The following is a 57,671-nucleotide window of genomic DNA, read 5'->3' as shown; positions in this document are numbered from 1 at the left end:
CCAAATTCTATACTTGGGCGTAACACTAAGTTTTTCGTGAGTTCGGTATACCAATCGGCCTTAAAGTTCACTTTATAAAACTCTAACCAATTAAAACGTTCTTGGTCTATTTCACTTATTCTGTTATTTGCAGCTGTTCTTTCTACTTCACTGGATGATTGATCCCTTAAAATTTCATTTTGTTCGTCTCGCTCATTAATTAAGCCTTCATAATCTACACCATCAAATAAAGACCACGGCGGCGATAGCTTAGCGGTAATTGAAAAATTAGAACCCCCTGTTGGGAATATAGGGTCTATGCGTGTATTATTTCTAGTAATTCCTAAGGTATAAGATAAGTTTTTAGAACTTCCATCTCCAAATGTAAATAAACCGGTGTTGTAGTTATTTAAATCGTAAACTTGATAACTTAATGCTTGCGATAGTGTAAAAAAGTTATCTGGGACTGTTAAACGTTTTGCTAAACCTAGGGTAATCCCTGTGATGTTGAAACTTCTGCTTCTGTCTGCACGGCCATTGAAACGATTAAACAAAAACTGCTTTGTATGGGATAGTGATACCGAGAACTGTACGGGACGTTTACCTCCTAACCAAGGCTCTGAAAATGAAAAGCTATAGGTTTGGAAAAAACGACTGGCTTGCAAGCGTAATGCTAGTTTTTGCCCATCTCCCATTGGGATAGGTTTGTAGGCATCCTTATTAAAAATATCCTTCATAGAGAAGTTGTTAAAGGATAACCCCAAGGTACCAATAAAGCCACCACCACCATAACCACCTTGTAATTCTATTTGGCTGGAACCTGTTTCTTTAATAGAAAATTCCATGTCTATTGTCCCTTCATTAGGATTCGGGTTGTTAAAATTAGGAGCGATTTCTTGAGCATCAAAAAAGCCTAATTGTCCCAATTCTCTCACTGTGCGTACAACATCCGCTTTACTATATAATTGTCCAGGGCGTGTGCGTAATTCTCTGTAGATAACATGATCGTTTGTCCTATCATTACCTACAACTGATACATTATTAAAGTAAGCTGGTTTCCCTTCAGAAATTCTAATTTCTAAATCGATAACATTGTCTTCGGCACTTACTTCTACTGGATTTATAGAGGAAAACAGGTATCCGTTATTTTGATATAGATTGGCTATATCATCACCATCGGGTTTGGTGTTGTCTTGTATACGTTTTTGCAGCATCACACCATTATATGTCTCACCTTCTTTAATGCGAATGTATCTATCTAATTGTTCATCTGTATAAACAGTGTTGCCAATAAAACTGATCTTTCCAAACTTGTATAGGTCACCTTCTTCCAATTTAACGTGTATAGAAATGGTTTTATCGTTATTAACACTAATACTATCAGAAATAATACGTGCGTCGCGATACCCATTTTCTGCATATTTATCTATTACACTAGCAAGGTCAGCTTGATATGCCGAATCTATAAATTTAGAGCGCTTTAAGATGCGTAAACGATTAATCTTTTTAGTGCTTTTCATGGCTTTTCTAAGCACTTTTTCTTTTAAAGCAGAATCGCCTTCAAAAATAATATCTTTTATTTTTACTTTCTCTCCTTTATCTATAGCTACTACCATATTTACTCTAGCTTTATCCAGAGTATCTTTAACTTCTATAGTGTTTATATTGACTTTAGCGTTATAAAACCCTTTTTTCTTATACTTTTTCTCAAGGAAGTTTTTGGTGGTAGTTATAAGGTTTTCTGTGACTTTTGCGCCCTTTTTAAGTTTGTTTTCGTTTACAATACTTTCTACCTTACTCTTTTTAACACCAGTAACTTTTACATCTATTAATTGAGGTAGGTCTGACAAACGAATTTCCAGAAAAGCAGAATTGCCTTCGATGTTTTTTAGATATATTTCAATATCACTAAATAACTTAGATCCCCAAAGCTTTTTAATAGCATTGGCAATATCTTCTCCTGGGATTTTAATTTCCTTGCCTTTTTTTAAGCCAGAGTAGGCCACTACAGTTTGTTCGTTAAAACTTGTGTTGCCAGACACGGAAACACCACCTATAACATAAGTTTTTCCATTTTCAAATTCTATGTTCTGAGCTTGAAGCGTAAAGCTAAATACAATAAAGAATATTGTAATACATGCTTTTAAATAAGGTTTCAATAGAAATGTATTAGCTAAGTTGTTCACTTGTTTTCCCAAATCGTCTTTCTCTTTTTTGATATTCTATAATAGCTTTATACAAGTCTTCTTTTGTAAAATCAGGCCAAAGTACTTTTGTAAAATACAATTCGGCATAAGCTATTTGCCAAAGCAAAAAATTACTAATACGTTGTTCGCCACTAGTTCTTATGAGCAAGTCTACGTCTGGTAAATTTTGCGTGTAAAGATGCTTATTTATAATTGATTCATCAATAGCTTCGGGCGAAATTATGTTATTTTTAACTTTATTACTAATTTCTTTAACAGTGTTTAGTAATTCTTCCCTGGAACCATAACTTAAGGCTAAAGTTAGGGTCATTCTAGAGTTCTTTTCTGTTGCAGAGATTACATCGTTTAGTTCTTTGTGTACCTTTGGTGGTAATAGGGTTAGGTTACCAATGGCAGAGAGCTTTATATTGTTGTCCTGAAGCGTTTTTATTTCTTTTTTCAAGGATGAAATTAACAGCTTCATTAATGTTTTAACTTCTAGTTTTGGACGGTTCCAGTTTTCAGTGGAAAATGCATAAAGTGTTAAATTTTTCACACCTAGTTCTGCTGATGCTTCTACTACTCTACGTACAGATTTTGTGCCATTTTCATGTCCAAAAGCTCGTATCATACCCTGCTGTTTTGCCCAACGCCCATTACCGTCCATGATAATGGCGATATGCTTAGGCAATGCTTCGAGTAATATATTGCTTTTTAAATCCATTAATTAATACAGTAGCATGGGTTTTGCCCAAAAGTGTAAGTTAAGGTTATTCCCGTAAATGTATACCAATCGTTATTATTTATATTTCCAAAACGAAATTGTTGCCTAAAATCTGCATCGGGTACACTGCCATCAATTTCATCAGAAAATGTATAACGTGCACCTACTTCCATGGCAAATATAAAGTTTCCAATTAAACGCATTTTAAAACCTAAAACCATTGGTATGCCATAAGCCCAACTTTTGCTATTTTCTGAGGTTAAAACATCATTGAAAAAAAAGTAATTATCATGTCTTGCTACACTTATACCAGTGTACAAGTATGGTGTTGCAACGGGTTTACCATTGTGTAGATTAAAATCTAGAAAGGTAAATTCCATTCCAGCTGATACTTCAAGCAAGCTATTGCTGAAACTATAGCCACGTTGTTGGCGTCTTATATCGTGAGAATTTAAATCTATGCCCTCTAACTCTGCATAAATCAAGGATACTCTGTAGGAGTGTCTTGCGCTTCTATTCCATTTATAAATACCACCAAAAGCAGTTTGGTTTGGCGATATATAATCTGTAGCACCAACATCACCAATAAAATTACTACCACCCACAAATACGCCAATTTCGTTGATTTGAGAGAAGCTAAGTTGTAATGTTAACAAGCTAATTATTAATAGGTTTAAGTGCCGCATAGCTATTTAAAGTTTGCAAATATAATAAATAAGATGAGCCTATTGCAATTTGAATTGAATAGTATGAACGTAAAACAGATTTTCTACGGAATTATTGTTTAATTTCGGTTATCCTCACCCCACAACATTTTTTTACGAAGTGTTTTTAAAAAGCTTTCATCAAGTAAATCAATCATCTTAATTTTAAAGTCAGCTTTTTTAATTTTTATAATAGTACCATTGTCTAAGGTAGCAATTCTTGAGTCCAAAGATACTAGATGTTGCTCCTCACGGCCACTTACCTTTAATTGAATTTCGGTAGAGTCGGGAATTATCAAAGGTCTTGCACTTAAATTATGTGGTGCAATGGGTGTAAGTACAAAGCTATTGGCTCCGGGCGTAATTACTGGGCCTCCACAACTTAGAGAATAACCTGTAGAGCCAGTAGGGGTAGATATAATTAAGCCATCACTCCAGTACGAGGTTAGGTATTGTCCATCAAGAAGCGTTTCTACGGTAATCATAGATGTTGTATTCTTACGGCTAACCGCTATTTCGTTTAGCGCAAAGTTTAGTTCTAAAATATCACTATTTTCAGGAGAAGTTTCTACAGAGAGTAAACTACGCTCTGAAATTTTATACTTACCGTCTATAATATTTTGAACAGCATTTTCGATATCCTCCACTTGAATCGTGGCAAGAAAACCCAGTCTCCCGGTATTGATGCCAACAATAGGGATATCTAAATTTGCAACAAATGTTATGGCTCTTAAAATAGTACCATCCCCACCAATACTAACCAATAAGTCGAATGACTTATCTAGTGTTTTAAACGTTTTAAATGAATTATAAAAATCTCTTTTTGTTGAAACGGATTGTAGTAATTCTGAAAATTCAGATTCTATATATACTTCCACATTCTTCTGCATTACATAGTTTAGCAGTGTGTCTACTGATGTGAGTGTGTAGGTATTATTAAAACGACCAAAAACGGCTAACTTCATACATTAAATATTTAAATATTTTTTTAAATAGTCCGACCGTTCTTTTAAATTCTGCGTAAAACTATCTTCTTCATGTCCAGAGGCAATATTATAACTGTAGCGCCTAAAGGTTTGAATAACATCATTTAGACTAGTATTCCCTATTTTTAAGGTAACTTGTACAATATCATTTTTCATTTTTGAAATAAATGCTCCTAGTAGTTTTCCATTATTGGATTCTACAATTTGGCTTATTTCACTAAAGGAGTAATCATTAATACCTTTTTCTACAACTAAAACACCACCAGCCTCATAGAAAAAGGGAGATTCGTTAAATAAGCCTATGATATCATTGAGCTCGTAATAGCCTAAATAATCTCCTTTTTCATTTAAAACGGGCATAATATTAGCCGAGTTTTGTGCAAATGCTTCCAGAACATCTAACCACATCGTATTTTCCCTAACGTAAAAATCTTCAATACTATACAAATAGTCACTTACTGATTTATTACTGTCAAAACAATGCACGTCAGTTTCAAAAAAGGTACCAGTAAAAACACCATTTTCGTCTTGGATTGGAATATGCGAATAAGTAAGCTGATTAAAAAGCTCTTGTAGCTCACTAATTTTACTGCTCGTCTTTGTGGGTTTTATATCGTTTATAATAAATTCTGAAAGTCTCATATACACTATGTATTACAATGCAAATTAATCAAAAAAAAGCTACTTAAGCCTCTTCTAGTTTGTATTTTTGTGCTTTAAAAAAGAATACATGACAAAGTTAAGCGTAAATATTAACAAGATAGCAACATTAAGGAACTCTCGTGGAGGAGATGTACCAAATGTGGTACAGTTTGCTAAAGATGTACAGCGTTTTGGGGCAGAAGGCGTAACGATACATCCAAGACCGGACGAACGCCATATACGTTATCAAGATGCAAGGGATTTAGATCCTGAGGTCTATACAGAGTTTAATATTGAGGGTAACCCGATACCGTCATTTATGGATTTAGTGCTAAGTGTAAAGCCTACGCAAGTAACACTGGTGCCCGATGCAGAAGATGCCATAACAAGCAATGCAGGTTGGGATACTATAAAACATAAAGATTTTTTAATTGATGTGATTAAAGAGTTTCAAGCTAATGGCATTAGAACATCTATTTTTGTAGATCCTGTTTTACAGCAAATTGAAGGTGCAAAAGTAACAGGTACTGATAGAATTGAATTATACACCGAAGGTTTTGCCCATCAATACAGTTTGGGCAATAAAGATGGGGTTTTGGCATATACCGAAAGTGCTGTTTTAGCTAGTGAATTGGGGTTAGGTATTAATGCAGGGCATGATTTATCTTTGGATAATATTAAGTTTTTTAAAGAAAACATTCCAAATCTTTTAGAAGTGTCTATCGGGCATGCATTGGTTGCTGAAAGTTTGTATCTAGGAGTGGAAAATGTGATACAGATGTATTTAAGAAAGCTTAGTTAAAAGCCCGTTTGATCTTCTTACGATGGAAGAAGTATTCAAGTGAATGGATTTAATTGAAAATATTAGTTTTTATTTAAAATGATTTCCCTTCCTGTAGAAGGGTTAAAGTATGTATATGATTTTACATTCAAATATATTAGGAGAAGGGACGCCAATAGTAATTTTACATGGGTTTTTAGGTATGAGTGATAATTGGAAAACCCATGGTAAAAACCTGTCTGAGTTAGGGTATGAGGTGCATTTGGTAGATCAGCGTAACCACGGGCATAGTTTTCATGATGATACATTTAACTATGAAGTAATGGCGGAAGATTTAAAGCGTTATTGTGAAGCTAAAAACCTAGAAGATATTGTCCTTTTAGGGCATTCCATGGGTGGAAAAACAGCGATGTTGTTTTCTACTGAATCCCCAGAACTCGTTTCAAAATTAATAGTGGCAGATATTTCTCCAAGATTTTATCCAGTACATCACGATATGATACTAAGTGGTTTGAGTGCGTTGGATTTTAATGTGATAAAAAGTAGAGGGGAAGCCGATAAAATTTTAAGTGACTATGTTTCAGAAATAGGAACGCGTCAATTTTTATTGAAAAACCTTTATTGGGTTGAAAAAGGGAGGTTAGCATTAAGAATTAACCTAGAGGTGTTACAGGATGAAGTGGACGAAGTAGGGGAAGCTCTGCCTAGTTACGCTAGATTTGATAAAGACACCTTGTTTTTAAGAGGTGACCGATCTGAATACATTGGAGTAGGTGATGAAACCATTATTAAGAGCCATTTTCCAAAAGCGAAGATAGAAACTATAGCAAATGCCGGCCATTGGTTGCATGCTGAGAATCCTAAGGCATTTTTTGAGGCTATTTTAAATTTCTTAGAATAAATATTTTGTACATTTATAGAAAGTTAAGTTTATGAACTGGATTATCAAACTTTTGCTTAACGCAGCTGCGGTCTTTATTTTAGCACATTTACTTTCTGGTGTTGATGTAGATGGTTATGTTGGTGCGCTAATTGTTGCAGTAGTGTTAGCAATTCTTAATCTATTGGTAAAACCAATACTCGTAATTTTTACATTACCAGCTACGATTTTAACGCTAGGGCTTTTTCTATTGGTTATAAATGCTGTTATTATTCTTTTGGCAGATCAATTAATTGATGGTTTTGGCGTAGCCAATTTTTGGTGGGCGCTTCTTTTCAGTGTCTTATTATGCATACTGCAATCTATATTACATTCGCTTTTCAGAAAAGATAAAAAGTAACTCTAAATCAAATAATTAAAAACTTTGTTGGGATGTAAAAATGTACTAATTTTGCATCCCAATTTTAATTTTGGTACATCCAATTAGTTAAATGCCTAATAATAGGCTTATATCGTAACAATGAATATTACAAGAGAAAACTTAGATGCATTAAATGCAGTAGTAAAAGTAGATATCGCTAAAGAAGATTATAGTGATAAGGTAGAGAAAATTTTATCAGATTACCGTAAAACAGCTAACATTCCAGGATTTAGAAAAGGGCACGTGCCTATGGGAATGGTTAAAAAGCAATATGGAAAAGCGGTATTGGTAGATGAGGTAAACAAGCTTTTACAAGATGCATTAAATAAATATCTTACCGAAGAGAAGTTAGATGTACTAGGGCAACCATTACCAAAGCCTCAAGATGATATCAATTGGGATGCAGATGGTTTTAGTTTTGAGTTTGAACTAGGTTTGGCTCCAGAATTTGATGTGAATTTGAAAAGTAAAAAAGCAATTACACATTACAATATCGTTGCTGATGATAAAATGATAGACGAACAGATAGAGCGTATTCAAAAACAGTATGGGAAATTAGTATCTCAAAATGTAGTTGCAGACGATAGTGAAATAACAGGTGCATACAAAAACGAAGAAAAAGAGATAGATAACACGGTTACCTTAACTCTGGATAAATTTAAAGGTAAGGCTACAGCAAAGAAATTTGTGGGAGCTAAAGTAGGAGATGTTATTGCATTAAAAACAAAAGGACTTTTTGAAGACGACCATGAGTTAATGCATGCCTTAAAAGTAAGTCATGATGAAGCACATGGTTTAGATATAGAGGTAACATTTACCATTACTGAGATTAACAAAAGGGAATTGGCAGATTTAGATCAAGAATTATTTGATAAAATTTTTCCTTCTAAAGATGTAACTTCTGTTACAGAATTAAAGGCTAAAATAAAAGAAGATGCAGAGAAGCAATTTAAGCAGCAATCAGACCAGAAACTTTTGAACGATGTAACTGAGTATTTAGTAGACAATACAAAGTTCGATTTACCTGCTGAATTCTTAACCAAATGGATGCAGACCTCAGGAGAAAAGGAGATGGACGAGTCTCAAGCTAAGGAAGAATACGAGAAGTCCGAAAAAAGCTTACGTTACCAATTAATAGAAGGTAAGCTGGTTCAAGAAAACGATATTCAAGTATCCCTAGAAGATATCAAAGGTCATGCTAAGGAGATGATTAAAGCGCAAATGGCACAGTTCGGGCAAATGAATCCTTCTGATGAAGAGCTTGAAGGGATAGCGGCAAGAGTACTAGGAAATCAAGAAGAAGCACGAAGAATTTCCGAGCAAATAGTAAGTCAAAAATTATTAGAGCTGTATAAAGAAAAAGCAAACTTAAAGGTAAAAGAATTGAGTTACGAAAAGTTTGTTAAAGAAGTTTACGGCGATAAATAATCAAAGAATAATTCATTATATTTATGCGCTTGAATCGGTGGGATTCAAGCGCATTTTATTTTATCAAATCATTAAAAATTACTTCATCTTGATGTAGGTCAGGATATTAAGATTAAAAAGATATAGCTTACTATGGATTACGCTAAAGAATTCGAAAAATTTGCAATTAAAGATCAAGGTATTAGCAGTGCATACTACGACAAAATTATAAGTAGTATGTATCCTACTAACCTAACTCCAAACATTATAGAAGAACGCCAAATGAATATCGCCATCTTTGATGTGTTTTCACGTTTAATGATGGACCGTATTATATTTCTAGGAACAGGAATTAACGATCAAGTAGCAAATATCATTCAAGCACAACTATTGTTTTTAGAGAGTGTTGATGCTACAAAGGACATACAAATTTATATAAACTCTCCAGGAGGAAGTGTATATGCTGGTTTAGGTATTTATGATACCATGCAATTTATTAAGCCAGATGTCGCCACAATATGTACTGGAATGGCAGCATCGATGGGAGCTGTATTATTATGTGCTGGAGAAAAGGGCAAGCGTAGTGGTTTAACCCATTCTAGGGTAATGATTCATCAACCTATGGGTGGAGCACAAGGGCAAGCTAGTGATATTGAGATTACAGCCAAGGAAATTTTAACCCTAAAAGAAGAGCTTTACAAGATTATTAGTAAGCATTCGGGTCAGGATTACGACAAAGTGTATGAAGATAGTGATAGAGACTATTGGATGAAGGCCGATAAAGCTAAGGAATATGGCATGATAGACGAGATATTGGCGAGAAATTAAAAAAATTCGTACTTTTACGAGTCATAATAGAAAAAGTAAATAGTTATTTGCTTCTCTCAAATTCAACTGATTAATGGCAAAAGAAGAATTAGAATGTTCGTTTTGTGGCAGAAAAAAGCCTGAAACCAACTTGTTAATTGCTGGTTTAGATGCACATATTTGTGATAGGTGTATAGAACAAGCACATGGCATAGTTATAGAAGAATCTAAGCAAAACGATACTAATGATTTATCAGCTGAGTTAAAACTCAGAAAACCCCAGCAAATTAAGGCATTTCTTGATGAATATATTATTGGACAGGAAATGACCAAAAAGGTAATGTCTGTTGCGGTATACAATCATTACAAACGTTTATTACAACAGCCTACTAACGACGATATTGAGATACAAAAGAGTAATATCGTTATGGTTGGGCAAACGGGTACAGGAAAAACATTAATGGCCAAAACTGTGGCAAGAATGTTAAATGTACCTCTAGCTATTGTTGATGCTACTGTATTAACAGAGGCTGGCTATGTAGGAGAAGATGTAGAAAGTATTTTAACGCGATTGCTACAAGCTGCAGATTACAATTTAGAAAAGGCAGAAAAGGGTATTGTATTTATAGATGAAATAGATAAAATTGCCCGTAAGAGCGATAATCCATCTATAACAAGAGATGTTTCAGGAGAAGGGGTGCAACAAGCCTTATTAAAACTTTTAGAAGGAACAGTTGTTAATGTGCCGCCAAAAGGAGGAAGAAAACATCCAGATCAAAAATTTATTGAGGTTAATACCGAAAATATCTTGTTTATAGCTGGTGGGGCTTTTGACGGTATAGAACGAATGATTACCAAACGTTTAAATATGAAAGCCGTTGGTTATGCAGCATCAATGTCCGATGAGGTTATAGATCAGGATAATCTACTGCAATACATTACACCAAAGGATCTAAAGGATTTTGGTCTAATTCCTGAAATCATTGGAAGGCTTCCAGTGCTTACATACATGGATCCTTTAGATGCTAAAACGCTAAGAGCCATTTTAACAGAGCCTAAGAATGCAATAATTAAGCAATACAAGAAATTGTTTGCTATGGATGATATTGAATTCTCTATAACAGATGGAGCTTTAGGTTTTATAGTAGATAAAGCTATAGAATATAAGCTTGGAGCTAGAGGTTTACGTTCTCTATGTGAAGAGATATTAACAGATGCTATGTTTGAGCTGCCAAGTAGTAACGACAGTAAGTTGAATGTAACTAAGACATACGCTGAAGATAAATTAACAAAAACCACGCTTAAAAAACTCAAAGCTGTTTCTTAAGTAAGTGATCTATAAATTAATATTAGCATTCTAAATTTATTTAGGATGCTTTTTTATTTTTACAAAAAATGAAACAATGTTTAGGTTTTTGTTGCAATGGTTTAAATTAAAACCCCAAAAAGAAAGTCAAGATCCCATGAAAAAATTTTTAATTGTTGGATTAGGTAACATAGGAGATAAGTATGAGGAAACACGACACAATATAGGGTTTAAGGTGCTGGACTTTTTTGCAAAACAAGAGGATTTTGCATTTGAAACACAAAAACTAGGAGATATGGCTACCTATAAATTAAAAGGCAGAACATTAGTGTTTTTAAAACCTAGTACCTTTATGAATTTGAGTGGTAAGGCAGTTACCTATTGGCTCACAAAAGAAAAAGTACCTCATGAAAACCTATTGGTAATCACTGATGATTTAAATCTACCGTTTGGAAGTATAAGATTAAAAACCAAAGGGAGTGACGGAGGACATAATGGTTTAAAAGATATTCAAGCTAAGCTAAATACTACAAAATATAATCGCTTTAGGTTTGGTATTAGCGACACGTTTTCTAAGGGAAGACAAGTAGATTATGTATTGGGCGAATGGAATACCGAAGAAATGGAAAAACTTCCAGAACGATTGGAAAAATCAGTAGAATTAATAAAGTCTTTTGTTCTAGCTGGAGTAAATAATACAATGAATAGCTTTAATGGAAAGTAAAACCATTTACTCAATAGCAATTCTTCTTATATCAGTCGTTGTTTCATCACTCAAAGATAAAATGTAAATACCAGATTGTGCATTGTGTAAATGTATAGTTTCATCTAATCTTGAGACTTCCTTAAAATCTTCTTTGTAAATACGTCTGCCTCTTAAATCAAAAACTTCAACCTTAATATTCTTTCTCGTATGTGTAGAATCAACCTTTATAGTAAATCTGCCGTTACTGGGATTAGGAAATATTTTAACATCTTTAAAACTAAAATTGGTTATTTCTAATGGGGAGCTGGTGGTTTCACAAACCTCAATAAACCAAGAATTCAGGGTGCCAGTGTCTCCTGGTTGAAAATCCCCTAATCTTATTGTCCATTCTCCAGAAGAGCTCTCATTATTAAAAACTTCAAGTAAGTCATTTAAAGATTTTTGCGAAATGTTATCACTAGCATTAGTACAATTGAATGCAATTGCATCATCGTCAAAAACACCAATAATATTTTCTTCAGAATCACAATCATTTAATGTTTTTAAAGTAACAGTGGTGTTGCTAGGACTTATAATCTCAATTCCCAAATCACCAATATAACTGTGGGTTATGTTCATTCCAATATTAATATCAGTAATCGTCGAATTATCGGGTATGTTAATAATATGACTTTGGCTAAAAGTCCCAGTGTTATCAGGGATATTAATACCTAAATTGTTCGCAGAACTATATTGCGTACATGTAGTGTTCACTTGAAAATCTATAGAGAAATCTTCAGAATTAATTGCAAAGAAATTATTATTTGTAGGCTCTATCATTAACCTACATTCAGGGGAAGGTGTATTTGGTACAGTGAGCGAGTAACTACCGTTGTTAGGAATATTACTAACTATTTCGTTATAAGTATCTCCTCCATCTGTAGACAATAAAATATTTACGTTTGAAGCACCAGGCATTGTATTTGTGTTGTTAACATTCCAAGTGATGGTTTCAGTACTTCCGCTAGACCATGCAATACCAGTGGTGTTTTGTGAAGTGATTTCAAAGGGGCCAAAACTAGGGTCAAAAGTAACACGCATATCGTCGTGAGTATTATTGGCACCTCCAGGTTTATTGTCTCTCACAGTTAATCTAAAATCTGCAGTCCTCCCTACATTTGGAACTTTCTCCCATTGATTGGCATTCACACCAAATTTTAAATCAGATAAGTTGGGAAAATATCTTGTGGGGCTTGTAGTAGGAGGAAAAGATCTAACCAAAACGGCATCGTCATTACCCGAATTGGGGTTTGGAAAAACGGTTAAAGCATTGTTTTCATTTATTTGTTCCCAACAAAAGGTAATGTTATCCCCATCTCCATCACTACCAATTCCTGTAAGTCTAAAAGCAGTGCCAACGGGTAATGTTATATCATTACCTGCATTGGCGGTTGGAGTGGTGTTGCCTGTGTTTGTCTCGGTAGCACAGGATGTTGTTTTTATAAAATCAGTGATTTGTTCAATAGAAATCGCATGAAAGTAAGGATCGCTATTAAGCTGGATGTTTGCTGAAGCTGCGATACCCGCATACCCCATTATAGTTGTACCGCTTCCTGGTTCCATTTGTACATCGGAGCCTTCATTACCATCATGGGTCCACGTGTGGTTAGCTCCAAACTGGTGTCCAATTTCATGGGCTACTAAATCAATATCAAAGTTAAAACCAGAAGGTACATCGTCAGAGGCATAAGCGCTACCTTTAAGTCCAGTAGTACATACGCAACCGATACAACCTGCATTACCATCAAAACCAATTGCTGAAATTAAATGGCCAACATCATAATTAGTATTGCCAATTTCATTATCTAAAGTGGTTTGTACTTCAGTACTATAATTGTTAAAACCTGAATAAGGGTCAGTAGCAGAATTAAGATAAATTACATTATCATTATTTGCAGCTAACTCTAGAGATACATTAAAATCGTTTTCAAAAACCGCGTTAACATTGGTTAATGTTGCTGCTAATGCAGCATTAACAGAAGTTAAAGTGCCTCCGTGGAAGCTAGAATATTCTCCGGTTACAGAAATAGCTATTGTATAGAGTCTATTTATGCTATCATCTGAATCTTTTAAACCTTCACTTTTATGTGATGCCTCTGCAAATGCATTCAAAGTGCTACATTTAAATCTTTTATTATTATCTAGACTAAGTTTGTTAAGAACAGTGAATTTAGATGTGTTTTTAGCGTCTGCATGAAAAATCTCCGTTTTTTTCTTGCCTAAAACAATCCCAGATAATCCCTTGTAGGGCGACAAACTAAATCTTAAATACCCTGTTGGATTGTCTATACCATAGCCAATATATGATCTGATTTCTGGATACTTTTCCTGTAAATCGGGATGCATTACAGAGGCTTCAACAATCTTGTATTTTTCTAAAGTACCATTTAAGTTTGGAAAACTAATAATAACATTTGATGCTTTAGAGGCTTTGTTGTCTGAGGCTTGCTGAAGAGCCTTGTTTAAAGCTTTATAATTAAACTGATATGTTGAAACTGTTTCAGATTCAGGTTTTAATGCTATAGATTTATGCAACTGTTTTGTTTTAACAAAAAAGTTATCTTGTGCATATGCCGAAAAAGCAATTAAAAATATGGTTGTTGTAAAAACATAATGTAGTTTTGTTTTCATAACGAAACAGGGGTCTTTTAAAACAAATCTAGCTTATTTTAACGACATTAACAATTCCAGAACACCTATGGGTAAGGTATTGCCAATTGAAAAATATAAATCTAAAGCACCTACAATAGTAACGATTGGAACATTTGATGGTGTACATGTGGGGCATCAAAAAATTATTAACCGTCTTATCACTTTAGGAAAAGAAGAAGACTTTAAATCTGTAATTCTTACTTTTTTTCCACATCCAAGAATGGTATTGCAAAAGGATTCTAATATTAAACTTATCAATACTATAGATGAACGAAGTGATATCCTAGATGCTTTAGGGTTAGACTATCTTCTAATAAAGGAATTCACAAAAGATTTTTCTAGATTATCAGCTGAGGAGTTTGTAAAGCAAGTATTAGTGGATAAACTTAACACCAAAAAAGTAATTATTGGTTACGATCATAGATTTGGAAGAAATAGAAATGCAGATATTAACGATTTGATAAAATATGGAGATGTGTTTGGTTTTAATGTTGAGGAAATATCAGCACAAGATATTAATGATGTAGCAGTAAGTTCTACAAAAATACGCAAGGCACTTTCTGATGGCAATATTCAAAAAGCAAATAAATATTTAGGGTATCCATTTATGTTAACAGGAACCGTTGTTAAAGGTAAAGGCATAGGAAAAGATTTAGATTACCCTACAGCCAATATCAACATTCAAGAAGCATATAAATTAATACCCAAACAAGGGTCTTATGTTGTAAGGTCAACTATAGATAACAAGGCTGTTTTTGGTATGATGAATATAGGAATGAACCCCACAGTAAATGGTAGTAGTGAATCTATCGAAGTACACTTTTTTAATTTCGATGAAACAATTTATGGTAAAAACATTCAAGTAGATGTGCTAGAACGTATTCGGGATGAGCAAAAATTTCAATCAATTCTAGAATTAAAAAAACAACTTGAAAAGGATAAACAATTCTCATTGAACTTTATCAATACGTTGTAATATTGACTAGGTGGTTGTTTAAACATATCGATAATTCCCAGCTAGTCGTTTTTAGGGTGTTTTTTGGGTTGCTTTGTTTTTTAGAGGCTTTTGGAGCAATACTCACGGGTTGGGTTAAGCGAACTTTGGTTGAACCAAAATTCACATTCACATTTATAGGTTTTGAGTGGTTACAAGTATTTCAGGGAGAGGGTATGTATGTGTATTATGCTGTAATGAGCATTTTTGGTTTGCTTATTATGGTAGGTTATAAGTACCGTATAAGTATGGTTGGTTTTACTTTGTTGTGGACAGGAAGCTATCTTATGCAAAAATCGTCATACAACAATCATTATTATTTATTGGTGTTAATAAGTACCATTATGGTGTTTATGCCAGCCCATCGTGACGTTTCAATAGATGCGAAATTAACCCCCTCTTTAAAAACAAATGCCATGCCCAATTGGTGCAGGCTGGTCTTTATTTTGCAACTCTTTATTGTTTACACCTACGCATCAATAGCAAAGCTTTACCCAGATTGGATAGACGGTACAGTGATGGAGGTATTAATGAAAGGCAAAAAAAATTATCAACTTATTGGAAATATACTGCAACAAGAGTGGCTGCAAAACATATTAACTTGGGGAGGTATTTTCTTTGATGGTTTAATTGTGCCTTTTTTGTTGTATAAACCAACAAGAAAATGGGCTTTTATTATTTCAATTGGGTTTCATCTATTTAATTCTGTAGTGTTTCAGATAGGGATTTTTCCATATCTGGCATTAGCCTTTTACCTATTTTTCTTTCCTCCTAAAACTATTAGAAATATATTTTTAAGGAAGAGGGTGTTTTATGATAAAGCTGAAGTAAAAGCCCCCAGTTTAAAGCAAATGTATATAGCTTTATTTGTAGTTTATTTTGTGTTTCAAATAGTGCTGCCATTACGCCATCATATTTTTAAAGATAACGTGTTGTGGACAGAGGAAGGGCATCGTTTGTCATGGCGTATGATGCTTAGGGCTAAGTATGGCACTGTCACATACACTGTTATGGATAAGGATACCGGGGAGAAAACCATCATTGTATTAGACGATTATTTAACCAAAAAGCAGCAGAGAAGTGCAAGTACCAAACCCGATGTGATTTGGCAATTTTCTAAATATCTGAGAGAAGAATTTAGAACGAAAAATAAAGACGTTTCAGTATATGTAAATTGTAAGGTTGGTGTAAATGGAAGGCGTTTAAAACAACTTATAAATCCTGATATTGACATTGCAGATCAGCCATGGCAACCTTTAAAGCATAGTGATTGGATTTTACCTTCAAAAATGAATTAAGTCTACCAGTATTTATTAAATTTGTCGCTTAAATTTTAGATCATGCTACAAGTTCCATTTATTAGAGATAACAAAGCAATAGTTGTGCAGCGTCTAGCAAAGCGAGGTATAGATGCCAGTAAAATGATTGATGATGTTATTGCTTTAGACGAAAAGCGTAGAAGTATTCAAACAGAATTGGATAATACTCTAGCAGAGTCTAATACCATATCTAAACAAATAGGAGGCTTGTTTAAATCTGGAAAGGTCGAGGAAGCAAATACCTTAAAGGAAAAAACAGGACAGTTAAAGGAAGCTTCCAAAATACTTACAGAGCAACTCAATGAGGTGGCTAACAATTTACAGGAATTGTTGTTTCAAATTCCTAATGTACCCCATGAATCTGTGCCAGCTGGAAATTCAGAAGAAGATAACGAAGAGGTCTTCAGCTGGGGAAGTATACCAACACTTCATCAAGGTGCGTTACCACATTGGGAATTGGCAAAAAAATATGATATTATAGATTTTGAGCTGGGTAATAAAATTACAGGAGCTGGTTTCCCTGTGTATAAAGGTAAAGGTGCAAAATTACAGCGAGCTTTAATTACCTATTTTTTAGATAAGAATGCCGAGGCGGGATACACAGAGTATCAGTTACCTCTAATGGTAAATGAAGCTTCAGGTATTGGTACAGGACAGTTACCCGATAAAGAAGGGCAAATGTATCATGTTACAGAAGATAACCTGTATTTAATTCCAACGGCAGAAGTACCAGGGACTAATATTTTTAGGAATACGGTATTGAATGAAAGTGACTTGCCAATAGGTATTACTGGATATACTCCGTGTTTTAGAAGAGAGGCAGGAAGTTATGGTGCTCATGTAAGAGGTCTTAATAGATTACATCAATTTGATAAAGTTGAAATTATAAGAGTAGAGCATCCTGAAAAATCTTATGAGTCTCTAGACGGTATGGTAAATCATGTGAAAATAATTCTGGAAGAATTAAAATTACCATACAGAATTTTAAAACTGTGTGGAGGAGATACATCTTTTGCTTCAGCTTTAACCTATGATTTTGAAGTGTATTCTACTGCTCAAAATAGGTGGTTAGAAGTATCATCAGTGTCAAATTTTGAAACATTTCAAGCTAACCGTTTAAAGCTACGATTTAAAAATGCCAATGGTAAAAATGAATTGGCGCACACTTTAAATGGTAGTTCTCTAGCATTACCAAGGATTTTGGCAGGAATTTTAGAAAACTACCAGGTTGAAGATGGGATAGACATCCCAGAAGTTTTACACGCCTATACAGGATTTAATAAAATTTAGTATTTTTCTTTCATTTTTAAGAATAAAAATCGATTAAATGTCTTTTTGTTGTGACGATTAACGATTTTTTGATGGTTTTCTTGGTGGTTTATAATATATTTTGGAATATAGCTACACCAAATTTATTAACCTACTTAACCATGAAGAATGTACTACGTATTATTCTGCTTTTAGCACTTGTTTTTATTGGAAGTAAAGTTTTGTTTTCAGATTTTAATTTAGAAAAACCTGAAAATAAAACCTTGGCAGTTGTGAAAAAATAAATTGTTTTAAACAAACAAAAAACTGTCCCCAATCGAGTGATATTATCGTTTTTAATTTCGGTAGTATAGTTAATAGAACATTATTTTGGTTGGTTATGCCCGAATGTAATATTCGGGCATTTTTGGTGTTTTGTAAATATAAGTTTCAATTTATCTTCATTATATTTACTCAATGAGATTACTACTGTTTTTATTCTTATGTGTTCCAACTATCCTTTTGGCCCAAGATGATTTATTTGCCAAAGAATATTACAAAAACGGCGATTTTGAGAAAGCCTTGGTAGAATATAAAAGGCTGTATGCCAAATCAAGATCAAACATAAGCTACATAAAGCAAATTATTGATATCCACCAGCAATTAGAACAATATAAAGAAGCTGAAGATTTCTTAGTCAAAATAATTAGCAAGACAAATTATCCAGCGTTTTATGTAACGTTAGGTTATAATTACCAATTGCAAAATAACACAGAGGAAGCAAATCAAAACTATAACATTGCTATAAATAGTTTACTGGTTAATTCTAATAATGCTTATGCTGTGGCAAGAGCTTTTCAAGATTATTCATTATTGGACCAAGCTATTTCTACTTATGAGAAAGCAATGGAATTAAAACCACAATTAAACTTAAAGTTACCGTTAGCACAGTTGTATGGAGAAAATGGGGACATTGAAAAAATGATGCTAAACTATATTGATTTTGCCGAAAAAAATCCTGTCTCATTAAATAACGTAAAAAGAGCATTAAACAGCTTTATAAATGAGGATGATAATAACCAGAGTAATATTATTTTGCGAAAGTTACTCATAAAGAAAATTCAGCAAGAACCAAATGTTCTTTGGAATGAGCTCTTGGGTTGGTTATTTGTTCAGCAGAAAGATTACGGTAAAGCCTTTGCACAGGAAAAAGCAATATATACCAGAAATCTAGATGGGCTAGATAGAATAATGAATTTGGGTAAAATTGCTGAAAAAGAAAAAGAGTTCGAAAATGCAAAATCTATTTTTAATTACGTCATAGATGAGGCCCAGGATATCGATACTAAATTGATGGCGTTTTATGATCTTTTTCAAATTGAAACCAAGGAAGCCTATGCATCAACATATCAGGATTTACAGAATAAATATCTGGCACTTTTTGATACTTATGGAACCTTTGCCCAAACTTTGGATTTGCAAATATCTTACGCACATTTCTTAGCTTTTTACATGAATAAAACAGAAGAGGCAATTTCTTTTTTAGAAAAGGCCTTAAAGTTGCCATTAAATAATTTGCAAACGGCAGACATAAAATTAGAATTGGCAGACATACTAGTACTGAAAGAAGAATTCAACAAAGCGTTAATTTACTACACCCAAATTCAAAGGAATTTAAAGAATAGTGAAATCTCTCAAAAAGCACGATTTAAGGTAGCAAAAGCGAGCTACTATAAAGGAGATTTTAAGTGGGCAGAATCTCAACTTAAAATTTTAAAATCTTCCACTTCCCAACTAATAGCCAATGATGCTTTAGACTTAAAGTTATTAATCACAGATAATAAATATGAAGATTCCCTTCAAACAGCTCTAAAGCGCTATGCTAAGGCAGATCTACTTGCGTTTCAAAATAGAAATGATGAAGCTATTACTTTACTTGAACTCATACTAGAAGAGCACAAGACAGAACCTATAATACCACAGGCTTTATACAAACAAGGGAAACTTCTTGAAATTAAAAAACAATTTGAAAATGCTGCCAATAATTATCAGCAAATTATTGATAATTACAGGGAAGGTATTTTGATAGACAACGCAATTTACAGTTTAGCAGAATTGTATTTGTATCATTTAAATGCTCCTGAAAAAGCCAAAGAACTTTACAAAGAATTAATTTTTAATCACGCTGATAGCATTTATTTCATTGAAGCTCGTCAAAAATATAGAAAACTTCGAGGTGATGCCATTAACTAAAACCCAAGGTGAATAAATTATGGGTTTTGATGTAAATGAAGCAATAGGTTTTGGTGCAGCAGTACTTACAACAATTGCATTTTTACCACAAGTATACAAAACCTACAAAACCAAAGATGTTTCTAGCTTATCATTGCCTATGCTAATTCTGTTTTTTATTGGCATCATATTATGGCTTATATATGGGATTTTAAGAAATAGTTATTCAATGATTTTTGCCAATACTATTACTGTGGTATCCACACTACTATTGCTATACTATAAATTGAAATATGGAAAGCAATAGATGCACTACTAATATAGATCATTTTTGATTGATGTTTAAGACTACTTCTGTCGTTTTTTACTGTCTGTTGTAAGGAGGTAAGGTAGATTAAGTAGTCTACTTTTCTTTTGTTGGAATAGTATAGAAGCAGTTCTTCCCAATTATTGAAAACGTAACAAAACTCTAGTAAATCGATGTGTTTTATGTAATTCCTAACATATTGTTAAAATCGATATTGAAAATTCAAAAAAAATAAAGGTTTATAATTTATTTTCAATTCAATATAGTAATATTGCACTCGTATTACGTTTTTTAATCAAAATTGTTTTTTAACTTAAAAATTGAAAGATGAAAATTGGAGTTCCCATTGAAATTAAAAATAATGAAAACCGTGTAGGAATGACACCTTCAGGTGTTTTCGAATTAACAAAAAGAAACCATACTGTATTTATTCAAAAAGATGCAGGACACAATAGTGGGTTTCCAGATGAAGACTATATAAACGCAGGGGCAACTATTCTAAGTACCATAGAAGAGGTTTATGATGTCGCAGAAATGATTGTTAAAGTAAAAGAACCCATTGAAGAAGAATACGCCTTGATAAAAGAAGATCAAGTTGTATTTACCTATTTTCATTTCGCATCTAGTGAAGTATTAACCAAAGCAATGATAGAAAGTAAAGCTGTCTGTATCGCCTATGAAACGGTTGAAGATAGTGATGGATCCCTACCATTGTTAATACCAATGTCTGAAGTGGCAGGACGCATGTCAATTCAGCAAGGAGCGAAATATTTAGAAAAACCAATTATGGGGCGTGGTATTTTATTAGGAGGGATTCCTGGAGTACCTCCCGCTAAAGTACTAATTTTAGGAGCTGGAATAGTTGGTGTTCAAGCAGCCCGCATGGCTTCAGGCTTGGGGGCAAATGTTTTTATTCTAGATATCAACATGAAAGCTTTACGCCATGTGAGTGAAACCATGCCAAATAATGTGATTAGTGAATTCTCTAGTGAATATAATATTAGAAAACACATAAAGGACGCCGATTTAATTATTGGTGGTGTGTTAATAAAAGGAGCAAAAGCCCCTAAGTTAATCACAGAAGATATGTTAAAAGAGATGCGACCTGGTACCGTTATGGTAGATGTCGCAGTGGATCAAGGGGGATGTTTTGAAACAACAAAACCCACTACCCATCAAGATCCTACCTATATAATTGATGATGTTGTACACTATTGTGTAGCTAATATGCCTGGGGCAGTTCCTTATACATCCACTGTTGGTCTTACTAATGTCACTTTGCCTTATGTAATTAAGTTAGCAGAACAAGGTTGGGAAAAGGCATGTAAAAATAATAAAGCTCTGGCTAAAGGCTTAAATGTTGTAAATGGTAAGATTGTTTACAAAGAAATAGCAGAGGCTTTTGATTTGGAATTTGAAAATGTGTAACCACAATATCTGACAAAATTTCATGGTTTAGAAATGGCGTAATTATTGCTATCTTTACTATGAATTAAAACCAAAATTATGTTAGGATATTATATACTAATAGGAGCTATTACTTTAGCGAGTTGGGCAGTAAGTAATACATTAAAGCGAAAGTTTGCAAAGTATTCTAAAATCCATTTAAGAAATGGTATGAGTGGTGCAGAGGTAGCACAAAAGATGTTAGCAGATCACGGTATTTATGATGTTGAAATTATCTCTACTCCAGGGCGTTTAACGGATCATTACAATCCTAAGAATAAAACGGTTAATTTAAGTGAAGCGGTATATAATGAAAGAAATGCCGCAGCCGCAGCTGTTGCTGCGCATGAAGTAGGTCATGCCGTGCAACATGCACAGGCCTACAGTTGGTTGCAAATGCGTTCTACATTAGTACCGGTAGTTAGTGTGAGTTCAGGAATGTCTCAATGGTTAATTATAGGAGGACTTGTTTTAGGTGGTGCTGCAGGTTTAGGACTAGGATGGTGGGTTGCTGTTGCTGGTTTAATAATGATGGGAGCTGCTACTTTATTTAGTTTTATAACGTTGCCAGTTGAATATGATGCAAGCAATAGAGCTTTAGCTTGGTTAAAAAATAAAAATGTTGTAACTCCAGATGAATATAAAGGTTCTGAAGATGCACTAAAATGGGCAGCAAGAACTTATTTGGTAGCTGCAATTGGTGCTCTGGCAAATCTATTATATTGGGCACTTCAAGTATTTGGAAGAGATTAAAACAAAATATTACAAAAACAAAAGCTCTGAATAATTTCAGGGCTTTTTTCTTTTTCCCATATGAACAATCCTATAGAATACTACGAAGAACATGTAAATGTATACAAGGCAGAAGTAAAAGCTTGCCAAAAAAGCATGGTAAGTTTAAGCTTACTAAGGTTAACGGTATTTGTGTTGTGTGGATTGGCAATTTATTTTTTCTTTCATATCTGGCAAGTAGCAGTTATAATAGGTTTGGTGGGTGTTATTGTGTTTGTGAAGTTGCTCTCCAGATACACCGATGTTAAACAGGAGAAAGCATTTTATGAAGCGCTAGTTAAAATAAACGAAGAAGAAATACAGATAGCATCAGGGAATTTTCACGATAGAAACAACGGTTTACAGTATCAAGACCCAACACACTTTTATAGTTTAGATATAGATTTATTTGGTAGAGGTTCGTTCTTTCAGTTTATCGATAGAACCACTATACACGAAGGTGCTTATAAACTTTCAGCATTATTAAAGGCCAATAGCATTAAGGGCATTCCGCAACGGCAAGAGGCGATAAAAGAACTGTCGAGAGACACTAAATGGCGTCAGTTTTATGCAGCTACCTCTAGTTTGGTATCTGTTGAAACACCTGCAAAAGAGATTATAAGTTGGCTAAAAGGCTATAAAATGTTTTTACCCACCATTGCTAAATGGTTACCAATAGGTTTCATAGCTACTACTATACTTTTATTTGTTTTTGCAGTAACAAACTTAATTGACGCATCTATTATTGGGTGGTGGTTATTTGTTGGTTTGGCTATGACTGCTAGATATGTGAAGACAATAAATATACTTTCTCTTAAGGTAGATAAAGTAAAAGACACTTTTAGGCAGTATAGTTTATTGTTGAAACTTATAGAAGACGCAACGTTTACATCTGAATTGTTACAAGAAAAACAGGAGAAAATTAAGTCTGATACTAAAAAGGCATCAACTATTTTTAAAGAACTTTCAAGAGCACTAGATGCTTTAGATAATCGAAACAATATAATAGGAGCTATTTTTGGGAATGGTTATTTTTTAACCGATATAAAAAATAGTTATAGAATTGAACAGTGGATTAATACCTACGCTCATAAAGTTGAAGATTGGTTTGAAGTGGTGTCTTTCTTTGATGCATATAATGCTTTAGGAAATTATGCCTATAACCATCCAAAATTTAAATATCCAGAGATTACCACAGAAGATATCGTAATTAATGCAGAAAAACTCGGGCATCCACTGCTTAATGAAACAAAACGAGTAGATAGTGATATCGTAATTAATAGCGAGCAGTTTTTTATAGTCACTGGAGCAAATATGGCAGGTAAGAGTACCTTTTTAAGAACAGTGTCGCTCCATATAGTTATGGCCAATGTTGGATTGCCAGTTTGTGTTGCTAAAAGTAAATACAGGCCAGTAAAACTAATCACAAGTATGCGAACTACCGATTCTTTAACAGATGACAGTTCCTACTTCTTCTCAGAATTAACTAGATTGAAGTTTATAGTTGATACCATTACCAAAGAACCTTATTTTATTGTTTTAGATGAAATTTTAAAAGGAACGAATAGTACCGATAAAGCCATGGGCTCAAAGAAGTTTGTTGAAAAATTAGTAGCTTCTAAAGCTACAGGTATTATAGCAACGCACGATTTAAGTTTGTGTGAAATAGAAGAACAACTCAGTGCTGTTAAGAACTATTATTTTGATGCCGAAATTATAAACGACGAACTTCACTTTGATTATAAACTCAAAAAAGGCATTTGCCAGAATATGAATGCTTCCTTTCTCTTAAAGAAAATGGAAATAGTTTAAAAACCTTCCTTTTTTTGTGACTTTTTAATGTTCTATTTGTCTAAAAGGTATGAAGAATAGAATTTTAAATATAGCAAAGGTACTTGTGGTTCTGGTATTTTTGAGTTACAGCAAATTATCTGCACAAGAGGTAAAAGTAGATGAGGTAATTTATAAGGTAGAAAATACGGTTATTACCAAAGCTGGTATTGATGTGACTTCAACACTAAGCGAAGCACAAAAGAGCAAAATTTTAAATGCGGCCAAAGCGATAAGACAACAAGAGGATGCTGAAAAGGAAGCAACCCAGAAAAAAATAGAAAAGGCAGAAAAAGCCCAGAGAAAAGCTGAAAAAAAGAGAAAAAAGGCAGAAAAGGTATTGAGGCAAAAAGAAAAAGCACAATCAAACTACAATAAGGCTATTGAAAAGCACAAAAATGCCCAACAGAAATATGATAAGCTTAAAAGCAAAGGAAAGTTATCTCCTGTGGATGAAAAAAAATGGCTAGAAAAAATCGAAAAACTGCATTCTAATATTGCAAAAGCAAAGAAGAAGCTAAAATAAACACGAAATAAAGATTTATCTTAAATCAGGTTTGCCTACTTACAATTATGTAATATCTTAAGAGTTCAAAAAAAACACTTTTTTTTGAACTCTTTTTTTATTTTTAGCATTCTATGCAAGAGACTTTAAAAATAGCATTAGTACAGGCGGATTTAATTTGGGAAAACCCTCAAGTTAATCGCGATGCTTTTCAAAAAAAAATAAAAAGTATTAAAAAGGATGTTGATGTGGTTATTCTACCCGAAATGTTTACATCGGGATTTACCATGAATGCAGATAAAGTAGCTGAAACTATGGAAGGCACTACTGTAGCTTGGATGAAGGATGTAGCACAAAACACCAAATCTGCTATTGTAGGCAGTGTCGTAATTGTTGAAGGTAAAACATATTTTAATAGACTTTTATTTGTTGAGCCATCGGGAAAAATATCGTATTACGATAAACGGCATACATTTACCTTGGTTGGAGAAAACGAGGTTTATACTGCAGGCAAGGAAAAATTGATTGTAGACTACAAAGGGTGGAAAATTTGTCCACTTATATGCTATGATTTAAGGTTCCCAGTTTGGTCAAGAAATACTGATAACTATGATGTTTTACTATATGTTGCCAATTGGCCTATAACAAGAATTGACGCTTGGGATACGCTGCTTAAGGCAAGAGCTATAGAGAACATGAGCTACTGTATAGGTGTAAACAGGATAGGTGTTGATGGCGTAGATGTTAAATACTGTGGTAGTACTGCTGTTTATGATGTTTTAGGAAAACGTATATCTGAAATACCATTAAATCAAGACTTTGTAGAAGTGGTTACTCTATCTAAAAATCACGTTAGAAAATATAGAAATGCGCTAAAGTTTTTAAATGATCGGGATCGTTTTAATCTTTCAGAATAAATTCAGTTGGGCTATCCCATCCAGCTCTTACTTCGATTGACTTTTCAGAATGTTTTGCGATTTCAGGCTGAATTTTTTTAAGATAGTTACCAGTATCATAAGTCCTATTATTATTTGAATCATAAATGACTCTTATGAAATAGTTACCAGGACTTAGATTTAGAAAATCAATTGGTTTTTGTTCAGTTGCGTATTTCTCATATTTTACCTTGCCTTGTTTGTCGGTAAGTTGAGCTATTATTGGGTAAACTGCGTTATATAAGTTTAGACGTAAATTACCATAACTATCTTGTTTTTTAGTCCTTACTGTGTATTGTAATGTATCATTTGTGTTTTCAAAAAAATCAATAAATGCTTCCGGGAGAATCGTTATATCATACTCATTATCTTCTGTTTTTTCAAAACCAAAAGTATACGTATTGGACAAGGAATCATATGGTTTTACAACAAAAGAAACTGGTAAGGAATCTTTGTTTATCACAGACATTTTGGTTTTATCAAACTTTGTAAAAGGAATAGTTCCGGAAATTTTAAAATCTTCATCGTAACGAATCGTGCCATCAGGTTTAGCTTCAATAGTTAAAGAATCACGTTCTTTATCACGTATTCTTACAGTGAATGTTTTTGAGGCTTGTGGATGCTCAATATTCATTACCAAAGAGTCAACTTCTAATTTGGGTTTATACCAATAGTATAAAGTATCTGTTTTTTTGTCTTTAGAAATTCTATATTCAAAGTCTTGCGGTACTTCAGAATCCAACGAAAAAGCTATGCCCTCAGGATTTCCTTCATATCCAATCATGATTTTTTCACCATTAACCAATAATGGTCTTGAAGGGTTAAAATCTACAATTTCATTAAAGAGTCTAAGATTGTATATGCTATCTGTTGGCAGGGTAATAAATTCCTTTTTAAAAGCGATTTGATCAGATTTTTGTTGGTAAATGTTATCTCCGTTATTGTCTTTAAGCGCTACTAATAAATACTTTCCGGCTTTAGCATTTTCTATAGTGTAAGAAGTTAAGCTATCTAGGGTATTTGTGATGTACTTAGGCGTTTCTTTATAGATTATGGAATCAGTAAATGTAGAATCTACCTCGTACAACATCACAGAAACAAAAGTTTCAGGTTCGCGTAGCAAAGCATCAGTGATATTTCCAGAAACGGTTAGGGAATCAATATAATCTCCCGTAGAAAACACATAGCGGTAGTAAGTATAAGGATTTCCTTCATTGTTATCTTCAATACTATTGCCAAAGTTAAAAGCGTAAGTTGTATTAGGAGGAAGGGTATCAAAAATTCGTATTCTAATGGTTTTGCTCGCAGCTCCCAAAGGGGTAATTTCGGGTTGCGTTTTCATGGGGGGCGAAATAATTAATTGTTTCTGTAAGTTCTTAATTTTTATAAATTCGTTGAACTCTATTTTTATTTCCTTGGTATTAAAATTGGTAGAATAATTTTCTGGAGATGTGCTTACAATTACAGGAGGATCAACGTCTTTTTCTCCACCTTCTGGCCTACCTCTGTTGGCACAGTTAATAAAAACACAACCAATTACTACGGCTAGAAGAACATTAAAACACTTATTACGCATTACCTTTATAAAATTTTAAGCAAACCTACATAAAATTTGCCTTAAAATAAACGATAAAAATGTTAAGCTATTGCCATAGTGGCGATACTTATTTTTATCGCTTTTGTTTGGTTTAAAACAGAACAGCAAGCTTCTAAGGTTGCCCCAGTAGTAATGATGTCATCCACCAAGAGTACATGTTTGTTTTCAATCTTTAAAATGTTTTTTAGGGCAAAAACCTCATTATTTTTATACCATCTTGCTAAACGGCTTTTGGTAGTTTGAGAGGTGGTATCAGAGATTTTTACTAAAACATCATCAACATATTCAGCATTTAAGGCAGTTGCAATACGTTGCCCGAATTTAGCAACTTGGTTATAGCCTCGTTGTTTTAGCTTCTTAGCATGCATAGGTACAGGGATTACCATGTCTATAGTTTTATAGGCTTCAACTTGGTTAAGCTCGCCTCCTAACCAGTCTCCTAAAAGTGCTCCAATATGTTCGGCACCCTTATATTTTAATGTATGAATAAGTTGTTGTACAGCTCCTTTTTTTTCAAAACGAAACAACGCGGTGGCATGCTCAATATTTGCTCTACCCTTTAAAACGTTCTTTAAGGTATCATCATCATTAAAATGAAAATCTGTAACAGGTAAATCATGTCTGCAGTTAATGCAAATGGTGTCTTCGTTATCGGATAGATAATTAGAGCACGCATAACATACTTTTGGGAAGAATAAATTTATTAAAGATTTCAAAAGAGATAAGATTGCTTCTTTTTGTAAACTTAACTAAAAAAATAACGTTATTGGACTTTAATTTTCGTCAAACTACGTATACAGTTTAGTGCGGTTTTTTATTTTTGCACCTATGGCAAATCAAGACGATACATTTAAGAAGGTTATTTCGCATGCTAAGGAATACGGATATGTCTTTCAAAGCAGTGAAATTTATGATGGTTTAAGCGCAGTTTACGACTATGCGCAAAACGGTGCGGAGTTAAAAAAGAACATTAGAGACTATTGGTGGCGTGCCATGGTGCAGATGAATGAAAATATTGTTGGTATTGATGCTGCAATTTTTATGCATCCTACCACGTGGAAAGCGTCAGGACATGTGGATGCGTTTAACGATCCTTTAATAGATAATAAAGATTCTAAAAAGCGATACCGCGCAGATGTTTTAATTGAAGATTATTGTGCTAAGATTGAAACTAAAATAGAAAAGGAAGTTAAGAAAGCAGCGAAGCGCTTTGGAGATGCTTTTAATAAAGAAGAGTTTTTGTCTACGAACGGGCGCGTATTAAGCTATCAAGAAAAAATAAATACGATTCTTTCTAGAATGGCGAAATCTTTAGAAAATGAAGATTTAGCTGATGTAAAGGCATTAATAGAAGAACTTGAAATTGCAGATCCAATGACGGGTAGTAAAAATTGGACTGATGTAAAACAGTTTAATTTAATGTTTGGAACCAAACTTGGTGCTTCTGCTGATAGTGCCATGGATTTGTATTTACGTCCTGAAACGGCACAAGGTATTTTTGTAAACTTTTTGAATGTACAAAAAACAAGTCGTTTAAAAATTCCTTTTGGTATTGCGCAAACAGGTAAAGCGTTTAGAAATGAAATTGTCGCAAGGCAATTTATTTTTAGAATGCGTGAGTTCGAGCAAATGGAAATGCAATTTTTTATAAAACCAGGTACGCAAGCAGAGTGGTATGAGCACTGGAAAGAAACCAGACTAAAATGGCATTTGTCATTGGGCATGGGTGCAGATAATTATCGTTTTCACGACCATGAAAAATTAGCGCATTATGCGGATGCTGCTGCAGATATTGAGTTTAAGTTTCCGTTTGGATTTAAAGAATTGGAGGGTATTCATTCCAGAACTGATTTTGATTTAAGTCAGCATGAAAAATTCTCTGGAAAAAAATTACAATATTTCGATCCAGAGGAAAATAAAAGTTACGTGCCTTATGTTTTAGAAACCTCTATTGGTTTAGATAGAATGTTTTTAGCTGTTTTTTCTAATGCATTACAAGAGGAGGAATTAGAAAACGGAACAACAAGAACTGTGTTAAAATTACCAAGTGTTTTGGCACCAGTAAAGGCAGCTGTTTTACCACTGGTTAAAAAAGATGGTTTACCAGAAATAGCGCGTAACATTGTTGAAGACCTAAAATGGGATTTCAACATTATTTACGATGAAAAAGATGCGGTTGGTAGACGTTACAGAAGGCAAGATGCCAATGGTACACCATTTTGTATCACAGTAGATCATGATACTTTAGAAGACAATACCGTAACTATACGTCATAGAGATACTATGGAGCAGCAACGTGTAAAGATTAATGATTTAAGGGATATCATCAAAAAAGAAGTGGATGTGCGTAATTGGTTAATGAAGATGAAGTAGTAAATTCCTGCAGAAGTAGGGATGCCAAATATACAATAAAGCCCAACTTTAAAGTTGGGCTTTATTATTTGTATTAGTTAAAACCTATAGCCAATTCTGATACCAGCTTTCCCAACAATTTCATTATCGAATCTGTCATTTTTATCATTAAAGAGATTTCTGCCTATTCCGAGATTGAGTTCGCCAATAAAACCTCTCTTGGTTAGAAATTTACCTCCAAGACCAATACCTAAAGCAAAATCGGTTATGTCCTCATCAATTTCGGTATCAAATGAGAACGTGTAGTTTTTGGTTGAATTTAGCATGCCAAACCCTTCTATAAAGAAACCAGAGGCATAGTTGTTACCTATATATATGCGGTAATAAGGAGAAATATAGTAGTTTATATCATCTTGTACTTCGTCGTCAAAAGGCAAAAACACATCAATGCCAATACCAGATTCTTCGTTGAGACTACGTTCATAAGATACTTCAAAAGCACCAAGGATTAAATATAAACTATTAAGTTTTACGTCATTAAAATTTGTTAAGGAACTGCCATCAGATTTAGAGTTGTGCTTTTCCTGAGAAAAAGACATACCAGATATTGATAACATAATTAATGTTATCAAACATAGTTTTTTCATTTAAGTTTAATTTTAAGTTACAGTAACTAGATGTTATTTGCTACGTTTGGTTGCGTAACAATTGTATCTTAATTATTAAATCTTAACTTGTCTATGGAATAATTCAGATAAGGAAATAAATGTTTCTGTTCTAGATACCCCATTTATTTCTTGAATAGTGTTTAAAACCTGCATTAAATGATCGTTACTCTTACAGATTACCTTTAAGAAAACATTCCAATTCCCTGTGGTGTAGTGGCACTCTAAAACTTCGGGGACGCGCTTTAAAAGTTTTACAATTAATGGTGCATCTGCAGCTTTATCAAAATACACACCAACAAATGCCATAGTGTCAAAGCCCAGAACTTCAGGATTAACTACAAATTTAGATCCAGCCAAAAGTCCAGATTTTTCTAGTTTACGAAGACGTTGGTGGATGGCGGCTCCAGAAATACCAACATTTCTTGCAATTTCAAGAATTGGAGTTCTTGCGTCATCCATAAGGGTACGCAGTATTTTTTTGTCTATGCCATCGATTTCGGTATGTTTCTTTTTAGCCATTGGTATTATAGATTACAAGGCAAAAGTAGTGATTTGATTGCAAATAGAAACATTTTTTTGTTTTATGATTTAGTGGAGTTTTTAATTATTTAAAGGATTATACCCCAAATACGGCACTTCTTTTTCGTTGAATGAAATACCAAACGTTTTTAATGCTTTAAGTATGGGTTGGTAAATTTCTTTAGTAATTGGAATTTGTACTCCAGGGGTAGTTATTTTACCATTGAGAATAGCAAGAGCTGCCATTGCAACAGGTAATCCAACAGTTTTGGACATAGCTGTGTAGGTTTGGTTTTGGCCAATAACTACCATATTGGCATCTAACTGGTGTTTTTTTCCATTAAGTTCGTAACCAAATTTATGGTACATTACAATCATATCCTTATCATCGTTGCTCAATGTCCAACTGTCGGTTAAAATTTTTTGCAATATTTGAGCAGGGGTAGCATTTTTAAGTCCTACCTTTTTATTGGGATTAAAAATATCTAATTCTACAAGTTTGTCCCAAACGGTATCGTCTTGATCTATTTTTAGTTTATGTCTTAATTTGAGTTCAACCGAATCTTTATGACTGTAGGGAAGAAAAGCGTTTGTAAAGTCACGGTAGCTCATGTTTTCACTGTCTTCCATAGTAAAGCTATCATCTGTCATGCCCAGAGTAACAAAAATATGCCAAGCACGACAAAACCCCACACGGCGTATTGTACCCCGATATAGTGTCTTTATATGGTGTAGTCCATAAGCATTTTGATACTTCAAGGAATCGCGATTAGCATAGGCTTCAAATCTACCATAGCCTTCAATATCTAAGAATTCAGTACGCCTAAACAAGCGCTGGTATGGAATATATTTATAGCTGCCCTCTTGTATAAATTTAGCAGTATCTCCCTGGCCAGCAATAACAACATTTCTTGGGTTCCATGTAAATTTATAGTTCCAGAGGTTGTTATCGCTTTCTGGAGCTATCAACCCGCCAGTAAAAGATTCAAATAATGTTATTGTACCACCTTTATCTCGTATTCGGTCTAATACTTGCATGGCGCTCATGTGGTCTATACCGGGATCTACGCCAATTTCATTCATTAAAATAATACCATTTGCCTTAGCGTCTTTATCTAAATCTTGCATTGCCTCACTTACGTAAGATGCTGTTACTAAATGTTTTTTGTATATAATACAGTCTTTAGCCACATGTATATGAAATCTGGCAGGAAGCATGGATATAACAATATCAGAGTTTAGAATAGCTTTTGTGCGTTGCGCATCATTAAAAACATCTAATATTATAGTATTAGCGTTGGTATGGTTGGATAGAAAAGCCCTAGCAGTATTAATATCTATGTCGCCTACAGTAATATGAAGTTGTTCTGAAATGGATACATCCAATAAATATTTTAAGAGAAAAGCGGTTGATTTTCCAGAACCTATGACTAAAACTTTTCGCATATTATTTTTGTTAATTAGATTTGTTAAATAAAATCAATTTTAAGGATGAATAAAGTTATATTAATTACTGGAGCTATAATAGGGGTTTTGGCAATAATTTTAGGTGCTTTTGGTGCACATGGTTTAAAAGCACATTTATCTACTGATAGCTTGCAGACTTTTGAAACAGGGGTGCGCTACCAAATGTATCACGCACTGTTTTTATTGTTTATAGGTAGCACCTCTTTAGTTAAATCAGGATATAAAAGTGTCATCTTTTATTTGGTTATTGTTGGGGTTTTGTTGTTTTCTGGTTCTATTTATGGGCTAGCTACAAATACGCTAACTAGTTTTAATTTTAAATCCATTGGTTTTGTTACACCAATAGGAGGTTTGTTTTTAATAGCCTCTTGGATAGTGTTAATTGTTAATTTTATAAAATTATAACAATTAATTGCATAATTAATATTTTTAGTTTCAAATTTTATCATAATTTTGAAATTTAATTATTTATTTTAAAAATATATGATAAATAGTAAACAAATGAAACATGCTATTTCGTTAGAGCAATATGGTATAAAAAATGCCAATATTCACTATCAATTATTACCAGAAGCATTACATGAAATTACGGTTATAAAAAAACAGGGAGTTACGGCTTCATCTGGTGCTTTAGCCGTAAATACTGGAGAGTTTACTGGGCGTTCTCCAAAAGATAGGTTTATAGTAAAAGATGAAATTACCAAAGATAAAATTTGGTGGGGCGAAATAAATATACCTTTTGATTCCAGTGATTTTGATGCACTTTACAATAAGGTAGTCGCCTATTTGTCTGGAAAAGAAATTTTTGTTCGAGATTCTTATGCATGTGCAGATGATAATTACCGATTGAATATTCGTGTAATTAATGAGTTTCCTTGGAGTAATATGTTTGCATACAATATGTTTTTAAGACCTACTGAAGAGGAACTAGAAAATTTTGAGGCAGAATGGACAGTTGTTAATGCACCAGGCTTCATGGCAAATCCAGAGGTAGATGGTACGCGGCAACATAATTTTGCGATTTTAAATTTTACGAAGAAGATTGCTTTAATTGGAGGAACTGGTTATACGGGAGAGATTAAAAAGGGCATATTTTCTGCTTTAAACTTTATATTACCCGTAGAGAAAAATACATTACCAATGCATTGTAGTGCTAATGTTGGAAAGGATGGAGATACCGCAATTTTCTTTGGGTTATCTGGAACAGGAAAAACAACACTTTCAACGGACCCTAATAGAAGTTTAATTGGTGATGATGAGCATGGTTGGACTAACGAAAACTCAGTTTTTAATTTTGAAGGAGGGTGCTATGCCAAAGTGATAAACCTTTCCAAAGAAAAAGAACCAGAAATATATAGTGCCATTAAAACAGGAGCTATTCTTGAAAATGTAATTTTAGATAATAGTGGCGTTGTAGATTTTGAAAATACGTCTATTACTCAAAATACAAGAGTAAGTTATCCAATTCATCATATTGAGAATATAAAAGTACCTTCAGTAGGTAAAAACCCTAAAAATATATTTTTTTTAACAGCAGATGCATTTGGGGTTATTCCGCCTATTTCAAAATTAACGCCAAGTCAGGCTGCGTATCATTTTATATCAGGTTATACGGCAAAAGTTGCAGGTACAGAGGCTGGTGTTAAAGAGCCTCAGCCTTCATTTTCTGCATGCTTTGGAGCGCCTTTTATGCCATTGCATCCTGCTAAATATGCAGAAATGCTTAGTAAAAAAATGATTGAAGCTGGTGTAAACGTTTGGTTGATTAATACAGGGTGGACAGGAGGCCCTTATGGTGTTGGCAAGCGTATGGAATTAAAATATACCCGAGCTATGATTAATGCGGTGCTCAATGGGGATTTAGGGTTATACAATTACGACGATTATCATATTCACTCTGTATTTGGCGTGGCACAACCAAGAACATGTCCAGGAGTGCCAACCAGTGTTTTAAGTCCGAGGCAAACATGGAATGATGATGAAGCGTATTACACTATGGCATTTAAGTTAACAAACGCATTTAGGGAAAACTTTAAAAAGTTTGAAAGGCATTGTACAGAAGAAATAAGACGTGGTGGGCCGCAACGCTATGCGTTTTAAAAACAAAAAAGCGTTTTCAAAATTTTGAAAACGCTTTTTTTATAATTTTTCTACGAACAGTTGTTTATTTTCCTTTGTTAACCTTATCGATATATTTTTCCAGAGCCATAGTCATAGAAGGTGTTTCAGGAGTAGGTGCAGCTATGTCTACGCGTAGTCCCTTTTCTTTAACCGCTTTTATGGTGGTATTTCCAAACACAGCTATACGGGTATCATTTTGTTTGAAATCTGGAAAATTTTGAAATAATGATTCAATTCCAGACGGACTAAAGAATACCAAAACATCATAGTAAACGTCTGCTAGGTCAGATAAATCACTAACAACAGTTTTGTAGAATGTTGCTTGTTTCCAATCTACGCCTAAGCCATCTAAAGTTTCAGGAACTAAAGGTTTTACTTTGTCGGTGTTGGGTAATAAGAATTTTTCGTCCTTGTATTTTTTAATCAATGGAGATAATTCAGCAAATGTGCGCTTTCCAACATAAATCTTACGTTTTCTGTAGACTACATATTTCTGGAGATAATACGCTACAGCTTCAGACTGACAGAAATATTTCATAGTGTCAGGTACTTTAAAACGCATTTCTTCAGCAACTCTAAAAAAATGATCTACCGCATTTCTACTGGTTAGAATAATTGCGGTGTAATTATTTAAATCAATTTTTTGATGCCTTATCTCCTTAGCAGGAACACCTTCAACATGAATAAAGGGTCTAAAATCTATTTTAACTTTCTTTTTCTCCTGAAGATCGAAGTAAGGAGAATTTTCAATTTTAGGTTCTGGCTGAGATACTAAAATGGTCTTCACTTTCATAGGCAAAATAGTTTAATTAGGCGCTTAATACCGCATATATGATTACATAGGGTGCGATTTCAAGAGCGCAAAGATACAAAATAAAATAGAAAAAGTTGTTTTTAATCTCATTTTGATACGCTTTAAACGTGGTAAATAACCCACTTATATTCACTACAAAGAGTAGCCCAAGAATAAGATAAAGAAGCGTTTTGGTAGGAGTTATACCGTAAACTAAAATGGCATTAATGGGTAAAAGTAAAATGCCTAAATAATTTTTGTAACTAATTTTTTGAAAAATATAATTGCCTACAATATCATCAATTTCAAATAAACTAGCTATTAAACGTTCAAGCAGCACTTTTACAAGCATAAAAATGGCTAAACCTACAGCAAATTTTACTAGTAGAGTATTATTAACTTCAATTAAATGGGTGAAGTTTTTAATACATAACATACTAAATATAGTACCAGAAATAATTAAGTTTACAAACAGCAAACTATCATAATAGTCAATAAATTTTTGGTCTTTGCCATAAATTTTAAGATATCTAGAATTAGAAATTACCATAATAAACTCATGAAAACGCCTAGGGGCCATGCTTTTGGCAATAGCAATTGTTACCAAACAAATTAGTAGCAAAATTGTGTAGAGTGTATGTGAGGGGATCTCCCGAAGCATGGGTTAAAATTATCATAAATTTTAAAGAAGAGATAAATTATTACGAAATTTTTAAAAAAAAGAATGCCTTAAAAATGTACATTTGTCTTCATATTATATGAGATGAAGCAGGCTGTTGTAATCATTCCAACTTATAATGAGATTGAAAACATAGAACCCATCATAAGGGCTGTGTTTTCAGAATCTAAAGATGTACATATTCTTATTGTTGATGATAGCTCTCCAGATGGCACTTCAGATAAGGTTAAAGAGCTTCAAGAAGTTTTTCCTGGTAGGCTACATTTAAAAATGCGTAAAGAAAAATCAGGTTTAGGTACAGCTTACATATTAGGATTTAAATGGAGTTTGATTAGAAAATATGAATATGTTTTTGAAATGGATGCCGATTTTTCTCATGACCCAAAAGATCTAAAACGCTTATATAAAGCTTGTGCAGAGAACGGTGCAGATATGTCCATTGGGTCACGCTACATTACTGGTGTAAATGTTGTAAACTGGCCAATGGCCAGAGTGTTGATGTCGTATTTGGCATCAAAATACGTGCGGCTAATAACGGGAATGAAAATTAACGATACTACTGCGGGCTTTGTTTGCTATAAACGTAAGGTATTGGAGAATATCAACTTGCGCAAGGTAAAATTTATAGGTTATGCGTTTCAAATAGAAATGAAGTTTAAAGCCTATTTAAAGCAATTTAAAATTGTAGAGGTACCTGTTATATTTACAGATAGAACTAGAGGGGAATCTAAATTGAGTTCAGGGATTATTTCTGAGGCAGTTTTTGGAGTTATATCTATGAAAATTAAAAGTTTGTTTAAACGAAAAGATTTGTAATGGAATTGAAAAGAATACTAATAAAGAATGCTAAGATAGTGAATGAAGGCACTATTTTTAGTGGCGATATATTGATTGAAGGGGAACTTATAAAACAGATAGATACATCTATTAGTGCAAAATGGGCAGATGTTACTATAATTGATGCAGAAGGCAAATATGTTTTGCCAGGTGCGATTGATGACCAAGTGCATTTTAGGGAACCAGGATTAACGCATAAGGCAGATATTGGTACAGAATCAAAAGCAGCTTTAGCAGGAGGTATTACATCGTTTATCGAAATGCCCAATACCAATCCGCAAACAACAACGGTTGAAAAACTTGAAGAAAAATTTGAAATGGCATCAAAAACGTCATCAGCAAATTATTCGTTTATGTTTGGTGGTACTAATGATAATTTAGACGAGATACTTAAAGTCGATGAAAGCTCTGTTGCGGGATTAAAATTGTTTTTAGGATCATCAACTGGGAATATGCTAGTTGACGACCCAAAAGTTTTAGAGAAAATCTTTAAAAGTACCAATCTGGTAATTTCTGTACATTGTGAGGATGAAGCCACCATAAGGAAAAATCTTCAGGAGCATATCGATACTTATGGAGAGGACATTCCAATTGAAAAGCATCCAATAATTAGAAGCGAAGAGGCATGTTATTTATCTTCTTCAACAGCTATAGCATTAGCTAAAAAGACAGGGGCAAGATTACATGTGTTCCATCTTTCAACGGGGAAAGAAACTAGCTTATTTACAAATAAAATTCCTTTAAAAGACAAGAAGATAACAGCAGAGGTATGTATTCATCATCTGTGGTTTTCTGATGAAGATTACAAGAAAAAAGGCACGCACATCAAATGGAATCCTGCGGTAAAAACGGCAACAGATAGAGAACAATTGTGGGAGGCTTTGCTAGATGATAGAATTGATGTGATTGCAACAGACCACGCACCACATACTATAAAGGAGAAGAATAACGTTTATACTAAGGCACCATCAGGTGGGCCTTTGGTGCAGCATGCTTTACCTGCCATGTTGGAAAAGTATCATGAAGGTAAAATTTCAATTGAAAAAATAGTTGAGAAGATGTGTCATAATCCAGCTATTTTATTTCAAGTAGAACGGCGAGGTTATATTAAAGAAGGCTATTATGCAGATTTAGTTTTAGTAGATTTAAATAACCCTTGGACTGTAAAAAAAGAAAATATTTTATATAAATGTGGGTGGTCGCCTTTTGAAGGCGCTACATTTAAATCTAGAATTACACATACCATCTTAAACGGTAGTTTAGTATATCATAATTTTAAGTTTGCAGCAGTTAAAGCTGCTAAGCGTTTAACATTTAATAGATAATGTATAAAAAAGTGATGGTGTTATTGTGTTTGTTACTGGGATTATCTTCCTGTTACAAGTACAATAAGCCTGATAAACCCAAAAACCTTATTCCTAAGGAAAAAATGATCCATGTGTTGTTGGACCTAAAGTTTGTTGGGGCTATAACAGGGAAGGATAAAGAAGTGTTGGATAGCGCCAAAGTTAATCCAGAAGGCTATGTGTATAAAAAGTATGGTATAGATAGTATACAGTTTGCTGAAAGCAATGCGTATTATGCTTATTACATGGATGAGTATGCAGAGATTTATGAAAACGTAAAAGATAGTCTTACCAAGCTCAAAGCCTATTATAAGGACATTCTCGAAAAGGAACGTCAGGAAAAAAAGAAAGCAGACTCTTTAAAAGCTGTTAAACAGGAGCTGGAAGCGATAGAATTGGTAGAAGAAATAGATATGGAAGAGCTTGAACTTATCGAACCTATTTCAGATACTGATTCGCTATCTCTAAAATTGAATCGCCAATAGATTGGAACTTATAATTTAACGCCTCGGTAATTTTTACATTACTGTAATTTGTTTTGGTAGTTAAAGACCTTGCAACTTGTCTTGTTAACACCCTACGCTTACCAATAAGTTTTCGTTTTAACCAATCTAATCGCCAACCAATTTGTAATAACCAAGGTTTTGCAAATTTTTGTGGAGGTTTTACTTTAAGGGCTTTGGAAGTAGTTTGTAAAAAGGATTTATAAGACCAATTTTCTGCAACTAAAATATATCTTTCGTTTTTTATGTCGCTTTTAAGTAGATGTATCATAGTATTTATCACATCCTGTACAGCAACTAACCCCACGTTTCCAGACGTATAATATTTAAGTCCATTGTGTACTTTTTTGAAAAGACTACCACTACCATAATGCCAGATACCCGAACCTAGTATAACACCGGGGTTAACAATTACAGCATCTAAACCTTCTTGTGTGCCACGCCAAACTTCCATTTCTGCACCATACTTTGTTATGGCGTAAACACTATTGTCATCTTCAGGGTTCCAGTGTGTTTCTTCAGTAATTGCTTTACCTTCTTTTGTGGGATTACCAATAGTAGCTATGGAACTTACATAACATATTTTTTTTATAGCATTAGATATACAAAGATTTACAATATTGGCAGTGCCTTCAATATTCGTTTGTCTTAAAAGTTGGTATTTATCAGGTTCAAAAGAAACAAAAGCAGCACAATGGTATACGTAATCCACATTTTTAAATGCTTCATCTAAAGCAGGTATATCTAAAATATCAGCCTTTATCCATTCAATTTTGTCAAATAAAATGTTGTTAGTCTCTCCATAACATGAAAACACATTTTTTACATTTTTAAGTTTTCGTTCGGTACGGTAAGTAGCTCTAACTATTTCATTGTTAGAAACCAATTTATATAATAAATGAGCACCCACTAAGCCTGTGCCACCAGTCACTAAAATCATAAAACGAAATTAAAGAATTATTCAGAATCACTACCTATGTCTGCTTGTATTTTTATATTTGCGCTAGTTTTTTAAAATTGATTACAATGGCTAAGAATTTTGTAGAAGAGTTAACATGGAGAGGTATGATACATACCGTAATGCCTGGTGCTGAAGAACACTTAATGGAAGGTATGAAGCGCGCCTATGTAGGTTTTGACCCTACTGCAGATTCCTTACACATAGGAAACTTGGTGCCTATAATGCTTTTAGCCCATTACCAACGTTGTGGACATAAACCAGTAGCTTTAGTTGGAGGTGCAACAGGTATGATTGGAGATCCATCCGGAAAATCCAATGAAAGAAATTTGTTGGATGAGAAAACATTGCGCCACAACCAAGAAGCCATAAAAAAACAATTAGCACATTTTTTAGATTTTGAAAGTGATACAGAGAATGCGGCGGTTTTAGTGAATAACTACGATTGGATGAAAGCATTCTCTTTTTTAGAGTTTATTAGAGATGTAGGCAAGCACATTACCGTAAATTATATGATGGCTAAAGATTCTGTAAAAAATAGAATTTCATCAGATGCCTCTGAAGGTATGAGTTTTACGGAGTTTACATATCAGCTTGTGCAGGGGTATGACTTTTTGCATTTATATAAAGATATGGCTTGCACCTTACAAATGGGAGGTAGCGACCAATGGGGTAATATAACTACGGGAACAGAATTGATTAGGCGTATTGGTGGAGGAAAAGGTTATGCCATCACATGCCCACTGATTACAAAATCTGATGGTTCCAAATTTGGAAAATCTGAAGGTGGTAATGTATGGTTGGATGCTAACCGTACTTCTCCTTATAAATTCTATCAATATTGGTTGAATTCCAGTGATGAGGATGCCGAAAAGTACATAAAAATATTCACGTTTTTAACAGAGAGCGATGTTAATAATTTAATTGAAGAGCATCATAAAGCACCACATTTAAGAGTGCTTCAAAAGCGTTTAGCGGAAGAGATAACAACGATGGTACATTCAAAAGAAGATTTAGAAAACGCCATAAAAGCAAGTAGTATACTTTTTGGAAAATCTACTAGCGAAGACTTAAAACAGCTAGACGAAAAAACATTTTTAGATGTTTTTGAAGGTGTACCACAAGCCACAGTTGATAAATCTGAGATTGATTCGGGTCTTGATATGATTGGCGCCTTGGCTGCCAAAACAAATTTTTTAAAATCTAATGGCGAAGCACGTCGTGCACTAAAAGAGAATGCTATTGCAGTAAATAAGGAAAAGGTAAAAGAAGATTATAAGATAACTCAAGCAGATTTAATCAATAATAAATTTGTACTTCTACAGCGTGGAAAAAAGAATTATTTTGTCCTAACAATACAATAAACAAAGTCCCGCTTTAGGCGGGACTTATCAAACTAACCAACTTACTAAAATAATCTTTCTTAATCTTAGCTCTTGTTTTGTCGTAATATGGTTAAAGACCTAACAATAAAGTTTCATTTTATTTAAATTTTATACGCTCCCAGTTTACATTGGCTTCTTTTGTTAATTTATCTGGATTGTTTTCTAACCACAGATTTAGGGTATTTGTACCCCAAGCGTTGTAGAATAGGTACAGCTTTCCGTCCTTAACCAAAAACGATTTAGGATTAATGGATACCTTGTCACTTTTAAGTGCTACGGCATAAGCACAGTAACCTCCATATTGGGGTATATATTTCTCAGGATTTTTATTAAATACCTTTAGATTCTCTTCAGAGATAAATTTGTATTGTACGCCCTTAAAAGAAGAGGAGTGTTTTTTGCTGCCCTCAACTGCTTCATTACTAAAATAAGATACAACATCATAACCATTTGCAGCATAACCTTTTTTAGTATTGATATCTAAAGTTTGGGCCACTGAGATATTACAAAAGAAAACTAAAATGAAGGGAAGTATTTTCATAAACAAAACGTTTATGCGGTTGGTCGTTTGTATCGTCTAGACTTTACGTTACAATACCATTAAATTGCAACCACGAATATCAGAATTATCAAACCTTCCTATAACTTCAAAACTACCATCATTAAAAACCCTGCCTAAATCTTGTGTTGCTATAAAAGCACAAGAGTTGACATTAGCTAAATCAATAATGTTTAAGCCTCCAGTTTTTCCAGAATTTTGAATCGTTAATGGGTCTTCTGTATCTCTTACTAACACCTGCATCCAAGAAGGACAATTAAAAATACCATGACCATTAGAATACGCTTGACTCAATAGTTCGGTCATACCATATTCACTATGGATTACATTAACACCAAACCCTTTTTTTAGAATACTATGCAGCTCACTTCGTATTAATTCTTTACGGCGCCCTTTCATGCCTCCAGTTTCCATCACAACAGTATTCTTTAAATTAAATGAATGTTGTTCAATCAAATCTAACAAAGCAAAGGAAACACCAATAAGCAGTACCTTTTTGTTGCCTTGATCCAGTTGCATAAGTTTAGACGTTAATTCCGAAAGGTTATCTAAATAAAATCCGCTATGAGAAGATTTAGATTGCGTAATTAAATCATTAACCATATATATTAATGAAGAGTCGCCACGTTCTATATAAGAAGGTAACAAAGCTAAAACTATATAGTCCTCGATATTGCCATAAAATTTAGTAAATCCTTTTGTGAAACTGTTTTTATAAAGGTTTAAGTTGGATACATAGTGTTTGCTTTTTATACTGCCCGTAGTGCCAGAGCTAGAAAACACGGTTTCAGTTTTCTGATTTTTACAAATTATTTCCCGAGATTTAAAAAATTGAATTGGTAAAAAAGGAATATCGTTAATGGTTCTTACGTCACTCGGGTGCTTGTATAACAAGTCACAAAATGAGCGATAGACTTTATTGTTTTCAAACTGAAAATTGAATACAGCAAGTGCGGTTTCTTCAAATTCGCTAGGTGTACTTATGTTAAATATGGTATCGGCGGCTATCATAGTAATTTGGAAACAAAATTATATAAAATAAAAGAGCATTGCTTTATGCAATGCTTCAAATATCTTTTAAATAATATTTGTTGTAAATTATCGTACCACTAATTTTCTTGTTTCGCTAATAGATGCCTCGGTTATTTTTAAAATATAAACCCCAGAATTTAACGATGATATATCTAACGCTTTTGTGGTATAAACAGGTGCTTTTATTTGTTTACCTAAAACGTTGTATATAATAATCTCTTTAATAGCTAACTTATTTTTGCTGGATATATATATGGTTGAAGCATTGTTGCTCACGGGATTAGGATATACAGAAAGCCCCTCAATGTTTAATTCTGTGTCCACAGGAGGGTTTTCTTGAGCAAACCCGTGTTGAACAGGTAACCCTAAAAATGCGATAAAAACCAATAAAAAGTAGATGTTCTTCATAAATTGCTTCTTATGTGATGTAAAATTACTACAAGAACTGCAAAAGTCATACCAAAATACTGTTAAATATTTATGTTTTACATCGAAAAGTTAAATCTCTGTAAGAGCTTTGTTACCTTTTTGTTATTTGTGTTTTAAGTTTTATAAATTATCGTTAATAGTTTTATCTTTACTTCTTATATAAATATCATTAATACCATAATGAATAAAAAGGATATAAAAATACTTCTTGTAGATGATGAACCAGATATCTTGGAGATAGTAGGCTACAACTTATCAAACGAAGGATATCAAGTAATTACTGCCGAAAATGGAGTTGAGGCTGTAAAAAAAGCAAAAAAGGAATTGCCGCAATTGATAATTTTGGATGTTATGATGCCTGAAATGGATGGTATTGAAGCTTGTGAAAACATACGAAAGCAACCAGAATTAAAAGATGTAGTCATTACTTTTTTAACTGCCAGAGGCGAAGACTATTCTCAGGTGGCAGGTTTTGATGCAGGTGCAGACGATTACATTACTAAGCCTATAAAACCAAAAGTGCTTGTAAGCAAAGTAAAAGCGTTATTGAGACGTTTTAAAGAAGATGTAAAAGATACTGTTAAGGTTGGAAACCTTGTAATAAATAGAGATGAGTATAAAATTGTCCTAAAGGGAAATGAAATAATTTTACCTAGAAAAGAGTTTGAATTGCTATCTTTATTGGCGTCTAAACCCGGTAAAGTTTTTAAACGAGATGAAATCCTAGACAAAGTTTGGGGGAATGAAGTTGTAGTTGGAGGGCGTACCATAGATGTACACATTCGTAAATTACGCGAAAAGATTGGTGATAAAAGTTTTAAAACCGTAAAAGGTGTCGGCTACAAGTTTGTAGACTAATGCAAGTAAAATTTAAGAAATCTTATAAGTTTGCGATACATACATCGCTGTACATTACCATATTCTTTACACTCTTAATGAGTGTTTTTTTGTACTATTACTTTACGTTTAAGTGGTTACCCGTTTTAATATTTGGTATATGTTTTTATGCGTTTTCTTTTGTAATCATTCAATACCGCGTAGAACGATATATATATAGAAGGGTAAAAAGTATTTATGACGACTTAACGTTATTAGAATCCACAAGTTTAACCCGAGGCGCCATTACTACAGACATGGCGACGCTTACACAGGAAATAGATAAGTTTGCAAGAGATAAAAAACTTGAAATTGAAACTTTAAAAGTAAGGGAACAATACCGAAAGGAATTTTTGGGTAATGTATCGCATGAATTAAAAACACCATTGTTTACCATTCAAGGTTATATTTTAACCTTGTTGGATGGGGCGATGAATGATAAAAAAACGCGTAAAAAATATTTAGAAAGAGCCAATAGTGCAGTAGAACGCCTAAGCTATATTGTGAGCGATTTAGATTTAATAACCAAGTTAGAAGCTGGGGATTTACGCCTGCAACCAGAGGTGTTTGATATTGTTACACTCATTAAAGAAGTATTTGGCATGGTAGAAATGCGTGCCAACGAAAAGAAAATTACGCTAACATTTGACAGGGATTATATTACACCAGTTATGGTGCGCGCCGATAAGGAGCGTATTCAACAAGTGCTCGTAAACCTTATAATTAATTCCTTAAAGTATGGACGTATAAAAGGAACTACAGAGGTAAGTATAGAAAATTTAATCAAGAATAAGGCGATTATTCGAGTTACCGATAATGGAGAAGGAATAGAAAAGAACCATTTGGCACGTTTATTTGAGCGTTTCTATAGAGTTGACAAAAGTGGATCGAGAAGAGAAGGAGGTTCAGGTTTAGGTTTATCCATAGTAAAACATATCATAGAAGCGCACAAAGAACGTATCTATGTAGAAAGTGAATATGGTGTAGGTAGCGAGTTCTCTTTTACTCTAGAAAAGGCTGAATAAATCTTTATAGTCAACCTGAGTATTAAAACTTTTTAATCCTTTGTATTCAGAAATCTTGTCGAGTAAAAAGATGCTAAAGTCTTTTTGTGAGCAACTGGGAACAAACCCCTGTTGTGTTAAACGTTTTGCCAAGTATTCCTGTTCGGTTTGCCCTGGTGTTGGAATAAAAAATGCTTTCTTCTCCAGTTTTGCAAGATCCATTACGGTGGTGTATCCAGATCTAGACAGTACTAATTTACTCTGGTTTATCGTTTTTTCAAGACGATTGGAGGTCATAAAATTATAAATAGTCACACCTTGTTTCTGTTCAATCGTTTGTTGTTTCTGTGGTATTCCCCTAACTACTACAACATTACCACTAAAGTTTTTAACCTCTTTTAGTAATTTGTCTTCAAGTAAAGAGCGTTGAGGTTCAGGGCCAGAAAGCAATACAAGTAAATCAATAGATTCCTCCAGATCCATCTTGGTAAATCTGCTTATTGGGCCCATATATTTTGTGGTAATGCTTAGGTGTTTTTTGTGTCCTAACTTTCCAGATAAGTTAAGGTCGCTCTCTGCATCAGGAACCCAGCATTCATTAAAACGAGTAATGTACTTCTCATGCAGTTTGGTGCTAAACCAAGTGGTGGTGCCACTTAAAACATTAAGTTGGTGGGTAATAAAGGCGCATGGTACATGCTTATTGTAAACACCAAGCCTATTATCTGAAATAATTCCTGAAATGTTATGCGTCTCTACAATATCACGTATGGCTTTTTTTTCAGCTTTAATCGCCTTTACCAATTTTGGGGAATCCTTTATCATTTTTAACTTAAAATGACTTCCTTTTTTGGAGTAGGTCACACCGTAAGATGGCAATTCTATCGAAGAGAATTGCGGGAATTCCTTTTGTAATAAGGTTAATGCTAAGCCATCGCTCGCAATTATAGGTTGAAAACCACTTGCATCTAAAGCTGTAAGTATGGGTATGCATCTGGTGGCGTGTCCTAGGCCCCAGTTAAGAGGAGCAACTAATATTCGTTTTTTCATGTTTTATTATGGCGTGCCTCTCGTACCTCAAGTCGGGCTTTCGGGAGTCGCTTTTTTGCGTTATTGCCTGCCTACAACTGGCAGGCAATAACGCAAAAAGAGCTTCAACAAATCCCTCAATCCCTCACGCGGTTCAGGCTAAAATCAAAAGTAAAGATATAAACCCTGTTATATATTTCCTTAATTTTACCAATTCAAAATAAATAATTAAGAAAAAGTTAATATACTTTGGGTAGCAAAAACAAACTAAAACGTTTTAAGGAAAACGAAACCTTTGCAAATGTGTTTCAACCAACACGAGAAGTACTGGTTAATAGCGAATATGAGTTGAAAGGACAATGGCGCAAAAAATTCTTTAAAAATAATAACCCAATTGTTTTAGAATTAGGTTGTGGAAAAGGAGAATACTCAGTAGCGCTGGCACAAAAATATCCAGATAAAAATTTTATAGGTGTAGATATTAAAGGAGCCAGGTTTTGGCGAGGTGCCAAAACCGCAATTGAAGAAAGTTTAGCCAATGTGGCATTTCTACGAACACAAATTGAATTGATAGACCATGCTTTTGCAGAAAACGAAGTAGATGAAATTTGGATTACCTTTCCAGATCCGCAAATAAAGTACAAGCGCACCAAACATCGTTTAACAAATTTGGAGTTTTTAAAACGTTACAAACAAATTTTGAAACCTAGCGGTTTGGTTAATTTAAAAACAGACAGTGAGTTTATGCACGGATATACACTAGGATTATTACACGGGGCAGGGCATGAGGTATTGTATGCAAACCATAATGTATATAAGCAAGAAGGCAGTCCAGAGGAAGTTACTAGCATACAAACTTTTTACGAATCACAATATCTAGAACAAAATAAACCTATTACCTTTATAAGGTTTAAAATAAATGGGTAAATGAACCTTACTTTTATTTTTTTTATTGGTCTTTTCTTTGCATTAATAGGTGTAATTCCACCGGGATTACTAAATATGACGGCGGCTAAAATAAGTCTTAAAGAAGGGCATGTAAGAGGTGTTGTGTTTTCCATTGGAGTATGTATTACCGTTTTTGCCCAAACATACTTGGCAGCCATTTTTGCTAGATACTTAAGTAAGCACCCTGAAGTGGTAGATATCCTTAGGAGTATTGCATTGGTAATATTCATTTTAATAACAATTTATTTTTTGTTTATCGCAAAAGCTTCAAACAAACAGCAAATAGCACCAAAGGTTAAAAGTAAGCACAGTCGGTTTTTTCAAGGCATGTTAATGTCTGCAATCAACGTATTTCCAATACCATATCAAGCCTATGTAACCATAACATTGGCATCTATTCATGTATTGGATTTTGAACTTACGAGTATCTTGTCTTATGTAGCGGGAGCTGGTATGGGCACTTTTGTAATGTTGTACATATACATTTTCTTTTTCGATAAAATAAAGAGTAAGTCGTTTACTTCTCAAAAAAACATGAACTATATTATTGGAGGCATTACGGGGATAATTTCAATTATAACCTTAATAAATGTTATTAAAGACTTTTAAAAAATGAAACCAGAAAGGCTTAGTTTTTTTGATAAGGTTTATGAAGTAGCGCGTTTAATACCATATGGAAGAGTAACCAGTTATGGTGCTATTGCTAAGTATTTGGGAGCTGTAAGAAGCGCAAGAATGGTGGGATATGCTATGAATGGTTCTGCAGGAAAAGATGTGCCAGCACACCGTGTGGTAAATAGAAAGGGCTTGTTAACCGGGAAACATCATTTTGATGGTACTAATTTAATGCAGCAACTTCTGGAAAGCGAAGGCGTAATTGTAGAGGATAACCAGATTAAAAATTTTGATGCCGTGTTTTGGGATCCATCAAAAAACCTATAAAAACTTATTTTAAGCATAAAAAGAAAACCGCCTAAAGCTCAACATAAGGCGGTTTACTTTTTGTTATTAAATTCTTGCAAACGTAAGTCTAAGCATAACATCAACGTCAAAATCAACTCCAGAATCATTGATTTGCTCTGATATACTTGTACTTAGTATTAAAGATGTATCAGTAAGTTCCTCTATAATGTAATCAGGATTAGCTGAAACATCATCAACAACAGGTGCATTGGTGTCAAATGAAGCAAATTCTTCAGTAAATGTCAATATGTTGCCATTTCTACTCCAGCCAGTTTCAGAGTTAATATTGTTTATTGAGGTAGTTTCTGTTGAATTAACTCCATTGATAGATGATACCAATTCAATATCAAAACTACCATTTTCAGTAATGGCTCTATTAGGATTTTCACTTATTGTCATGATGTAATCAATATTAAGGGCTTTTCCAGTATAGTTAGAGCTTATGGTGTTGCCTTGTACAGTTGCTGATGTACTGCCACTAGTGGTGTAACTGGTTAATTCCCAGTCTCCCAACAAATCTCCAGATGTGTCCATTGTGTCATCGTTGCTCTCACAACTAAGCGTAGCAGTAGCAACTACAAAAAATAATACTACTCGTTTAAGTGTTTTGTGTAACATAATCAAAAAAAAGTTTGGGTTAAGAATATTCTATTTTGATATTCAAAATTAAGAGACAAAGATATAATGTTTTATTCATGATGAAAGATTTACCTTATTTTTTATGAATAGTTCATTTCGATAGCTTGTTTTCTTTTAATTTCATTAAAAACAGTAATTATTACCTCTTTAATTTTATGTAATGTTATTTATCAGAATAATAAAATACGATAACCTAACCCAATAACTACATCAATAAATCTTCTAACTTCCGTCATCAGTCTTCTGTCATTATTAACTATCTTTGCACTTAGAATGATTCTGAATAAAGGCAATGAAGTTAAATAAACAAGATATATTAAAAGCACTAGAAACCATTACAGTTCCTGGCGAAGGACAAAATATGGTAGAAAGTGGTGCGGTTAAAAATGTAGTAACATTTGCAGACGAAGTTATTGTAGATATTACGATAAATAATCCTAGCCTTCAAGCAAAAAAGCGAACGGAAGTTGATATCCTTAAGACCATACACGAGAAGGTTTACGAAAAGGCAAAAATCACTGTGAATGTTAAGGTAGAAGCTCCAGCAAAACCAAAAGCTAATGTTATTAAAGGAAAACCTATTCCAGGGATTCAAAATATTGTGGCGGTAGCCTCAGGAAAAGGAGGTGTTGGCAAATCTACAGTTACAGCTAACTTGGCAGTATCATTATCAAAAATGGGTTTTAAAGTAGGTGTGCTAGATGCAGATATTTACGGTCCATCTATACCTATTATGTTTGATGTAGAGGCAGAAAAACCTCTAGCCGTAAATATAGATGGAAAGTCTAAAATGAAACCCATTGAAAATTATGGAGTTAAAGTGTTGTCCATTGGGTTTTTTACTCAGCCTAATCAGGCGGTGGTATGGAGAGGGCCAATGGCAGCTAAAGCTCTAAACCAAATGATTTTTGATGCACACTGGAGTGAGTTAGATTTCTTACTACTTGATTTACCTCCAGGAACAGGAGATATTCACTTAAGCATTATGCAATCGCTACCCATAACAGGAGCAGTGGTGGTAAGTACACCGCAAAATGTAGCTCTGGCTGATGCCAAAAAAGGTGTGGCAATGTTTCAACAGGACAGTATTCAAGTGCCAGTTTTAGGAATTATTGAAAATATGGCGTACTTTACACCAGAAGAATTACCTGATAATAAGTACTATATTTTTGGACAAGAAGGCGCAAAACACTTGGCGGAAGATTTAAAAGTACCATTTTTGGGAGAAATTCCGTTAGTACAAAGTATTAGGGAAGCAGGAGATGTAGGGAGGCCAGCGGCATTGCAAACGGCAACATCATTAGAGCAAGCTTTTGAAAAATTAACGCAGAATGTAGTGCAAGAGGTTGTAAGAAGGAATGAGAATTTGCCACCAACTGAAGCAATAAAAATTACCACAATGGCTGGATGTTCAGCCGTAAAGAAATAAGACATGACAACAGAAGAAGTAAAATCAAACGTTGAGAAAGCTTTAGAAGAGATTCGTCCGTTCCTGCAGAGTGATGGGGGTGACATATCTCTGCTGTCCATCGAGAACGACGATACGCTTGTAAAAGTGCAATTACAAGGTGCTTGTGTAGGTTGTAGTGTTAACCAAATGACTTTGAAGTCTGGAGTAGAGATGACCATAAAAAAATACGTGCCTCAAATAGAAGAGGTTATCAATATAGAGGTTTAAGAATGCTACAAAACTTTCGATAATACAAGTCCTTTGATGCAAAAGTCATGCGAAAAACATACTTATTTTACGGATTTCATATTTTTGTTAAATCCTATTAAATTAGTAGGGTATTAATTTAATAGTTCCATTTTCTTCATTTAAATTTGTGGCACAAAATATGCTAAATCTTCTGCAGTAAACAGTTTCAAATGCAAGATATTAATATAAAAATAACAGATAGGGATGGTGTAACACACGATATTGTAGCACCAACAGATATGGCAATGAATTTGATGGAGGTTGTACGTTCTTACGAGCTTGCCCCCGAGGGTACTATTGGTGTATGCGGTGGCATGGCCATGTGTGCTTCATGCCAATGTTATGTGCATAGTGAAACAGAGTTGCCTGAAATGGGTGATGATGAGGAAGCCATGTTATCTGAAGCTTTTGATGTGCGCGATAATAGCCGCCTAGGTTGCCAAATACAAATTACACCAGATATGGAAGGTTTGGAAGTTGAATTAGCTCCAGAAAGTTAATTTTTATTTATTCTAAATAAAAAGTTATATTTGCGTTGTGAATATAGAAGAGCAAGTAACATATCCGTACCAAATTTCAAAAACTACATTTTGTAAGTATGTTTTAAGTACTCCTAACAAGGATATTCACTTAAACTTTCCTCAAATGTTAGAGTTAAGACGTAAGATAAATGATTTAACGTCTTTAAATGCACTAGAAAATATTGTGAATACCGATAATTTTGTTTTGTTATTCGTAGCCGATAGACAACACCTTCTTTATTTAGATATTCCACAGTTACTGAGATTAAGAGACGAAATCATGGTTTTATTTCATGCTCCCAGTATATCTTATGTGTAAAAACTATCTTTATTTAGACTCTGTATAAATTTTACTTATACTAGTTTCTGGTTTACTTTTGTCGTAACTTTGTTAAAAACAATGAAGTTATGAATACAACAGCTATAAGAAAACAAATGTCCATTCATCCAGATGTGATGGATTTATTAAATAATCAAGTTGCTATGGAGATGAAAGCATCTGCTTCATATCTAGCTATGGCTTCTTGGTGTGACCAACGCGAATTATTAAATAGTAAAGCATTCTTCTACAAGCAGGCGGAAGAGGAAAGAGAGCATGCTATGAAAATATTTACGTTTATTAATGATAACGGCGGTGCTGCTATTTCTCCTAATGTCACTAACGTAAATAACGATTTTGAGAGTTTACGTGGTGTTTATGAAACAGGATTAGAACATGAGATTGCCGTTACGGAATCTATTTTTAAAATATTTAAAGCGGCAAGAAAGGAAGGTGACTTGATAACCGAAGTATTTTTACAATGGTTTATCACTGAACAATCAGAAGAAGAAGATACCTTTAGAAGTATTATTGATGTATTTGATTTAATGGAGGGGATGCCTCTAAAAATGATTGACGAAAGATTACCTAAAGAATAATAATGAGATACTAAACTTGTTTTTAGTGTCTTAAAATTAAAATGTTCTTAGTTTACCACCAAACTAAGAACATTTTTTTTATGCTGCCGTTTTTGAATTTTATCCAACACAATGCAGAAAATTTTTGCTCAAAATAGTCTTTGGTAAGGTTTTTAAAGTCTTTAAAATTTAGCCAATCTACATTATAGTATGGTTTTACCAACCAGTTCTTTTTAGAAGGGATAAAAAATTTACAATCTTTAAATTTCCCTAACTGGTTTTGGTTTATGTAGAACCCAGCTACACAATGGGGGTTAAGGGTTTTAAGCTCTATATCTTTATTTGTGTAAGGAAGAAATAATTGTGCTTTAAAATACACTTGCTGTGCAATGGTATCACTATTAATGTTGAGTGTCCTCAAATAATTTTGGCATGCATCAGAATAGAGCAATGGTAGTTGCTTATCTTTTAGTTTATTTAATTTTTCAATCAGTGAGTCTTTCCTATTAGGGCCAATAAAATGTTCAATTTCAGAACTTCCAACAGAGGCGTCGAATAAGTAAAACTTATAAATAATCTCGAGATGAATAGGTTTGTTGTCTCTTAATAATAAACAGTCTAACTCTCCCAAAGTTGTTTTATCTTTTTGAATTTGGATATTTTCACTAAGAATGGTAATGTTTTTATGTTGTTGCAATTCAAAAGCCACCAAACGCTCTACATATTTGCCCAAGCGCAAGTGTCCATCTATAGTGATATCTATTTTATTGGTTTTAGATGAGATTTCAAATTGCTTTAAATTAAATACCGAGCTATTGTGCCATAAACATGGAGTATTTAAAAAACCTTCGTATCGTTTCTGGAGCATCTATTTAGTTTGTTCTATAATCCTCCAAATTTCTGGGGCCTTCTAATAACACGCGTACAATTTGCAATGTGCCGTCGTCTTTGGTAGAAATTTGCCACTTTATTAAAGATATAGTACCGTTTTCAATTTCTAATCCAGTGATACTTCTGGGGTGTACACAGCTTCCATCATTAAAAAAAGCAATATCTCCGGGTTCCGGGAAACGTGGGCGATGGGTATGGCCAAAAATGGTTAACAAATTATGGTTTTGGGCAATCCACTTTTTAGCACGCTTCTCAACTTTTATAAGCTCTTTATAATTTTTAGCAGGGCTAGTAGGGTCTGCTATGCCCATAACGTTTAGTGGTTTCCAAAGAATTCGCACTAAAAACCTACTCCACTTCCAAAATAAGTAGTTCCACCAATCGGCCTGATGTCCGTGTGTTAAAAATAACTCTTGTCCTGTGCCACAATGTTTTAAAATAATGCCTTCATGATAGGTAATATCTCCAAAAAGCTCAACCTCTTTACCAATTTTAGGATCAAAGTAGGTAGAGAGGTGTTTTTTAACGTAATTAGGATTACGGTACACCATATCATGGTTTCCCCATATCATGTGTAAGCGATTATCCTTATGAAACAATTTCATAAGCATATACACGTTTTTATGTGCGTTTAAAATAGACTCAAAGGTCAGGTTTTCCCACAGTTCATCACCATCTCCTAATTCGCAGTATTGAAATCCCTCTGCATAGTAGTGCTTTAGTGCATGGAAATAGATGTTGCGATTATTGGCAAAATCATCGGCAAAACTGTTATCACCACGGTGACAGTCACTAAATAAAATAAACTTACTGTCATCATCAAAATCGATGACTTTCGCATTATTATAGGTCTTGTCCAGTCTTTTCTTAGAAGAAAGCATTTTTGGAATGTCTTTAGGCTAATATAGGCAAATTAGTTACTATTATAACCAATTTTTTCCAAGGCAAAAGGCAATATGCGAGTCACAAATTTAGAATAGGCTAAGGTTGATGGATGTAAACCATCTGAAGCTACCAATTCTGGTTTTTCAATTCCTTGTCGGGTAATATCTGTAATAAAAACGTAGGTAATGTTGTTGGCTTCACAATATGTTCTAGTGTAATCGTTGTATAAATTAATACCCTGGGAAATGGCAGAATTAGCTTTTCCAAAAGGTGTAAATGCGTAATCGGGAATAGATATTACAATCAGGTTTTTCTTTTTACCACTTGCGTATTTTATAGCTTCCGTAACTAGTTCTGGAAACTCTTTTTCAAAAAGGTCAAAAGGCCTGCCTTGAAATTGGTTGTTCACACCTATAAGTAGGGTAACCAAATCATAATCTTGGGAGAGTATTTCATTGCTAATGGCATTTTTAAGGTTAGTTGTAGTCCATCCAGTTCTGGCAATTACTTTTAGTTCAGCCCCACGATCGGGATTTTTTGCTTTGATACTATCTTTTAGTTGTTCAGGAAATCTGCAAGTGTCACAAACACTCTCTCCAATGGTGTAACTATCTCCCAAAGCGAGTATTTTAATTAGGCCTGTTTGGTTGGGAGGTGTAGTGTCTTCATTTAAATCTTGTGCTTCGTTCATTTCTGGTTCCGATACCCCATAATTTGCAGAACAATTGGAGAAAAACAAAATCACTAAACCCATGTTTAGCAATACATATTTCAATTTCATTTTTCTTTTAAAGATACGACATTTAAAAGCGTAAATCAATAAAAAAGCGTTTCTCTCAGGCTGAAAAACGCTTTTTGTACTTATTTAAGGTTTAGTGTTTAATGCATGGCATACTGTAAACCAAAGGTTAAATTATAGTTTTGCTTTAATTGTATACCGTTTAAATCTTGGTACAGAGGTGTGCTTATCTCCCCAGCAAAACGAAGACCTTTTAGGCTGCCATCTTTAATCATGTAGTTCAACCCAAAACCAGAATTTATAAATGTACCACCAGAGTTTACCGTATCTGCGGTGGTAACCATTATAGGGTTTAACAACGGACTTGTACCATCTATTTCGTCAATAAGAAGTGCTTGTAACCTAACTGAAACACTTAAGTTACCTCCAGCTTTTGCAGCAATCCAATTGTTAAAACTGTAACGGTTTCCAAATTTATAATCTTGGTCGTTGTCATTAATATTTACAAAACCTGTTAACTGATGCCCCCAAGAAAACAAATCGCATTGCCCTAAATACGTTAATCCAAGTTTAGCTCCAAAAGAACCTGTTCCGGTTTGCATAGGGTAAGGTAATTGTATAGCATTGCCCATAGATACAGGTAGTACATTTTTTTCTTCTATACTACCAGTAGGTATGTTTACTCCTAGTTGTGCATGCATTGCCTTTCTATCTTTATTAAAAATACTATACAATGCACTTACCATTACATCTCCTAAGCCAGAGGTATTTGTGGCAAATTCATTGCCATTACGCATTTGTAAATTCATATCGTTTTCAAGATAATTAGCCATAGCCATTAAGGTTATCTTATCGGATGGTGCGTACATAGCACCCAGCATGTGCATATTCATTATCATATCAATTGGAGCTACCATATAATTAGCATGTGCATCTGCTGCTGTGGCATCGTTAGTGCCTTGTCTTAACTGGCGCATGTCCATAGTCATGTAGCGATAAGAGAACATAAATTCTCCTTTATGGTGTGTATGGTCTGCCATAACAGATATAGGAGCATGTCCATCAGGTCTACCTGAAGACCATAAATTTGAGTTTTGTGTATTGTGATTGTCGTGTTGTGCAAAAGTTAATGAAGTTACAATACACAGTATTGCAATGATTATATGTTTCATTGTAAGTTTAGATTAATTTTTTATGTAATTATTTGGGCGTTACCACAAGGGTCGGGCTATCCGCTATATCTTTTTTGAGAAAAACAAAAAAGGATGCCGCTTCTATCCCTAACGCAAAAGAATATGTAGAAAGAAATGATTACACTAAGTCTGGTGGTTGAAACGTACCGTAATTATAATCGAAACTATATAATATCTGGTAAGGCGTATTTGCAGATTTTTTATTTAAGTCAAAGTCATATAATCCTTCAATCTTTAGAATAGTTACAAAACCGATAGGGTAATTTTCTAAAGAAATAGAAAGTGCAGACAAAGGCTCTTGTTCTTTCTGTTTTTCAATTTGCTTTACCAGGTGGCATTTTCCGTTACATTGTATCTCTGGTTTGTCTTTATTGATACATAAAAACTCGGCAATGTAGTCTTGATTTATAATATATTCAACATAAGGCTGCACAGGCCTTAACATGGCAATCATGTATAAAAAGACAAAACATATAGCAGTGAATTTGTGCAAGGCTTAAAATTTTCGGCAAATATAGTTGAAGCTGTAGTTGAAACAAAAAAATCTGGGAGATACTTTGTTGTTACCTCCCAGATTCACTAAACATAACTAAAAATTAATCAACTATTCTTTAAGGTGCTTTTCTAAACAAAGGATCTGCACCAATGGTGCCTACCAATTGTGTTACATAGCCATCTGATATAACTTTAGAGAAAGCTGTTTTTACAGAAGCCAATCGTTGTTCAATATGCATTTCAGCAACAAGGTCTTTATTTTTATCATCAACTATAAAATCTTCTAAATATGCTATTTGAGATTTGTAGAATTCAATATCCTTTTGTTGTTTTAGCACTAAGCGCTCTTTATACCAATTGCTATTTACAACATACTCCCTGTCAAAATATTTACGCAATTCTGGGTCGCTAATGTCTTTGCCTTCATAGTTGCCATATGCCATAATATGTAACAGTATTTTTAATGGAGGAATAGCAGCTTCAACACTACCATCTTCAAAATAATTGAGGGCTACTTTTTGCTGTGCTTCAGTAATATTGTTAATGCCATCTACGTAGTCCTCCAGACCTTGTAATTCTGGTTTTAGCATGCGCTCGTTAAACACGGCTGTGGGTTCATCAAAAATTCGGTTTAGGCATAGTAAATTAAATTTTTCAGTAATTCTATAACCTAGTCTACTGGCTAATACCGTTTGCCCATTATATTCAAAATCTTCTAACTTTTCAAGAGCACCTACTTCGATTAAATTTTTTGGGTTTCTATCTTCAGGAGCCATTCTCGCCCATATTTCGGGGATTAATAAACTAACGTCATGGTCTATTTTGTTTTCAGCGCCCACATAACCCGCAGCAGTGCTAAACCCGTTAGACTCCGTGAGTATATGTGATAGTAAGGCATTGTTTAAATCAGTTGTTGGTGTCAACATGTTAAACGGTGCTTTGGTTAAAGCCCCCTCCGATCCAGCTCCTGTAGTAGATGGTGATTTACCCGTTAAGCTACAGATAAAATCCATGAATAATTCTGGAGTTTCTTGATAATGTATTGGGTTGTAAACCGCTAAAGGCCTAATACCCGCTTTTTTGTCAACTGGGTTGTTCCTTCTGCCAGGTAATACGGCATTTACCACATGAATTACAGGGTCTTCTAACTTAATTTTTCGTTTTAAACGCACGCCCATATCAGAGATATATGATGCCTCGGTTTCATTATAAAATCGATTAGGTTCTAAATAGCGAGGGTTTTTAGTGGGTAAACCATCTTCAATAATTCTAGGATGCGATGGCAACACAAACTGTACAGTATCGTCATCACTATCAATAATGGCTTTTATAAAATCTTGAACCGGTTTGGTGTATTTGTCATAGTTTATGGTGTCCTCGTATATGTCTATAGCATCTTGTTTGGTTAACATCTCATAGTTGGTTAAAAATCTACCATCAGAAATAATATCCAATTCTGCACCTTTATCATAACCCCTCACAATAGCTTCATCAGGTCTTTGGAATAAGTGTGCTTCGCAGTTTACCAAAACTTTTACGCTTTTATTTGGGTACTCTGGGTTTAGGTCTTTAAACTGATGTCTTGGTAATGTTATTGATGCCGAAATATCATCTTCAGTTTGAATTTTTTCCGAAGCCGAAAAATCCGAACGTAATTTATTGAGCATCCAGTTACCCTCTTGGTTAAAGCCTATTCTCACATAACTACCTACGACAGGATTGTTATTGTAAATAAGCGATGTGCCTTTAACGCCATTAATTGTCTCTACAGACATCATGTCTTTCCAATTCAGGTTAGCACCATGGGCTTGTCTAAACAAGCGTTTTACAAACAGTACCA

Annotated in this window: 60 protein-coding genes (2 of these 60 cut by a window edge); 35 read left to right on the top strand and 25 right to left on the bottom strand. The window is 34.0% G+C overall.

The window, feature by feature from the left end:
• The 5 genes from bamA to JS605_RS02385 all read right to left on the bottom strand — a co-directional run.
• On the bottom strand, positions 1–2,177 hold the 5' portion of the coding sequence (gene bamA / locus JS605_RS02405; protein ID WP_203256082.1) for an outer membrane protein assembly factor BamA. Its footprint begins 439 nt before the window's first position; only the first 2,177 of its 2,616 coding nucleotides appear in the window; the start codon lies at positions 2,175–2,177; the stop codon falls past the left edge of the window.
• Positions 2,149–2,889 (bottom strand): isoprenyl transferase, encoded by a 741-nt coding sequence (locus JS605_RS02400; protein ID WP_203256081.1) that lies wholly within the window; start codon positions 2,887–2,889, stop codon positions 2,149–2,151. Before JS605_RS02400 ends, bamA begins: the two co-directional genes overlap by 29 nt.
• Positions 2,889–3,575 carry a type IX secretion system protein PorG gene (gene porG / locus JS605_RS02395; RefSeq protein WP_203256080.1) on the bottom strand — a complete coding sequence of 229 codons (687 nt, stop codon included), beginning with the start codon at positions 3,573–3,575 and terminating at the stop codon, positions 2,889–2,891. Before porG ends, JS605_RS02400 begins: the two co-directional genes overlap by 1 nt.
• Positions 3,576–3,673: 98 nt before the next feature.
• Complete coding sequence (locus tag JS605_RS02390; protein WP_203256079.1) at positions 3,674–4,558, bottom strand: NAD kinase; 885 nt, start codon at positions 4,556–4,558, stop codon at positions 3,674–3,676.
• A gap of 3 nt (positions 4,559–4,561) precedes the next feature.
• A complete protein-coding gene (locus tag JS605_RS02385; protein ID WP_203256078.1) occupies positions 4,562–5,221 on the bottom strand; it encodes a CBS domain-containing protein in 660 nt (219 codons plus the stop codon).
• Between the two features lie 88 nt (positions 5,222–5,309).
• On the opposite strand from JS605_RS02385, the gene JS605_RS02380 reads away from it, so the two are divergent.
• The 7 genes from JS605_RS02380 (at position 5,310) to pth (ending at position 11,547) form a co-directional block, all read left to right on the top strand.
• The gene (locus tag JS605_RS02380) at positions 5,310–6,023 is read left to right on the top strand and encodes a pyridoxine 5'-phosphate synthase (RefSeq protein WP_203256077.1); all 714 of its coding nucleotides are present in this window, start codon (positions 5,310–5,312) and stop codon (positions 6,021–6,023) included.
• A gap of 115 nt (positions 6,024–6,138) precedes the next feature.
• Positions 6,139–6,903, top strand: a complete 765-nt coding sequence (locus JS605_RS02375; RefSeq protein ID WP_203256076.1) for an alpha/beta fold hydrolase — start codon at positions 6,139–6,141, stop codon at positions 6,901–6,903.
• A gap of 31 nt (positions 6,904–6,934) precedes the next feature.
• Positions 6,935–7,282, top strand: a complete 348-nt coding sequence (locus JS605_RS02370; RefSeq protein WP_203256075.1) for a phage holin family protein — start codon at positions 6,935–6,937, stop codon at positions 7,280–7,282.
• A 120-nt stretch (positions 7,283–7,402) separates the two neighbouring features.
• Positions 7,403–8,731 (top strand): trigger factor, encoded by a 1,329-nt coding sequence (tig, locus tag JS605_RS02365; protein WP_203256074.1) that lies wholly within the window; start codon positions 7,403–7,405, stop codon positions 8,729–8,731.
• 132 nt (positions 8,732–8,863) lie between these two features.
• Positions 8,864–9,538 carry an ATP-dependent Clp endopeptidase proteolytic subunit ClpP gene (clpP, locus tag JS605_RS02360; protein ID WP_203256073.1) on the top strand — a complete coding sequence of 225 codons (675 nt, stop codon included), beginning with the start codon at positions 8,864–8,866 and terminating at the stop codon, positions 9,536–9,538.
• Between the two features lie 73 nt (positions 9,539–9,611).
• Complete coding sequence (gene clpX / locus JS605_RS02355; protein ID WP_203256072.1) at positions 9,612–10,844, top strand: ATP-dependent Clp protease ATP-binding subunit ClpX; 1,233 nt, start codon at positions 9,612–9,614, stop codon at positions 10,842–10,844.
• 136 nt (positions 10,845–10,980) lie between these two features.
• A complete protein-coding gene (gene pth / locus JS605_RS02350) occupies positions 10,981–11,547 on the top strand; it encodes an aminoacyl-tRNA hydrolase (RefSeq protein WP_394369014.1) in 567 nt (188 codons plus the stop codon).
• A 6-nt stretch (positions 11,548–11,553) separates the two neighbouring features.
• Here the strand turns inward: pth and JS605_RS02345 are convergent, their stop codons facing one another.
• Positions 11,554–14,199: a reprolysin-like metallopeptidase gene (locus tag JS605_RS02345; RefSeq protein WP_203256070.1), complete on the bottom strand. Its 2,646-nt coding sequence runs from the start codon at positions 14,197–14,199 to the stop codon at positions 11,554–11,556.
• A 67-nt stretch (positions 14,200–14,266) separates the two neighbouring features.
• On the opposite strand from JS605_RS02345, the gene JS605_RS02340 reads away from it, so the two are divergent.
• The 11 genes from JS605_RS02340 to JS605_RS02295 all read left to right on the top strand — a co-directional run bounded on the left by JS605_RS02340 (position 14,267) and on the right by JS605_RS02295 (position 25,789).
• Positions 14,267–15,196, top strand: a complete 930-nt coding sequence (locus JS605_RS02340; RefSeq protein WP_203256069.1) for a bifunctional riboflavin kinase/FAD synthetase — start codon at positions 14,267–14,269, stop codon at positions 15,194–15,196.
• A 14-nt stretch (positions 15,197–15,210) separates the two neighbouring features.
• Positions 15,211–16,512 carry an HTTM domain-containing protein gene (locus JS605_RS02335; RefSeq protein WP_239000234.1) on the top strand — a complete coding sequence of 434 codons (1,302 nt, stop codon included), beginning with the start codon at positions 15,211–15,213 and terminating at the stop codon, positions 16,510–16,512.
• A gap of 42 nt (positions 16,513–16,554) precedes the next feature.
• Positions 16,555–17,823, top strand: coding sequence for a serine--tRNA ligase (gene serS / locus JS605_RS02330; protein WP_203256068.1), 1,269 nt, complete (start codon positions 16,555–16,557; stop codon positions 17,821–17,823).
• A 140-nt stretch (positions 17,824–17,963) separates the two neighbouring features.
• Positions 17,964–18,086, top strand: coding sequence for a hypothetical protein (locus tag JS605_RS17605; protein ID WP_262896310.1), 123 nt, complete (start codon positions 17,964–17,966; stop codon positions 18,084–18,086).
• Positions 18,087–18,258: 172 nt separating this feature from the next.
• A complete protein-coding gene (locus JS605_RS02325; RefSeq protein WP_203256067.1) occupies positions 18,259–20,034 on the top strand; it encodes a tetratricopeptide repeat protein in 1,776 nt (591 codons plus the stop codon).
• Positions 20,035–20,053: 19 nt separating this feature from the next.
• Positions 20,054–20,320 (top strand): SemiSWEET family sugar transporter, encoded by a 267-nt coding sequence (locus JS605_RS02320; RefSeq protein ID WP_203256066.1) that lies wholly within the window; start codon positions 20,054–20,056, stop codon positions 20,318–20,320.
• Between the two features lie 327 nt (positions 20,321–20,647).
• Complete coding sequence (ald, locus tag JS605_RS02315; protein ID WP_203256065.1) at positions 20,648–21,748, top strand: alanine dehydrogenase; 1,101 nt, start codon at positions 20,648–20,650, stop codon at positions 21,746–21,748.
• Between the two features lie 78 nt (positions 21,749–21,826).
• Positions 21,827–22,519 (top strand): zinc metallopeptidase, encoded by a 693-nt coding sequence (locus JS605_RS02310; protein WP_203256064.1) that lies wholly within the window; start codon positions 21,827–21,829, stop codon positions 22,517–22,519.
• Positions 22,520–22,579: 60 nt separating this feature from the next.
• On the top strand, positions 22,580–24,349 hold the full coding sequence (locus JS605_RS02305) for a MutS-related protein (RefSeq protein ID WP_203256063.1): 1,770 nt from the start codon (positions 22,580–22,582) through the stop codon (positions 24,347–24,349).
• 49 nt (positions 24,350–24,398) lie between these two features.
• Positions 24,399–24,893 (top strand): hypothetical protein, encoded by a 495-nt coding sequence (locus tag JS605_RS02300; protein ID WP_203256062.1) that lies wholly within the window; start codon positions 24,399–24,401, stop codon positions 24,891–24,893.
• Positions 24,894–25,006: 113 nt separating this feature from the next.
• Positions 25,007–25,789 (top strand): amidohydrolase, encoded by a 783-nt coding sequence (locus tag JS605_RS02295; protein WP_203256061.1) that lies wholly within the window; start codon positions 25,007–25,009, stop codon positions 25,787–25,789.
• Here JS605_RS02295 and JS605_RS02290 read toward each other — a convergent pair.
• Positions 25,773–27,383 carry an Ig-like domain-containing protein gene (locus tag JS605_RS02290; RefSeq protein ID WP_203256060.1) on the bottom strand — a complete coding sequence of 537 codons (1,611 nt, stop codon included), beginning with the start codon at positions 27,381–27,383 and terminating at the stop codon, positions 25,773–25,775. The genes JS605_RS02295 and JS605_RS02290 overlap by 17 nt on opposite strands.
• 62 nt (positions 27,384–27,445) lie before the next feature.
• Entirely contained in the window at positions 27,446–28,120 is a 675-nt protein-coding gene (locus JS605_RS02285; protein ID WP_239000233.1) for a ComF family protein, read from the bottom strand.
• Between the two features lie 112 nt (positions 28,121–28,232).
• Between JS605_RS02285 and JS605_RS02280 the strand changes: the two genes are divergently transcribed.
• A complete protein-coding gene (locus JS605_RS02280) occupies positions 28,233–29,777 on the top strand; it encodes a glycine--tRNA ligase (RefSeq protein WP_203256059.1) in 1,545 nt (514 codons plus the stop codon).
• Between the two features lie 77 nt (positions 29,778–29,854).
• Here JS605_RS02280 and JS605_RS02275 read toward each other — a convergent pair whose 3' ends face one another.
• The 3 genes from JS605_RS02275 to JS605_RS02265 all read right to left on the bottom strand — a co-directional run bounded on the left by JS605_RS02275 (position 29,855) and on the right by JS605_RS02265 (position 32,389).
• Positions 29,855–30,403, bottom strand: coding sequence for a hypothetical protein (locus JS605_RS02275; RefSeq protein ID WP_203256058.1), 549 nt, complete (start codon positions 30,401–30,403; stop codon positions 29,855–29,857).
• Positions 30,404–30,478: 75 nt separating this feature from the next.
• On the bottom strand, positions 30,479–30,943 hold the full coding sequence (locus tag JS605_RS02270) for an Lrp/AsnC ligand binding domain-containing protein (protein WP_203256057.1): 465 nt from the start codon (positions 30,941–30,943) through the stop codon (positions 30,479–30,481).
• 81 nt (positions 30,944–31,024) lie between these two features.
• Complete coding sequence (locus JS605_RS02265; protein ID WP_203256056.1) at positions 31,025–32,389, bottom strand: saccharopine dehydrogenase family protein; 1,365 nt, start codon at positions 32,387–32,389, stop codon at positions 31,025–31,027.
• Positions 32,390–32,434: 45 nt separating this feature from the next.
• Between JS605_RS02265 and JS605_RS02260 the strand changes: the two genes are divergently transcribed.
• Positions 32,435–32,815, top strand: a complete 381-nt coding sequence (locus tag JS605_RS02260; protein ID WP_203256055.1) for a DUF423 domain-containing protein — start codon at positions 32,435–32,437, stop codon at positions 32,813–32,815.
• Between the two features lie 96 nt (positions 32,816–32,911).
• Entirely contained in the window at positions 32,912–34,510 is a 1,599-nt protein-coding gene (gene pckA / locus JS605_RS02255) for a phosphoenolpyruvate carboxykinase (ATP) (RefSeq protein WP_239000232.1), read from the top strand.
• A gap of 64 nt (positions 34,511–34,574) precedes the next feature.
• Here the strand turns inward: pckA and JS605_RS02250 are convergent, their stop codons facing one another.
• Together JS605_RS02250 and JS605_RS02245 are read right to left on the bottom strand one after the other, a co-directional pair.
• On the bottom strand, positions 34,575–35,324 hold the full coding sequence (locus tag JS605_RS02250) for a uroporphyrinogen-III synthase (protein ID WP_203256053.1): 750 nt from the start codon (positions 35,322–35,324) through the stop codon (positions 34,575–34,577).
• A gap of 16 nt (positions 35,325–35,340) precedes the next feature.
• Positions 35,341–35,985 carry a DUF4271 domain-containing protein gene (locus tag JS605_RS02245; RefSeq protein ID WP_203256052.1) on the bottom strand — a complete coding sequence of 215 codons (645 nt, stop codon included), beginning with the start codon at positions 35,983–35,985 and terminating at the stop codon, positions 35,341–35,343.
• A 102-nt stretch (positions 35,986–36,087) separates the two neighbouring features.
• On the opposite strand from JS605_RS02245, the gene JS605_RS02240 reads away from it, so the two are divergent.
• From JS605_RS02240 to JS605_RS02230, 3 genes are read left to right on the top strand one after another with little or no spacing between them, the layout of a single operon-like run.
• On the top strand, positions 36,088–36,819 hold the full coding sequence (locus JS605_RS02240; protein ID WP_203256051.1) for a polyprenol monophosphomannose synthase: 732 nt from the start codon (positions 36,088–36,090) through the stop codon (positions 36,817–36,819).
• A gap of 5 nt (positions 36,820–36,824) precedes the next feature.
• Positions 36,825–38,165, top strand: a complete 1,341-nt coding sequence (locus tag JS605_RS02235; protein ID WP_203256725.1) for a dihydroorotase — start codon at positions 36,825–36,827, stop codon at positions 38,163–38,165.
• Entirely contained in the window at positions 38,165–38,671 is a 507-nt protein-coding gene (locus JS605_RS02230) for a DUF4296 domain-containing protein (protein ID WP_203256050.1), read from the top strand. The genes JS605_RS02235 and JS605_RS02230 overlap by 1 nt, the downstream gene beginning before the upstream one ends.
• Here the strand turns inward: JS605_RS02230 and JS605_RS02225 are convergent.
• Positions 38,625–39,629: an NAD-dependent epimerase/dehydratase family protein gene (locus tag JS605_RS02225; protein WP_203256049.1), complete on the bottom strand. Its 1,005-nt coding sequence runs from the start codon at positions 39,627–39,629 to the stop codon at positions 38,625–38,627. The two genes, JS605_RS02230 and JS605_RS02225, sit on opposite strands and share 47 nt — an antisense overlap.
• Before the next feature lie 86 nt (positions 39,630–39,715).
• Here JS605_RS02225 and tyrS point away from each other — a divergent pair, with 86 nt between their 5' ends.
• Positions 39,716–41,011 (top strand): tyrosine--tRNA ligase, encoded by a 1,296-nt coding sequence (gene tyrS / locus JS605_RS02220; RefSeq protein ID WP_203256048.1) that lies wholly within the window; start codon positions 39,716–39,718, stop codon positions 41,009–41,011.
• 118 nt (positions 41,012–41,129) lie between these two features.
• On the opposite strand, the gene JS605_RS02215 is transcribed toward tyrS, so the two are convergent.
• From JS605_RS02215 to JS605_RS02205, 3 genes are all read right to left on the bottom strand, one after another.
• Positions 41,130–41,573: a YHS domain-containing (seleno)protein gene (locus JS605_RS02215; protein ID WP_203256047.1), complete on the bottom strand. Its 444-nt coding sequence runs from the start codon at positions 41,571–41,573 to the stop codon at positions 41,130–41,132.
• Positions 41,574–41,621: 48 nt separating this feature from the next.
• Positions 41,622–42,602, bottom strand: coding sequence for a LuxE/PaaK family acyltransferase (locus JS605_RS02210; RefSeq protein ID WP_203256046.1), 981 nt, complete (start codon positions 42,600–42,602; stop codon positions 41,622–41,624).
• Positions 42,603–42,689: 87 nt separating this feature from the next.
• Positions 42,690–43,031 (bottom strand): T9SS type A sorting domain-containing protein, encoded by a 342-nt coding sequence (locus tag JS605_RS02205; protein WP_203256045.1) that lies wholly within the window; start codon positions 43,029–43,031, stop codon positions 42,690–42,692.
• A gap of 201 nt (positions 43,032–43,232) precedes the next feature.
• On the opposite strand from JS605_RS02205, the gene JS605_RS02200 reads away from it, so the two are divergent.
• Positions 43,233–43,910 carry a response regulator transcription factor gene (locus JS605_RS02200; protein WP_203256044.1) on the top strand — a complete coding sequence of 226 codons (678 nt, stop codon included), beginning with the start codon at positions 43,233–43,235 and terminating at the stop codon, positions 43,908–43,910.
• Positions 43,910–44,953, top strand: a complete 1,044-nt coding sequence (locus JS605_RS02195; RefSeq protein WP_203256043.1) for a sensor histidine kinase — start codon at positions 43,910–43,912, stop codon at positions 44,951–44,953. Before JS605_RS02200 ends, JS605_RS02195 begins: the two co-directional genes overlap by 1 nt.
• Here the strand turns inward: JS605_RS02195 and JS605_RS02190 are convergent.
• A complete protein-coding gene (locus JS605_RS02190; RefSeq protein ID WP_203256042.1) occupies positions 44,936–45,982 on the bottom strand; it encodes a glycosyltransferase in 1,047 nt (348 codons plus the stop codon). The genes JS605_RS02195 and JS605_RS02190 overlap by 18 nt on opposite strands.
• Before the next feature lie 228 nt (positions 45,983–46,210).
• On the opposite strand from JS605_RS02190, the gene trmB reads away from it, so the two are divergent.
• The 3 genes from trmB to JS605_RS02175 are packed head-to-tail and all read left to right on the top strand — an operon-like array spanning position 46,211 to position 47,851.
• Positions 46,211–46,888, top strand: a complete 678-nt coding sequence (trmB, locus tag JS605_RS02185) for a tRNA (guanosine(46)-N7)-methyltransferase TrmB (RefSeq protein WP_203256041.1) — start codon at positions 46,211–46,213, stop codon at positions 46,886–46,888.
• A complete protein-coding gene (locus tag JS605_RS02180; protein ID WP_203256040.1) occupies positions 46,889–47,518 on the top strand; it encodes a LysE family transporter in 630 nt (209 codons plus the stop codon).
• 3 nt (positions 47,519–47,521) lie between these two features.
• Positions 47,522–47,851 (top strand): MGMT family protein, encoded by a 330-nt coding sequence (locus tag JS605_RS02175; RefSeq protein WP_203256039.1) that lies wholly within the window; start codon positions 47,522–47,524, stop codon positions 47,849–47,851.
• Positions 47,852–47,917: 66 nt separating this feature from the next.
• On the opposite strand, the gene JS605_RS02170 is transcribed toward JS605_RS02175, so the two are convergent.
• Positions 47,918–48,490, bottom strand: a complete 573-nt coding sequence (locus JS605_RS02170) for a hypothetical protein (RefSeq protein ID WP_203256038.1) — start codon at positions 48,488–48,490, stop codon at positions 47,918–47,920.
• Positions 48,491–48,803: 313 nt separating this feature from the next.
• On the opposite strand from JS605_RS02170, the gene JS605_RS02165 reads away from it, so the two are divergent.
• The 5 genes from JS605_RS02165 (at position 48,804) to JS605_RS02145 (ending at position 51,649) form a co-directional block, all read left to right on the top strand.
• Positions 48,804–49,940, top strand: coding sequence for an Mrp/NBP35 family ATP-binding protein (locus tag JS605_RS02165; RefSeq protein WP_203256037.1), 1,137 nt, complete (start codon positions 48,804–48,806; stop codon positions 49,938–49,940).
• Positions 49,941–49,943: 3 nt separating this feature from the next.
• Entirely contained in the window at positions 49,944–50,189 is a 246-nt protein-coding gene (locus JS605_RS02160; RefSeq protein WP_203256036.1) for a NifU family protein, read from the top strand.
• Between the two features lie 191 nt (positions 50,190–50,380).
• Positions 50,381–50,710, top strand: coding sequence for a 2Fe-2S iron-sulfur cluster-binding family protein (locus JS605_RS02155; RefSeq protein WP_203256035.1), 330 nt, complete (start codon positions 50,381–50,383; stop codon positions 50,708–50,710).
• A gap of 37 nt (positions 50,711–50,747) precedes the next feature.
• Complete coding sequence (locus JS605_RS02150; protein ID WP_203256034.1) at positions 50,748–51,050, top strand: hypothetical protein; 303 nt, start codon at positions 50,748–50,750, stop codon at positions 51,048–51,050.
• A gap of 89 nt (positions 51,051–51,139) precedes the next feature.
• Complete coding sequence (locus JS605_RS02145; RefSeq protein WP_203256033.1) at positions 51,140–51,649, top strand: ferritin; 510 nt, start codon at positions 51,140–51,142, stop codon at positions 51,647–51,649.
• Between the two features lie 52 nt (positions 51,650–51,701).
• Here the strand turns inward: JS605_RS02145 and JS605_RS02140 are convergent, their stop codons facing one another.
• From JS605_RS02140 to JS605_RS02115, 6 genes are all read right to left on the bottom strand, one after another.
• Positions 51,702–52,496, bottom strand: a complete 795-nt coding sequence (locus JS605_RS02140; RefSeq protein WP_203256032.1) for a DUF1853 family protein — start codon at positions 52,494–52,496, stop codon at positions 51,702–51,704.
• 4 nt (positions 52,497–52,500) lie between these two features.
• Complete coding sequence (locus JS605_RS02135; protein ID WP_203256031.1) at positions 52,501–53,400, bottom strand: metallophosphoesterase family protein; 900 nt, start codon at positions 53,398–53,400, stop codon at positions 52,501–52,503.
• 32 nt (positions 53,401–53,432) lie between these two features.
• Positions 53,433–54,185, bottom strand: coding sequence for an SGNH/GDSL hydrolase family protein (locus JS605_RS02130; RefSeq protein ID WP_203256030.1), 753 nt, complete (start codon positions 54,183–54,185; stop codon positions 53,433–53,435).
• Positions 54,186–54,283: 98 nt separating this feature from the next.
• Complete coding sequence (locus JS605_RS02125; RefSeq protein WP_203256029.1) at positions 54,284–55,315, bottom strand: transporter; 1,032 nt, start codon at positions 55,313–55,315, stop codon at positions 54,284–54,286.
• Between the two features lie 139 nt (positions 55,316–55,454).
• Positions 55,455–55,790, bottom strand: coding sequence for a hypothetical protein (locus JS605_RS02120; protein ID WP_203256028.1), 336 nt, complete (start codon positions 55,788–55,790; stop codon positions 55,455–55,457).
• A 157-nt stretch (positions 55,791–55,947) separates the two neighbouring features.
• On the bottom strand, positions 55,948–57,671 hold the end of the coding sequence (locus JS605_RS02115) for a hypothetical protein (protein ID WP_203256027.1). It continues 1,735 nt past the right edge of the window; only the last 1,724 of its 3,459 coding nucleotides appear in the window; the start codon falls outside the window, past its right edge — the gene reads right to left on this strand; the stop codon is at positions 55,948–55,950.

Origin of the sequence: Hyunsoonleella ulvae (assembly GCF_016827605.1) — a bacterium.
Lineage (GTDB): Bacteria > Bacteroidota > Bacteroidia > Flavobacteriales > Flavobacteriaceae > Jejuia > Jejuia ulvae.
This window is presented reverse-complemented; position numbering and strand designations above follow the sequence as displayed.

Coding starts and splice junctions, on each gene's coding strand:
- clpP (WP_203256073.1), top strand. CDS start 8,864: ATGGATTACGCTAAAGAATTCGAAAAATTTGCAATTAAAGATCAAGGT.
- serS (WP_203256068.1), top strand. CDS start 16,555: ATGCTACAAGTTCCATTTATTAGAGATAACAAAGCAATAGTTGTGCAG.
- JS605_RS02310 (WP_203256064.1), top strand. CDS start 21,827: ATGTTAGGATATTATATACTAATAGGAGCTATTACTTTAGCGAGTTGG.
- JS605_RS02345 (WP_203256070.1), bottom strand. CDS start 14,199: ATGAAAACAAAACTACATTATGTTTTTACAACAACCATATTTTTAATT.
- JS605_RS02125 (WP_203256029.1), bottom strand. CDS start 55,315: ATGAAACATATAATCATTGCAATACTGTGTATTGTAACTTCATTAACT.
- JS605_RS02225 (WP_203256049.1), bottom strand. CDS start 39,629: ATGATTTTAGTGACTGGTGGCACAGGCTTAGTGGGTGCTCATTTATTA.
- JS605_RS02165 (WP_203256037.1), top strand. CDS start 48,804: ATGAAGTTAAATAAACAAGATATATTAAAAGCACTAGAAACCATTACA.
- JS605_RS02210 (WP_203256046.1), bottom strand. CDS start 42,602: ATGATAGCCGCCGATACCATATTTAACATAAGTACACCTAGCGAATTT.
- tig (WP_203256074.1), top strand. CDS start 7,403: ATGAATATTACAAGAGAAAACTTAGATGCATTAAATGCAGTAGTAAAA.
- JS605_RS02320 (WP_203256066.1), top strand. CDS start 20,054: ATGGGTTTTGATGTAAATGAAGCAATAGGTTTTGGTGCAGCAGTACTT.
- JS605_RS02260 (WP_203256055.1), top strand. CDS start 32,435: ATGAATAAAGTTATATTAATTACTGGAGCTATAATAGGGGTTTTGGCA.
- porG (WP_203256080.1), bottom strand. CDS start 3,575: ATGCGGCACTTAAACCTATTAATAATTAGCTTGTTAACATTACAACTT.
- JS605_RS02265 (WP_203256056.1), bottom strand. CDS start 32,389: ATGCGAAAAGTTTTAGTCATAGGTTCTGGAAAATCAACCGCTTTTCTC.
- JS605_RS02325 (WP_203256067.1), top strand. CDS start 18,259: ATGAGATTACTACTGTTTTTATTCTTATGTGTTCCAACTATCCTTTTG.
- JS605_RS17605 (WP_262896310.1), top strand. CDS start 17,964: ATGAAGAATGTACTACGTATTATTCTGCTTTTAGCACTTGTTTTTATT.
- JS605_RS02300 (WP_203256062.1), top strand. CDS start 24,399: ATGAAGAATAGAATTTTAAATATAGCAAAGGTACTTGTGGTTCTGGTA.
- JS605_RS02275 (WP_203256058.1), bottom strand. CDS start 30,403: ATGAAAAAACTATGTTTGATAACATTAATTATGTTATCAATATCTGGT.
- tyrS (WP_203256048.1), top strand. CDS start 39,716: ATGGCTAAGAATTTTGTAGAAGAGTTAACATGGAGAGGTATGATACAT.
- JS605_RS02145 (WP_203256033.1), top strand. CDS start 51,140: ATGAATACAACAGCTATAAGAAAACAAATGTCCATTCATCCAGATGTG.
- JS605_RS02190 (WP_203256042.1), bottom strand. CDS start 45,982: ATGAAAAAACGAATATTAGTTGCTCCTCTTAACTGGGGCCTAGGACAC.
- JS605_RS02385 (WP_203256078.1), bottom strand. CDS start 5,221: ATGAGACTTTCAGAATTTATTATAAACGATATAAAACCCACAAAGACG.
- JS605_RS02305 (WP_203256063.1), top strand. CDS start 22,580: ATGAACAATCCTATAGAATACTACGAAGAACATGTAAATGTATACAAG.
- JS605_RS02380 (WP_203256077.1), top strand. CDS start 5,310: ATGACAAAGTTAAGCGTAAATATTAACAAGATAGCAACATTAAGGAAC.
- JS605_RS02295 (WP_203256061.1), top strand. CDS start 25,007: ATGCAAGAGACTTTAAAAATAGCATTAGTACAGGCGGATTTAATTTGG.
- JS605_RS02245 (WP_203256052.1), bottom strand. CDS start 35,985: ATGCTTCGGGAGATCCCCTCACATACACTCTACACAATTTTGCTACTA.
- JS605_RS02135 (WP_203256031.1), bottom strand. CDS start 53,400: ATGCTTTCTTCTAAGAAAAGACTGGACAAGACCTATAATAATGCGAAA.
- JS605_RS02155 (WP_203256035.1), top strand. CDS start 50,381: ATGCAAGATATTAATATAAAAATAACAGATAGGGATGGTGTAACACAC.
- JS605_RS02175 (WP_203256039.1), top strand. CDS start 47,522: ATGAAACCAGAAAGGCTTAGTTTTTTTGATAAGGTTTATGAAGTAGCG.
- JS605_RS02215 (WP_203256047.1), bottom strand. CDS start 41,573: ATGAAAATACTTCCCTTCATTTTAGTTTTCTTTTGTAATATCTCAGTG.
- JS605_RS02280 (WP_203256059.1), top strand. CDS start 28,233: ATGGCAAATCAAGACGATACATTTAAGAAGGTTATTTCGCATGCTAAG.
- JS605_RS02195 (WP_203256043.1), top strand. CDS start 43,910: ATGCAAGTAAAATTTAAGAAATCTTATAAGTTTGCGATACATACATCG.
- ald (WP_203256065.1), top strand. CDS start 20,648: ATGAAAATTGGAGTTCCCATTGAAATTAAAAATAATGAAAACCGTGTA.
- JS605_RS02170 (WP_203256038.1), bottom strand. CDS start 48,490: ATGTTACACAAAACACTTAAACGAGTAGTATTATTTTTTGTAGTTGCT.
- JS605_RS02390 (WP_203256079.1), bottom strand. CDS start 4,558: ATGAAGTTAGCCGTTTTTGGTCGTTTTAATAATACCTACACACTCACA.
- JS605_RS02130 (WP_203256030.1), bottom strand. CDS start 54,185: ATGAAATTGAAATATGTATTGCTAAACATGGGTTTAGTGATTTTGTTT.
- pckA (WP_239000232.1), top strand. CDS start 32,912: ATGAAACATGCTATTTCGTTAGAGCAATATGGTATAAAAAATGCCAAT.
- JS605_RS02180 (WP_203256040.1), top strand. CDS start 46,889: ATGAACCTTACTTTTATTTTTTTTATTGGTCTTTTCTTTGCATTAATA.
- JS605_RS02270 (WP_203256057.1), bottom strand. CDS start 30,943: ATGGCTAAAAAGAAACATACCGAAATCGATGGCATAGACAAAAAAATA.
- JS605_RS02400 (WP_203256081.1), bottom strand. CDS start 2,889: ATGGATTTAAAAAGCAATATATTACTCGAAGCATTGCCTAAGCATATC.
- JS605_RS02340 (WP_203256069.1), top strand. CDS start 14,267: ATGGGTAAGGTATTGCCAATTGAAAAATATAAATCTAAAGCACCTACA.
- JS605_RS02160 (WP_203256036.1), top strand. CDS start 49,944: ATGACAACAGAAGAAGTAAAATCAAACGTTGAGAAAGCTTTAGAAGAG.
- pth (WP_394369014.1), top strand. CDS start 10,981: ATGAAAAAATTTTTAATTGTTGGATTAGGTAACATAGGAGATAAGTAT.
- JS605_RS02250 (WP_203256053.1), bottom strand. CDS start 35,324: ATGAAAGTGAAGACCATTTTAGTATCTCAGCCAGAACCTAAAATTGAA.
- JS605_RS02205 (WP_203256045.1), bottom strand. CDS start 43,031: ATGAAGAACATCTACTTTTTATTGGTTTTTATCGCATTTTTAGGGTTA.
- JS605_RS02230 (WP_203256050.1), top strand. CDS start 38,165: ATGTATAAAAAAGTGATGGTGTTATTGTGTTTGTTACTGGGATTATCT.
- JS605_RS02240 (WP_203256051.1), top strand. CDS start 36,088: ATGAAGCAGGCTGTTGTAATCATTCCAACTTATAATGAGATTGAAAAC.
- JS605_RS02200 (WP_203256044.1), top strand. CDS start 43,233: ATGAATAAAAAGGATATAAAAATACTTCTTGTAGATGATGAACCAGAT.
- JS605_RS02370 (WP_203256075.1), top strand. CDS start 6,935: ATGAACTGGATTATCAAACTTTTGCTTAACGCAGCTGCGGTCTTTATT.
- JS605_RS02140 (WP_203256032.1), bottom strand. CDS start 52,496: ATGCTCCAGAAACGATACGAAGGTTTTTTAAATACTCCATGTTTATGG.
- JS605_RS02120 (WP_203256028.1), bottom strand. CDS start 55,790: ATGATTGCCATGTTAAGGCCTGTGCAGCCTTATGTTGAATATATTATA.
- JS605_RS02375 (WP_203256076.1), top strand. CDS start 6,139: ATGATTTTACATTCAAATATATTAGGAGAAGGGACGCCAATAGTAATT.
- clpX (WP_203256072.1), top strand. CDS start 9,612: ATGGCAAAAGAAGAATTAGAATGTTCGTTTTGTGGCAGAAAAAAGCCT.
- JS605_RS02290 (WP_203256060.1), bottom strand. CDS start 27,383: ATGCGTAATAAGTGTTTTAATGTTCTTCTAGCCGTAGTAATTGGTTGT.